This is a genomic window from Candidatus Baltobacteraceae bacterium (assembly GCA_035502855.1).
Taxonomy (GTDB): domain Bacteria; phylum Vulcanimicrobiota; class Vulcanimicrobiia; order Vulcanimicrobiales; family Vulcanimicrobiaceae; genus Aquilonibacter.
The window spans coordinates 1-56,462 of sequence record DATJTX010000024.1; the positions used below are offsets into that span (position 1 = coordinate 1).

56 protein-coding genes, 9 tRNA genes and 1 other RNA gene (1 of these 66 running past the window's edge) are annotated in these 56,462 nt (G+C 63.7%); 27 read left to right on the forward strand and 39 right to left on the reverse strand.

Going from position 1 to position 56,462, the window contains the following annotated elements; translation table 11 throughout:
* From VMF11_08905 to VMF11_08930, 6 genes are all read left to right on the forward strand, one after another.
* Positions 1-227 (forward strand): hypothetical protein (locus VMF11_08905; protein ID HTU70431.1); only part of this gene is annotated, 227 nt, incomplete at its 5' end.
* A complete protein-coding gene (locus VMF11_08910; protein ID HTU70432.1) occupies positions 224-466 on the forward strand; it encodes a hypothetical protein in 243 nt (80 codons plus the stop codon). The genes VMF11_08905 and VMF11_08910, both read left to right, overlap by 4 nt.
* Before the next feature lie 9 nt (positions 467-475).
* Positions 476-838, forward strand: a complete 363-nt coding sequence (locus VMF11_08915) for a hypothetical protein (GenBank protein HTU70433.1) — start codon at positions 476-478, stop codon at positions 836-838.
* On the forward strand, positions 835-1,104 hold the full coding sequence (locus VMF11_08920; protein ID HTU70434.1) for a hypothetical protein: 270 nt from the start codon (positions 835-837) through the stop codon (positions 1,102-1,104). The genes VMF11_08915 and VMF11_08920 overlap by 4 nt, the downstream gene beginning before the upstream one ends.
* Positions 1,105-1,202: 98 nt before the next feature.
* Positions 1,203-1,279, forward strand: a tRNA-Ile gene (locus VMF11_08925).
* 138 nt (positions 1,280-1,417) lie between these two features.
* Positions 1,418-1,765 (forward strand): hypothetical protein, encoded by a 348-nt coding sequence (locus VMF11_08930; GenBank protein ID HTU70435.1) that lies wholly within the window; start codon positions 1,418-1,420, stop codon positions 1,763-1,765.
* On the opposite strand, the gene VMF11_08935 is transcribed toward VMF11_08930, so the two are convergent.
* The gene (locus tag VMF11_08935) at positions 1,762-2,529 is read right to left on the reverse strand and encodes a hypothetical protein (GenBank protein ID HTU70436.1); all 768 of its coding nucleotides are present in this window, start codon (positions 2,527-2,529) and stop codon (positions 1,762-1,764) included. The two genes, VMF11_08930 and VMF11_08935, sit on opposite strands and share 4 nt — an antisense overlap.
* A 104-nt stretch (positions 2,530-2,633) precedes the next feature.
* Here VMF11_08935 and VMF11_08940 point away from each other — a divergent pair.
* Together VMF11_08940 and VMF11_08945 are read left to right on the forward strand one after the other, a co-directional pair.
* Positions 2,634-2,706, forward strand: a tRNA-Ala gene (locus VMF11_08940).
* Between the two features lie 136 nt (positions 2,707-2,842).
* Positions 2,843-2,918, forward strand: a tRNA-Ala gene (locus VMF11_08945).
* 15 nt (positions 2,919-2,933) lie between these two features.
* On the opposite strand, the gene VMF11_08950 is transcribed toward VMF11_08945, so the two are convergent.
* The 4 genes from VMF11_08950 to VMF11_08965 all read right to left on the reverse strand — a co-directional run bounded on the left by VMF11_08950 (position 2,934) and on the right by VMF11_08965 (position 6,377).
* The gene (locus VMF11_08950; protein ID HTU70437.1) at positions 2,934-3,128 is read right to left on the reverse strand and encodes a hypothetical protein; all 195 of its coding nucleotides are present in this window, start codon (positions 3,126-3,128) and stop codon (positions 2,934-2,936) included.
* A gap of 70 nt (positions 3,129-3,198) precedes the next feature.
* A complete protein-coding gene (locus VMF11_08955; GenBank protein HTU70438.1) occupies positions 3,199-4,623 on the reverse strand; it encodes a hypothetical protein in 1,425 nt (474 codons plus the stop codon).
* A 13-nt stretch (positions 4,624-4,636) separates the two neighbouring features.
* Complete coding sequence (locus VMF11_08960; GenBank protein ID HTU70439.1) at positions 4,637-5,614, reverse strand: hypothetical protein; 978 nt, start codon at positions 5,612-5,614, stop codon at positions 4,637-4,639.
* Between the two features lie 115 nt (positions 5,615-5,729).
* Complete coding sequence (locus VMF11_08965; GenBank protein HTU70440.1) at positions 5,730-6,377, reverse strand: hypothetical protein; 648 nt, start codon at positions 6,375-6,377, stop codon at positions 5,730-5,732.
* 112 nt (positions 6,378-6,489) lie between these two features.
* Between VMF11_08965 and VMF11_08970 the strand changes: the two genes are divergently transcribed.
* The 4 genes from VMF11_08970 (at position 6,490) to VMF11_08985 (ending at position 9,981) form a co-directional block, all read left to right on the forward strand.
* Positions 6,490-7,326: a DUF4397 domain-containing protein gene (locus VMF11_08970; GenBank protein ID HTU70441.1), complete on the forward strand. Its 837-nt coding sequence runs from the start codon at positions 6,490-6,492 to the stop codon at positions 7,324-7,326.
* Positions 7,327-7,351: 25 nt separating this feature from the next.
* An RNA gene (gene rnpB, locus VMF11_08975) (RNase P RNA component class A) lies at positions 7,352-7,777 on the forward strand.
* 150 nt (positions 7,778-7,927) lie between these two features.
* A complete protein-coding gene (locus VMF11_08980) occupies positions 7,928-9,556 on the forward strand; it encodes a hypothetical protein (GenBank protein ID HTU70442.1) in 1,629 nt (542 codons plus the stop codon).
* A 14-nt stretch (positions 9,557-9,570) separates the two neighbouring features.
* Complete coding sequence (locus VMF11_08985) at positions 9,571-9,981, forward strand: hypothetical protein (protein HTU70443.1); 411 nt, start codon at positions 9,571-9,573, stop codon at positions 9,979-9,981.
* Here VMF11_08985 and VMF11_08990 read toward each other — a convergent pair.
* Positions 9,978-10,379 (reverse strand): DUF2203 domain-containing protein, encoded by a 402-nt coding sequence (locus tag VMF11_08990; GenBank protein HTU70444.1) that lies wholly within the window; start codon positions 10,377-10,379, stop codon positions 9,978-9,980. The two genes, VMF11_08985 and VMF11_08990, sit on opposite strands and share 4 nt — an antisense overlap.
* A gap of 27 nt (positions 10,380-10,406) precedes the next feature.
* On the opposite strand from VMF11_08990, the gene rapZ reads away from it, so the two are divergent.
* Together rapZ and VMF11_09000 are read left to right on the forward strand one after the other, a co-directional pair.
* Positions 10,407-11,261: an RNase adapter RapZ gene (rapZ, locus tag VMF11_08995; GenBank protein ID HTU70445.1), complete on the forward strand. Its 855-nt coding sequence runs from the start codon at positions 10,407-10,409 to the stop codon at positions 11,259-11,261.
* A gap of 1 nt (position 11,262) precedes the next feature.
* Positions 11,263-12,615, forward strand: a complete 1,353-nt coding sequence (locus tag VMF11_09000) for a YvcK family protein (GenBank protein HTU70446.1) — start codon at positions 11,263-11,265, stop codon at positions 12,613-12,615.
* Here the strand turns inward: VMF11_09000 and VMF11_09005 are convergent.
* Entirely contained in the window at positions 12,581-12,928 is a 348-nt protein-coding gene (locus VMF11_09005) for a carboxypeptidase regulatory-like domain-containing protein (GenBank protein ID HTU70447.1), read from the reverse strand. The two genes, VMF11_09000 and VMF11_09005, sit on opposite strands and share 35 nt — an antisense overlap.
* 56 nt (positions 12,929-12,984) lie before the next feature.
* Between VMF11_09005 and VMF11_09010 the strand changes: the two genes are divergently transcribed.
* Complete coding sequence (locus VMF11_09010; protein HTU70448.1) at positions 12,985-14,382, forward strand: cystathionine beta-synthase; 1,398 nt, start codon at positions 12,985-12,987, stop codon at positions 14,380-14,382.
* A 1-nt stretch (position 14,383) separates the two neighbouring features.
* Positions 14,384-15,550 carry a cystathionine gamma-synthase gene (locus VMF11_09015; GenBank protein ID HTU70449.1) on the forward strand — a complete coding sequence of 389 codons (1,167 nt, stop codon included), beginning with the start codon at positions 14,384-14,386 and terminating at the stop codon, positions 15,548-15,550.
* Here VMF11_09015 and VMF11_09020 read toward each other — a convergent pair.
* Together VMF11_09020 and VMF11_09025 are read right to left on the reverse strand one after the other, a co-directional pair.
* Positions 15,509-16,093, reverse strand: a complete 585-nt coding sequence (locus VMF11_09020; GenBank protein ID HTU70450.1) for a hypothetical protein — start codon at positions 16,091-16,093, stop codon at positions 15,509-15,511. The genes VMF11_09015 and VMF11_09020 overlap by 42 nt on opposite strands.
* Entirely contained in the window at positions 16,090-17,127 is a 1,038-nt protein-coding gene (locus VMF11_09025; protein ID HTU70451.1) for an alpha/beta hydrolase-fold protein, read from the reverse strand. Before VMF11_09025 ends, VMF11_09020 begins: the two co-directional genes overlap by 4 nt.
* Positions 17,128-17,182: 55 nt before the next feature.
* Here VMF11_09025 and VMF11_09030 point away from each other — a divergent pair, with 55 nt between their 5' ends.
* The 3 genes from VMF11_09030 (at position 17,183) to VMF11_09040 (ending at position 20,404) form a co-directional block, all read left to right on the forward strand.
* Entirely contained in the window at positions 17,183-19,387 is a 2,205-nt protein-coding gene (locus VMF11_09030) for a beta-galactosidase (protein HTU70452.1), read from the forward strand.
* Between the two features lie 9 nt (positions 19,388-19,396).
* Positions 19,397-20,242 carry a DegV family protein gene (locus tag VMF11_09035; protein ID HTU70453.1) on the forward strand — a complete coding sequence of 282 codons (846 nt, stop codon included), beginning with the start codon at positions 19,397-19,399 and terminating at the stop codon, positions 20,240-20,242.
* Between the two features lie 78 nt (positions 20,243-20,320).
* Positions 20,321-20,404, forward strand: a tRNA-Leu gene (locus tag VMF11_09040).
* Here VMF11_09040 and VMF11_09045 read toward each other — a convergent pair.
* The 3 genes from VMF11_09045 to VMF11_09055 form a co-directional block, all read right to left on the reverse strand.
* Positions 20,383-21,150 carry a hypothetical protein gene (locus tag VMF11_09045; protein HTU70454.1) on the reverse strand — a complete coding sequence of 256 codons (768 nt, stop codon included), beginning with the start codon at positions 21,148-21,150 and terminating at the stop codon, positions 20,383-20,385. The two genes, VMF11_09040 and VMF11_09045, sit on opposite strands and share 22 nt — an antisense overlap.
* A gap of 64 nt (positions 21,151-21,214) precedes the next feature.
* Positions 21,215-23,728 carry a TonB-dependent receptor gene (locus VMF11_09050; protein HTU70455.1) on the reverse strand — a complete coding sequence of 838 codons (2,514 nt, stop codon included), beginning with the start codon at positions 23,726-23,728 and terminating at the stop codon, positions 21,215-21,217.
* Between the two features lie 122 nt (positions 23,729-23,850).
* Positions 23,851-24,018, reverse strand: coding sequence for a lmo0937 family membrane protein (locus VMF11_09055; GenBank protein ID HTU70456.1), 168 nt, complete (start codon positions 24,016-24,018; stop codon positions 23,851-23,853).
* A 113-nt stretch (positions 24,019-24,131) separates the two neighbouring features.
* On the opposite strand from VMF11_09055, the gene VMF11_09060 reads away from it, so the two are divergent.
* The gene (locus VMF11_09060) at positions 24,132-24,377 is read left to right on the forward strand and encodes a hypothetical protein (protein ID HTU70457.1); all 246 of its coding nucleotides are present in this window, start codon (positions 24,132-24,134) and stop codon (positions 24,375-24,377) included.
* A 35-nt stretch (positions 24,378-24,412) separates the two neighbouring features.
* Here VMF11_09060 and VMF11_09065 read toward each other — a convergent pair whose 3' ends face one another.
* The 14 genes from VMF11_09065 to VMF11_09130 are packed head-to-tail and all read right to left on the reverse strand — an operon-like array spanning position 24,413 to position 40,694.
* Positions 24,413-25,084: a cyclase family protein gene (locus tag VMF11_09065; protein ID HTU70458.1), complete on the reverse strand. Its 672-nt coding sequence runs from the start codon at positions 25,082-25,084 to the stop codon at positions 24,413-24,415.
* Positions 25,081-25,953 (reverse strand): sugar phosphate isomerase/epimerase, encoded by an 873-nt coding sequence (locus VMF11_09070; GenBank protein ID HTU70459.1) that lies wholly within the window; start codon positions 25,951-25,953, stop codon positions 25,081-25,083. The genes VMF11_09065 and VMF11_09070 overlap by 4 nt, the downstream gene beginning before the upstream one ends.
* Entirely contained in the window at positions 25,950-28,385 is a 2,436-nt protein-coding gene (locus VMF11_09075) for a hypothetical protein (GenBank protein ID HTU70460.1), read from the reverse strand. Before VMF11_09075 ends, VMF11_09070 begins: the two co-directional genes overlap by 4 nt.
* A complete protein-coding gene (locus VMF11_09080; protein HTU70461.1) occupies positions 28,382-29,149 on the reverse strand; it encodes an SDR family oxidoreductase in 768 nt (255 codons plus the stop codon). Before VMF11_09080 ends, VMF11_09075 begins: the two co-directional genes overlap by 4 nt.
* Positions 29,133-30,413, reverse strand: a complete 1,281-nt coding sequence (locus VMF11_09085; GenBank protein HTU70462.1) for an NAD(P)/FAD-dependent oxidoreductase — start codon at positions 30,411-30,413, stop codon at positions 29,133-29,135. Before VMF11_09085 ends, VMF11_09080 begins: the two co-directional genes overlap by 17 nt.
* Positions 30,413-33,331, reverse strand: a complete 2,919-nt coding sequence (locus VMF11_09090; protein HTU70463.1) for an FAD-linked oxidase C-terminal domain-containing protein — start codon at positions 33,329-33,331, stop codon at positions 30,413-30,415. The genes VMF11_09085 and VMF11_09090 overlap by 1 nt, the downstream gene beginning before the upstream one ends.
* A 9-nt stretch (positions 33,332-33,340) precedes the next feature.
* The gene (locus VMF11_09095) at positions 33,341-34,459 is read right to left on the reverse strand and encodes an enolase C-terminal domain-like protein (GenBank protein HTU70464.1); all 1,119 of its coding nucleotides are present in this window, start codon (positions 34,457-34,459) and stop codon (positions 33,341-33,343) included.
* Entirely contained in the window at positions 34,456-36,240 is a 1,785-nt protein-coding gene (locus VMF11_09100; GenBank protein HTU70465.1) for a thiamine pyrophosphate-requiring protein, read from the reverse strand. The genes VMF11_09095 and VMF11_09100 overlap by 4 nt, the downstream gene beginning before the upstream one ends.
* Positions 36,241-36,256: 16 nt before the next feature.
* Entirely contained in the window at positions 36,257-36,931 is a 675-nt protein-coding gene (locus tag VMF11_09105; GenBank protein HTU70466.1) for a c-type cytochrome, read from the reverse strand.
* Positions 36,928-37,287 carry a c-type cytochrome gene (locus VMF11_09110; GenBank protein ID HTU70467.1) on the reverse strand — a complete coding sequence of 120 codons (360 nt, stop codon included), beginning with the start codon at positions 37,285-37,287 and terminating at the stop codon, positions 36,928-36,930. The genes VMF11_09105 and VMF11_09110 overlap by 4 nt, the downstream gene beginning before the upstream one ends.
* Positions 37,278-37,955 (reverse strand): cytochrome c oxidase assembly protein, encoded by a 678-nt coding sequence (locus VMF11_09115; GenBank protein HTU70468.1) that lies wholly within the window; start codon positions 37,953-37,955, stop codon positions 37,278-37,280. The genes VMF11_09110 and VMF11_09115 overlap by 10 nt, the downstream gene beginning before the upstream one ends.
* Positions 37,952-39,316, reverse strand: coding sequence for a cytochrome bc complex cytochrome b subunit (locus VMF11_09120; GenBank protein ID HTU70469.1), 1,365 nt, complete (start codon positions 39,314-39,316; stop codon positions 37,952-37,954). The genes VMF11_09115 and VMF11_09120 overlap by 4 nt, the downstream gene beginning before the upstream one ends.
* Positions 39,313-40,143 (reverse strand): Rieske 2Fe-2S domain-containing protein, encoded by an 831-nt coding sequence (locus VMF11_09125; protein ID HTU70470.1) that lies wholly within the window; start codon positions 40,141-40,143, stop codon positions 39,313-39,315. Before VMF11_09125 ends, VMF11_09120 begins: the two co-directional genes overlap by 4 nt.
* Entirely contained in the window at positions 40,140-40,694 is a 555-nt protein-coding gene (locus tag VMF11_09130; protein HTU70471.1) for a cytochrome c oxidase subunit 3, read from the reverse strand. The genes VMF11_09125 and VMF11_09130 overlap by 4 nt, the downstream gene beginning before the upstream one ends.
* Positions 40,695-40,789: 95 nt before the next feature.
* On the opposite strand from VMF11_09130, the gene coxB reads away from it, so the two are divergent.
* The 5 genes from coxB to VMF11_09155 are packed head-to-tail and all read left to right on the forward strand — an operon-like array spanning position 40,790 to position 45,874.
* Positions 40,790-41,440 (forward strand): cytochrome c oxidase subunit II, encoded by a 651-nt coding sequence (coxB, locus tag VMF11_09135; protein ID HTU70472.1) that lies wholly within the window; start codon positions 40,790-40,792, stop codon positions 41,438-41,440.
* Positions 41,437-43,011, forward strand: a complete 1,575-nt coding sequence (locus VMF11_09140; GenBank protein ID HTU70473.1) for a cbb3-type cytochrome c oxidase subunit I — start codon at positions 41,437-41,439, stop codon at positions 43,009-43,011. The genes coxB and VMF11_09140 overlap by 4 nt, the downstream gene beginning before the upstream one ends.
* The gene (locus VMF11_09145; GenBank protein HTU70474.1) at positions 43,008-43,394 is read left to right on the forward strand and encodes a cytochrome c oxidase subunit 4; all 387 of its coding nucleotides are present in this window, start codon (positions 43,008-43,010) and stop codon (positions 43,392-43,394) included. The genes VMF11_09140 and VMF11_09145 overlap by 4 nt, the downstream gene beginning before the upstream one ends.
* Before the next feature lie 18 nt (positions 43,395-43,412).
* Positions 43,413-44,699, forward strand: a complete 1,287-nt coding sequence (gene aroA / locus VMF11_09150; protein HTU70475.1) for a 3-phosphoshikimate 1-carboxyvinyltransferase — start codon at positions 43,413-43,415, stop codon at positions 44,697-44,699.
* Positions 44,696-45,874, forward strand: a complete 1,179-nt coding sequence (locus tag VMF11_09155; protein HTU70476.1) for a class I SAM-dependent methyltransferase — start codon at positions 44,696-44,698, stop codon at positions 45,872-45,874. Before aroA ends, VMF11_09155 begins: the two co-directional genes overlap by 4 nt.
* A gap of 21 nt (positions 45,875-45,895) precedes the next feature.
* On the opposite strand, the gene VMF11_09160 is transcribed toward VMF11_09155, so the two are convergent.
* Genes VMF11_09160 through VMF11_09170 form a run of 3 tightly spaced genes read right to left on the reverse strand, consistent with a single transcriptional unit; the run spans position 45,896 to position 47,951 of the window.
* The gene (locus VMF11_09160; protein HTU70477.1) at positions 45,896-46,204 is read right to left on the reverse strand and encodes an FmdB family zinc ribbon protein; all 309 of its coding nucleotides are present in this window, start codon (positions 46,202-46,204) and stop codon (positions 45,896-45,898) included.
* A gap of 44 nt (positions 46,205-46,248) precedes the next feature.
* Complete coding sequence (locus VMF11_09165; protein ID HTU70478.1) at positions 46,249-46,728, reverse strand: hypothetical protein; 480 nt, start codon at positions 46,726-46,728, stop codon at positions 46,249-46,251.
* 41 nt (positions 46,729-46,769) lie between these two features.
* Complete coding sequence (locus tag VMF11_09170) at positions 46,770-47,951, reverse strand: M20 family metallopeptidase (protein HTU70479.1); 1,182 nt, start codon at positions 47,949-47,951, stop codon at positions 46,770-46,772.
* Between the two features lie 53 nt (positions 47,952-48,004).
* On the opposite strand from VMF11_09170, the gene VMF11_09175 reads away from it, so the two are divergent.
* Positions 48,005-48,754, forward strand: coding sequence for a hypothetical protein (locus VMF11_09175; GenBank protein ID HTU70480.1), 750 nt, complete (start codon positions 48,005-48,007; stop codon positions 48,752-48,754).
* A gap of 118 nt (positions 48,755-48,872) precedes the next feature.
* On the opposite strand, the gene VMF11_09180 is transcribed toward VMF11_09175, so the two are convergent.
* The 5 genes from VMF11_09180 to VMF11_09200 form a co-directional block, all read right to left on the reverse strand.
* A tRNA-Ser gene (locus VMF11_09180) sits at positions 48,873-48,963 on the reverse strand.
* 189 nt (positions 48,964-49,152) lie between these two features.
* On the reverse strand, positions 49,153-49,632 hold the full coding sequence (gene tadA / locus VMF11_09185) for a tRNA adenosine(34) deaminase TadA (protein ID HTU70481.1): 480 nt from the start codon (positions 49,630-49,632) through the stop codon (positions 49,153-49,155).
* Between the two features lie 21 nt (positions 49,633-49,653).
* Positions 49,654-49,727, reverse strand: a tRNA-Arg gene (locus VMF11_09190).
* A gap of 3 nt (positions 49,728-49,730) precedes the next feature.
* Positions 49,731-49,964, reverse strand: a complete 234-nt coding sequence (locus tag VMF11_09195) for a hypothetical protein (GenBank protein ID HTU70482.1) — start codon at positions 49,962-49,964, stop codon at positions 49,731-49,733.
* Between the two features lie 150 nt (positions 49,965-50,114).
* Positions 50,115-50,189: transfer RNA gene (locus VMF11_09200), tRNA-Met, on the reverse strand.
* A gap of 119 nt (positions 50,190-50,308) precedes the next feature.
* On the opposite strand from VMF11_09200, the gene VMF11_09205 reads away from it, so the two are divergent.
* Entirely contained in the window at positions 50,309-51,844 is a 1,536-nt protein-coding gene (locus VMF11_09205; GenBank protein ID HTU70483.1) for a retropepsin-like aspartic protease, read from the forward strand.
* On the opposite strand, the gene VMF11_09210 is transcribed toward VMF11_09205, so the two are convergent.
* The 5 genes from VMF11_09210 to VMF11_09230 all read right to left on the reverse strand — a co-directional run.
* On the reverse strand, positions 51,839-51,991 hold the full coding sequence (locus VMF11_09210; protein ID HTU70484.1) for a hypothetical protein: 153 nt from the start codon (positions 51,989-51,991) through the stop codon (positions 51,839-51,841). The genes VMF11_09205 and VMF11_09210 overlap by 6 nt on opposite strands.
* Positions 51,992-52,139: 148 nt before the next feature.
* Positions 52,140-52,213, reverse strand: a tRNA-Arg gene (locus VMF11_09215).
* A 61-nt stretch (positions 52,214-52,274) separates the two neighbouring features.
* A tRNA-Ser gene (locus tag VMF11_09220) sits at positions 52,275-52,364 on the reverse strand.
* 138 nt (positions 52,365-52,502) lie between these two features.
* On the reverse strand, positions 52,503-55,166 hold the full coding sequence (locus VMF11_09225; protein HTU70485.1) for a choice-of-anchor A family protein: 2,664 nt from the start codon (positions 55,164-55,166) through the stop codon (positions 52,503-52,505).
* Positions 55,167-55,290: 124 nt separating this feature from the next.
* A protein-coding gene (locus tag VMF11_09230) for a DHA2 family efflux MFS transporter permease subunit (GenBank protein ID HTU70486.1) crosses the window boundary here: on the reverse strand, positions 55,291-56,462 show its 3' portion. It continues 370 nt past the right edge of the window; 1,172 of the gene's 1,542 nt are visible here — the last part of the coding sequence; the start codon falls outside the window, past its right edge; its stop codon occupies positions 55,291-55,293.

Below are 56,462 nucleotides of genomic sequence, written 5' to 3' on the forward strand. Positions count from 1 at the left end.
CGTGGGGCGACGGCCAAACGCTCGATTACGCGGATTCGGTGCTGCGTCATTACTCGCAGCTCGGGGCAAGCGCGCCGGTGCCGCTGCCGCAAGCGCCGCGCATGCATTTCCACCACCATCAACACGGTCATTGGCGTTCCGTCACGGGAACCGACGCGACGGGCCATCGCGCCGGCGGCGGCATGTCGATCGACGACTACGTCAACGGAGGCAATTCTTCATCATGAGTTTTCTGGTAAGCGCCATCACCGGCGGCGTCGAGGGCGTGCTGAGCGGCCTCACCGGCGGCTTGTCGTCATCGGGCGCATCGTCGTCCTCGATCGATCCGCTCTCGCTCGAAAGCGCGCTCAGCCAACAGTCGAGCGCGTTCACCAACATCAACACGCTCTCGTCGCTCGCGCAGTCGTCGCCGCAAAGCAACAACCTCATGTCGAGCCTGATCGACGGCGACGACGACAGCAACTAGGAGGGACAGATGAGCTTTCTCGCACCGATGCTCGAAGCGGCTGCGCCTTCGATTCTCGGGAGCCTCGCCGGCGGCGCTACGTCGAGCCTGCTCGGCAACGGACTCAGCGGCCTTTCTTCAGGCGCGATGGGCGGCTCGAACGCGAGCCTCTCCGCAATGCTCAGCGCGAACGACGCGTTCAACACCGGCCTCATGGGCCAAGAGATGGGCGCGCAAGATCAATTGGATCTGCAGGCCACGCTTTTCGACGAAGCGATGGATCAGCAATCCGAGAACATGCGCGAGATCAACTCGCTGCGCGACGCGCAGATGGCGCAGCGCAAAGCCGACGACGGCATCACCAAGAAGTTCATCCAGAGCATCAGCGAGTGATCGACGGTACATCTCTTGCGGCGCGCCCACCGCGCGCGCCGCAAGCCAAACCCGCGGCCGATCCGGCGACGGGCGCTGCCTCGGCGGCGCCCGACGACACGACCGCTCAGGAACATGCCCTCGCGCTTGCCAAGACCGCCTTCGACTTCGAAGCCGAGCAAGACGCCGAGTTCGAGCGGGAGCGCGAGGCCCTCGAAGCGCTGCTTTTGGCGCAGCTCAAAGACGAGGACGAAGTGATGAAAAAATGGATCGCCATGATCGGCTAACCATGGTACCGTCTACGTCACCCTGAGGTGCGCCGAAGGCGCCTCGAAGGGCCGGGAGGGACTTGCGGGCGTGTGCTATATTCTCACTTGTCCCCTCCGGGCCATTAGCTCAGCTGGTTAGAGCGCATGCTTGATAAGCATGAGGTCCCTGGTTCGATCCCAGGATGGCCCACCAATCGCGCCTTCGGGCGCGTTTGTTTTTCCGCCGGCGTTCGAATGGTGCGCATGGCTTATTATTGTCGGGCCCACTCTTACGTGCTACCGTGGACGCACGCCGCGTATCGTTAGAGAGACGCGGCATGGAGGTGTGAGCATGTCTCTGTACGTCATCTATCGTACGAAGAGCGGCGAGATCGTCGATCTTCAGCATGAAGCCGTTAGCGTCATCGAAGTTCCAACATCCGAAAAATTACGCGTCGGCGAGCGAATCAAGGTTGATGCAACGAGCGGCACCGTTCAACGGCAGGCGTTCCTCGACAGCACGACGGGCGGCCACACCGGGGGCGGTAGCGGCGGGAGCGGAGGAACCGGCGGCAGCGGAAGCGGCGGCGGCCCCGCCGGCGGCGGAACGACTGGCGGCGGAACGACCGGAGGCGGTGGCGGCGGTACCGGTGGAAGTGGAGGTGGTACCGGCGGAAGCGGCGGCGGCCGCGTCCGCTAGCGCGTAGCGAATAGCGTGCCCGACGGCGGCACCGAATCGAAGCGATAGTTCGAGAAATCGTATTCGGCGTCGAGCGTGCTGCGCTGGCTATAGACGCGGAATGAATACGACCAGGTGACGCGGCGCAGGACCGTGTAGCCCTCGATGTTTTCCACGTCGATCGCAAAATCGACGAGTGGATGCTCCAGATTCCAACTCTCCGTGTAGATCGAAAGAAATTCGGCAACGATCACGCGTGCGATCGCATGCGAGCGCGGATCGATCCAGATCTCCTTGAGCGCCGGCCGATCGAGCGGTGCATCGGGTATCACGATGTGAACGGCGCTGATTCCGTTTACCGTTTCGTTTCCGCGAATCTCGCAGAGGCGATAGGGCTGGTTGTGCACGTCGGCGATCGTCGGCAGCGCGAGCGGGCCGGTCGCCTCACTCAGCCAGTCGCCGCGCCGCGAGCCGTAGGGCCCGAGCACGGGCGGGCCCGGCTCGAGCCGGGTGCTCATGAACGGATGCACCCAGCGATCGTCGTCGATCGAAGCGGTCCCGTCGTCGCGGTAGGTGATATTTGCATTTGCGCGTTCGTAGCGCGCGCCGTCGTTGTTGAGGTTGACCGACTCGGCGTAACTTATGTACGCTGCGTGCGGAGCCGCGGCGTTGTGTTGGATCGCGCTATACAGCAACTGCCAGCACGCGTCGTCCGGCAGGGCGGCGGCGGTGGTGGCAAACAGGAACGCGGCCAGTAGCGCGCCGCAGAGCACCCAGCGGATCATCTCGGGAACCCCTTGTAGATGCTATCCTCTCGCTACCCCGGCGTGGTTGCAAGGGGGCAGGTGTCGCCGGTGGACTGGGACAATGAGGGATGCCGCCCGCAAACGGGGACGTAGCTCAGCTGGTAGAGCGCCTGCTTTGCAAGCAGGATGTCAGGGGTTCGAGTCCCCTCGTCTCCACAATCCTTTAGCCGCTGCGGCAACAGCGTCCGGGGGGCCGGCCGTGACGGTGATAGGGGTCGCCGCGGGATGCGGCGACTTAGTGAAATAGCTACAGGACGTGCGGTTCCAAATGCGCAGCATTTGGAAATTTCACGGGGGCATAGCTCAGCTGGTAGAGCATCACGCTGGCAGCGTGAGGGTCAGGAGTTCGAGTCTCCTTGCCTCCACCAATCGATCGCCCGTTTTTACGGGCGATTTTCTTTTCGCGGATCGCGCGCTGCGCCCCACCGCTGCATCTCCATCAGCATCGCTGACGGAGTGAACGGCGTGAAGTCTGCGGCGGTGCGGCCGGTCATGGCCACGTCAACGGAGAGGCGGGTAAGGGTAAGGAGCCGCTGCCAATCCCGCGGACGGAACCGGATCCCATCGTCGTTGAACACGCCTCGATGCTAGCAGGGCCGCAGCGCGCGAGCGTGGGCTGTTCGGCCCTACCGCATAGGGAATTATGCTCTACGAGTTGACGGTGACGGTAACCGGATTGGTAATGACCCAAGTGGCGTAGTCGTAGAGCACGAACGTGCATGTCCCCGCGTTTTCCGGCGTGATCGTGAACGGCTGCTGCCCCGTGGTCTGGTTCATGCTTCCCGCCGCTGCAACGGTCGCGTCGACAGTCGACGTATTGACCGTGTCGTAGCAGTCGCCGTCGTTCATCCCGTACGCCGATTCCGCCTCCAATGCGTATGAAGTATTAGCGCCGTAATCATAGCCGGTGACGCTCGCCGTGGTCCCCATCGCGACGGAAACGGTCGATGGAAAAGCCGCGATCGGGACGACGGAGAACGTAAGGCTAAACGTATACGGGCCCGGTGTAGCCGTAAACGGACTGGGCGGCGTTGCCGAGAGGTTATTGGCGAAGACGACGGTCGGCGGGGACGCACCGGCCGACGGTGTCGGCAAGGCGGCCACGTTCACGTTGAAAAAGAAGGCGCAGTCGTACAGATAGTCGGCGTCGGTTGCGATCGATCCCGACGATGCATACGACGTCGGGCTTGCCGAGGGCGCCGGCTCGATTCCGATCTGAATGCTCGACGTCGAGGCGGCGTAGGTAATCGGCTCGGGACTGCCGTTCACGTCGACGAAATCCTGTGGGACCGGCGAAAAGCCGGGATACGGTGTGGGAAGCGCGTCATACCACCCGCCGGCGGCGTCGGCGAACTCGACGCTCATCACGCCCGTCGTAGCGGTATTGGCGGTCACGACGACTCTTTCAGTGCTGTAGTCGTTACCAAAATTCTGCGGATCCGACGGGGGCGAAACGTAGCCTTCGCAATCGTAAAGAATTGCCGCGACCGGCCCGAGTCCAAGTGCGACCGTATTGACGCCACCGGTCGTCGTCACGGTCGTACTTCCCACCGCCAAAACATTACCGGAGCCCGACGCAAATCCCGTGCCGAATCCGGTTGTCGCGTTCACATCCGTCGGCGCGGCGTCGGTTTCGACCGCGGTGACGGTCTCTTGTGCGGCCAAGGCCGGCACCGGGATCGTGCAGAGCTCTTCGCTGCCGCCGTTCGTTTCGTTGTAGTTACTCGTTTCCACACACAACGGCGCCGAGGTCGCCAGCGAAGCGTACAACGTCTGCGCCGAGCCCGATCCGGACGGGGTGATCGTGAGCTGCAAACCCTCCGCGTCCGTCGAGACGTACATGCGGCGCGATTTTCCACGACTGGCCGAATGCTTTCCGCTGCGCGCAACGTTGCGCGGAACCAAAATCTGAACCTTGATCCCCGGTTGCGACGCCGTAGTTCCCGGCTGCGTTGCGCCGGGCGCTTGCGCGGTCGCCGGCATCGACGAGCCGCCGCCGCCGCAGGCGGCAAGCAGCGCCCCCGCCAGGAGCGTGCCGAATCCGAGTGCGAGATACGTTGTCCTGCGTTTCATCGATCGCGTCTCCCTAATGCCGCTTCCGGTCGTAAATGATGACCTGATCTTCGCCGACCGCTACCGAGATCGTCGCGGTCGCAGCGTTGCTGTCGGTGACCGTGATCGTGCACGAACCGGTCTCGTAACCGGGGGTAACGGTGAACGAAACCGCCGCGCCGGCGCTGCTCGGCGTTGCCGATGACGGGCTCACCTCGGCGACGAACGGGCTCGACGTCGGAACCGGCGAGGGACTCGGGCTCGCCGCGCAACTCGTCGACTGCGTGAAGGCGCCCGCGTAACCTACTTCGGAGACCGAGAACGTTTGCGGGGCTGGGCTGTTCACGTCGAAGACGAGCGCATCCGGCGATGCGACCGGCGTGGGAGTGGGTACCGGCGTGGGAGTGGGTGATGCGGTCGGTGATGGGGTCGGCGTCGCCGTTGCAATCGCATAGAGCGCAAACACCGCCGGCTGCGTCGGTGTGATCGGTACCGATCCCGTCGCACTTGCGAAGCTCACCACATCGCCGCTGATGGTGCCGGGGCCACTCACCGGCGCTTGCCATCCGCTGCCCGTATTGAGCGCAAGATAATACGAGTCGCCGCTCGTCACCGATGGAAGGGTAAAGGTCAAGGCCGGAATCGCGCTCAGCGTTACCGACGACGTACTCGAGAGCGTCAAATACGCGATGGGAGAGGGGCTCGGACTCGGATTCACTTCGCGTTGTTTCGCGAAGGGGGTGGTTCCCGACGGTGCGTTGACGGTGAGTGTCTCCGTAACCGACACCGCGACGTTCGCCTCGGGTAACGTTCCCGTAACGCTGATACCTTCTGTGCTAACGGTCGGCAGCGTAACCGTCGAGGTGGTCGACGTGGTGACCGTAGCAGCAGCCGGCGATACAGAAGACGCAGGGCCGGGCACGAGCCCCCGTGAGTTGCTGCACGCAGCAAGTGTCACTGCCGCGAGAAAGAGCACCGCGCAGGCGACACGAGAAAAGCCGAAGGAGCGCATGTGAGAAATTCCACCGTCCTCGGAAAGCGATTGTTCGACCACTTTTCCCGAGTCGAAGCCTTCTCCTGCGGTGAATTCGTAACCGGTGAATTAGTAACCCAGGTGCTAATCTGAGTTACGCGCCGAGATATGTGTAGCCCGCCTCCTGTGCGAGTACGATTGCAGCAACGCCTGCCGGCACGAGCACCGCGCCCGGCACGAGGTTTTGCGCCAGTTCGTCATGGATGCGAGCGGCGTCGGCTTGTTGATTCTGTGCGATCGCCTTCGCAAGCGTCGTTAGCGCGTTGTTGCAGACGATCACCGCAACGCCGCGGCGAAGAAGCGTCTCGATCGATGCATCCTCGCGACCCGCCGCGGGATTCGCTCGCAAGAACGGATTCTGAGGCGTGTGCAGCATCATCGGCAAGCCGTCCTGAGCCTGCGCCAGCACATCGAAAAGATGGAACTTCCCCCACATTGCATCGCTCAGTGCCGCGACCAGCGACGTCCCGTAGAACACGCACGCGACCCGGATCGCGCCGCGGCCTTCGTGGTACGTGTCCTCGAAGGCGTTGAGCACGTTCGCCGCATGATGCAGCGGTATACCGTAATCGACCTTCGTCGCCGCGATAAGCGTTTTATGCCGAGCGCTCTTCCGTAGGATGCTCTCGAGTTCGTGCAGGTCCAACGTGGCGGCCGCCGATGCGCGAGCAGATGCGGCCAGCATCGCGCCACCGGCACCGGCAGCAAGGAATGCGGCCCGCGTCGTCCGTGAATTCTTCATTAGAATTCCTTCAAGCCCTCGGCTGTGATCTACTGCGCCAGGGTAAGAGAGCCCGGTTGCCGGGCATGCAAGCGTGTTTTGGACGCAGGGGCCGCTGGTAAAGCGTTCCTCCATGAAGCACTCTACTCTCGGGATCGTCGCGATACTTGCGATAACACTCGCGGGATGCGGCGGCGGATCCGTCGGCAATTCGCTCGGTCTCAATAACAATCACGGTTATTTCCGCTTCGTTAACGGATCGGCGGACTCGGGCAGCGTCGACGTGTACGTCGACGGAAACAAGATCAACACCAACGGTCCGGTGGCGTACGGCGAGATGACCGGCTACGAACAAGTCGGCGTCGGTTCGCACACGATCGCCGTCGACGCCTCGGGGACGCAGACCGCAATCGCGGGCATACCGACCGCATCGCTGACACAAGGCGTGAACGGCGGCTCGTACGTCTCGCTCGTGCTGGTTGGCGAACAGCATCCAACGGTCGTCACCGATACCCCGAACATCGTCGCGTATGTCGACACACCCTACAGTACGCCGAGCGGCGGATTCGCGGTCAACTTCCACAACGCCGCGCCCGTAACCGGAACGGGCACGACCACGTTCGGCATCACCTCGGCGACCGGGACGCAGCAGCTCGGCGCGGCGCTGAACGTCGGCGGCGTCTCACAGCCGGTCGGCATTCCGAGCACGTTCATCAGTCCGAGTGAAACGGTATCGTTTACCGCGACGCCGAGCAATACCACGATCGCGGCGGTTTCGCTCACCCCCAGTCAAATCGACGCGAGCGGCTGCGCGGCGAACACGCTGCCGTGTAACAGTGGGAACCTCTCCCTCTACTTCATCGACGGTCCCGCCGCGTCGACGGCCGCGAGCGCCGGTCCGTATCCCGACGGCATCACCGCGTCGCAGACCGCGACGTTCGCCGGGCTCTTCGACGCCAACGGCCAGTAGCGGCATCATGCTATACTACGCGGGCGAAGTACGCCGGGCGATCGCGCAGGTTCTCGAAATCTGTGAGGAAAGTCCGGGCTTCATCGGGCAGGGTGCAGGATAACGTCCTGTCGGGGCAACTCGAAGGAAAGTGCCACAGAAACATACCGCCCCTTCGACAGGCTCAGGGTGACACACTCAGAGCCTGTCCAAGGAGCAAGGGTGAAATCGTGAGGTAAGAGCTCACGGAGCGCCGCGGTGACGCGCGCTCGGGTAAACCCCACCTGAAGCAAGACGCTCGATCGTTGGTCCTGAGCGGACTCGGCGCAGCCGAGTCCAGTCGAAGGGCCCGGACGGCCCGTCCGCACGAGCAATGTCGCACCGAGGCGCATGGTAACATGCGCCCCAGAGAGATGATCGCCGCGGCCCGAAAGGGCCGGCACAGAATCCGGCTTATAGGCGTACTTCGCAGCTTTAGCCCGCCTTAGCACCCGCAGGGTGCGATCGTACCGCAGCCGCGAACGCGGCGAGGAACGATCTTATAGGCGTACTTCGCAGCATTAGCCCGCCTTAGCACGTACTTCGCAGCATTCTTTCGCGCGCGCGACTAATGTAGGCGCTCATGCGCGTTGTGTGGCAGGGCTCGATGCTCGTGCTGATCGCCTTCGGTTTGTTCTGGGCGATCACATCGGTCGTGCATCCGAACATCGGCACGATGAGCGTGCCCGCTAAAGCGCGCCTCGAGCGATCGTTCGATAACGTCCTGCGGGCGTCGACCCTGCGCCCCGGCGATGCGATTACGCTCGTTCGACCCGATGGCTCACACACCGTCATCGTGGCCCGGCGCGCGCAGATCCCGCTCGCCTTGACCATTGCCATTCTCGCATCGCGTCTTTCGTTTCTGCTGGTCGCGGCGCTGATCGTTTGGCGCCGGCCCGATGATCCGGCCGCGCGCGCGCTCGCGACGTTCTTGGCCTGTTACGGTGCCGCGATGAACACCGGCGCGCCGCTCTGGGCGGGACCACCGCTCGCGCGTTTCTTTGGACTCGTCGCCGAACAATGGCTCTTCGTGATCGGCGCCGGCGGCTTCGTCCTCTTCGCCTGTCGCTTTCCCGAGCGCGCGAGATCCGGCTGGAAAGTATCGCTCGAACGCGCGGTGGCTCCGCTCGTCGCCTTTGGGCTTGCCCTCTCGCCGTTTCAAATCTATTCGGAGATCCTCCACCACGCGAGCCTCGCCGCTCGCATCGTCCTGTCCACGTTCATCGTGTATTACGCCGCGCTGCTCGTGACCGCTTTGGCGCTGCTCCTCGCCTCCTTCCGCAGCGCGGCCGGCGCCGACCGGGTACGCATGTCCTGGGTGCTGGGCGTCTTCGCATTCGGGTTTTCCGGCTTGATCGTGATGCTGCTGGTAACGAGCGCGCTCGGCACGACGCCCGCGTGGGCACAATACTTCTCGCTCACGATCGTCGCGATGCCCTTCGGTCTGGCTTACGTCATCTTGCGCCATCGCATGCTCGACATCGGCTTCGTCGTCAATCGCGCGCTGGTGTACACCGGGGTCTCGCTCATCGTGGTCGCCTCGTTCATCATCTTCGAATGGCTCGTCGGCCACGTCGTCGAGCAGAACAGCCGCGCGTCGACGATCCTCCAGCTCGGCGCGGCACTCGTTCTCGGCCTCTCGGCGCGCGCCATCCACGCGCACGTCGATCGCTGGGTGGACGACCTCTTCTTCCGCGAACGTCATGCAGCCGAAGCGGCGGTACGCAAGTTCGCGCACGAAGCGCTGCTGATCACCGAGTCGAGCGATCTCGTCGCCAAAACCGTCGAAGTCGCGCAGCAGAACATGCGACTCGACGGATGCGCGTTCTATGCCTCCCGCGAGAACCGCTACGCCGCGTTGCACTCGACCTTTTCCGATGCACCCGCGGTCGACGAGAACGACTACGCCGTTCTCGACATGCGCACGTGGCACGGGCCGGTCGAAATTCTGCGCGTGCAAACGCCGCTGCCGGGCGAACTCGCCCTTCCGATGATCGTCCGCGGCACGCTCTTGGGCTTCTTGCTTTGCGGCGAAAAAGCAAGCCACGAAGCCTTTGCCCCCGATGAGCGCGAAGCGCTCGCTTTGCTCGCCCGCGACGCCGGCATAGCGCTCGACTCCCTACGCATTCGCGCCATCGAGCGGGACTTCAATCGCCTTGCCGGGCATCGAGAGCTACCGGGCGCAACCGGCGGGTCCTCGGCCGCGTCTTAGCCAATGAAATGATCATGGACCAGCAGCGTTTTACCCCGGAAATGACCGTCGACCAAGCCTTCACCGTGCATGCCGGCGCACGGCGCGTCTTCGCCCGCTTCCATTTGGGCGGATGCTCGAATTGCGCGATCAGCGAGACGCACACGATCGGTCAGATCAGCGAGGATTACGGGATCCCGCTGCCGATGCTGCTCGACTCGCTCAACGCGCTCTTCGATCAGGGATCCTTCGCGATCGGCGACAAAGTCCGCATTCCCGACGAGATCCGCACGAAGATTCCGCAACTCGCCAACGTGCCGGAGACCGGTGAGATCACCGGCGCGGAAAACGGCGCATACACCGCCGAGTTCGGCGACGTGCGCCTCCAGGGTCTCGCCGAAGATTTTCTTCCGGTCGAGGCGCAAGCCACGAGAGCGGTAGGCTAAAGGTTCTTTCTTTCCGCGAAACCCTCGTCGAGGGCGTGCCAATACAGCACGCGCGTTTCGCCCGCTTTCCAGCAGAGATAGATCGGCTCGCCCCGCCGGGTCGACGGGAAATCGAGCAGTCCCAAGTCGAGATCCTTGACGATGCACCCGAAGGACTCGATGCGATGGATGAGCCGCACGATCTCGCTTTTGAGTTCGCCAAAACGCGGCGTCGGAAAGGGTGAGCGCAGGCCGGCCAGACGGGTCGAGCGGATCGACGACGGCGGCGGCACGCGCAGTGCCGGATCACTCTCGAGCAGCTTGATCGCAAGGTCGCGGCGCTTGGTCAGCAGTTCATCGACCAGGGGCGCCAACTTCGGAATGAGGGCGTTGGCCTTCTCGGGCGAAAAGAACTTCATGCGGCTGCAACGCTCCCTCTACCGGCCATGAGCACGGCTCGAATCGTCTTCGTGACCGGACTCTCCGGCGCCGGAAAGAGTCAGGCCATCAAGACGCTTGAAGACTTGGGCTTCTACTGCGTGGAACACCTGCCGCCGGCCGCGTTGGATGCGACGCTGCAGGCACTCGACGCCGCTCGCACGCCCGACATCGCCATCAGTCTCTACGAGCATGGCGACCCGTTGCTGGGCGACGCGCTCGCCGCCATCGAGCGTGCAGCACGCACGCGTTCCGTCGACGTCCTCTATCTCGAAGCCCGAAACGACGCCCTCGTGCGCCGCTTCAGCGAAACGCGCCGCCGCCATCCGTTCGAATCGCGCGGCTCGTTGCGCGACGCCATCGCCGCCGAACGTGCGGCGCTGCTGCCGCTGCGCGAGCGCGCGACGATGACGATCGACACGACCGTGCTCACCCATGGCGGTCTCAAGGAGCGGCTGGCCGCGGCCTTTGCTCCCAACGAGCGTGCGCAACTCGCCGTGACCATCGTTCCGTTCGGCTTCAAGTACGGGCTGCCGCTCGATCTCGATCTGCTCTTCGACGTGCGCTTTCTGCGCAATCCCAATTACGACGACGTGCTGCGCCCGCTCACGGGGCAAGATGAAGCCGTCGTGAAATTCATCGAAGATGACCCGGCATGCGCCCCGTTCGTGGCGAAGCTCAACGAGCTGATGGACTTCCTCATCCCGCGCTATATTGCGGAAGGCAAGGCTCGCTTGACGGTCGGGATCGGCTGTACCGGCGGCCGGCATCGTTCGGTCTACGTTGCGAACCGGCTCTACGATCACTTGGCCACGAACGAACGCGTCGCGCTCGCGGTCGATCCGCGCGACGTTGGGAGATAACGTGCGCCGCCGCGTCATCGCACCGCTGCAATGGCTCTTGCCGGGACTGGGCATCAAGCGCTGGGTTGTGTTGGCGGTCTTCGGGATCATGCTCGTTCTCGACGGCGTCGACCGTTGGCTCGTCGCCCAGGGTGGGAGCGGGTTCCATGTCAACGAGATCATCGACGGCATCGTCTATGATTATTTCCCACCCTCGTACCTTACATGGATCTTCGTCGGCGCGGGTTCGCTTGCAATTCTCGTCGGCGTTCGCCAGTGGCTGCAGGCGCTGGTGCACGCCGCGCGCGCAGGCGATCACGGCTTGCTCGATTCGCTGCTGGTGCGACGGCTGGAGCAAGGCTACAAAATCGTCGCCATCGGCGGCGGCACCGGTCTCTCGACCCTGCTGCGCGGGCTCAAACGGCGCACCAGCAACCTCACTGCCGTCGTAACCGTGAGCGACGACGGCGGCTCGTCGGGCCGTTTGCAGAAGGAACTCGGCGTGCTGCCGCCCGGTGACGTACGCAACTGTTTGGTCGCACTCGCGGACGACGAAGCGTTGGTCACCGATCTCTTTCGCTACCGCTTCGAGGAAGGCGAGGGCCTCATCGGTCACTCGTTCGGCAACCTGTTTCTCGCGGCGATGAGCGGCATCACCGGCAATTTCGATGCGGCAATCAAGGAATCGAGCCGCGTGCTCAACATCGTCGGGCGGGTGCTGCCGGCGACGCTGTCGATGGCGCGGCTGTGCGCCGAACTCGACGACGGCACGATCCTCGAAGGCGAGTCAAATATTCCCAAGGCCACGCGGCCGATCCGCCGCGTCTTCTTAGAGCCCGAAACCGCGGCGCCGCTCGACGAAGTGATCGAAGCGATCCGCCGCGCCGACGCGATCGTGCTCGGCCCGGGGTCGCTCTTCACCTCGATTCTGCCCAACTTCCTCATCGATCGCATCACCGCCGAAGTTTCGCGCGCGAGCGCGGTGAAAATTTACGTGTGCAACGTGATGACGCAGCCGGGTGAAACCGATCGGATGACCGCGGCCGATCACGTCGAGGCACTCTTCCGTAATGCGGGCGCGCGCGTGTGCGACTACGTGATCGTCAACGATGAGCCGCCGCGCAAACTGCTCGAAACCTACGCCGAGGAGCGGCAAGAGCCCGTCGTGCCCGACGTCGACCGGATCGAGGACATGGGACTGACCGCGGTGCGCGAGCAGATGATCAGCGAAACCGAGACCGTGCGGCACGACCCGGAAAAACTCGGAGCGACGGTGATCGACGTCATCGACCGCGCGGTCGCCGAGCGCGCGACCTACGTGAAACCCGCCCGCGCCTACACTAAGGCGGGGTCGGCTGCTGCATCGCGACGTTGAGCTGGAACGTTTTCCCCGGCTCGACCTGAACCGTAGACGAAACGTCGGCGTAACCCTTCGCTTGCACCACGTAATCGACGATGCCGCTCGGGACTTTTGCGACCTTGAACATTCCTTTGTCGTCGGTCGTTACGATGAGGACGGTATCGACGATGACCGTCGCACCGGCAATCGGCTGATGCGTCACCGAATCGGTCACGGTCCCGGCAAGCGGCGAGAATTGCGTCGCGGGCGGCAAATCGCTGTTATTGCACGCGGTCAGCGCGGACAACGCAAATGCGAATGCAGCCAGAGCGCGAGCGACCTTCCTCATTTGGCGAAATCTTCGCGCGGAAGGCCCGCTCTCCCCGGTTGCGGAAGCGCTCGCCCATGTCCCTGACCGCCTCCGACCGGGCAACCGGGCCCATCTATTGCGAAACCGCGCTCGACGCGATCGGCAACACACCCCTGGTCAAACTGAACAAAGTGACCGACGGTGCGCAGCCTCTGGTGCTGGCGAAAGTCGAGTACGTCAATCCCGGTGGAAGCGTCAAAGACCGCCCAGCGGTCGCCATGCTCGAGGCCGCCGAACGCGCGGGCCTGCTGCGACCGGGCGGAACGATCGTCGAACCGACCAGCGGTAACACCGGCTCGGGCCTGGCGATGGCGGCCGCGATTCGCGGCTATCGGTGCATCCTGGTGATGCCCGACAAGATGGCGAAGGAAAAGATCGATTTGCTCAAAGCGTACGGAGCGGAGGTCGTTGTGACACCGACCAACGTGCCGAACGATTCGGCCGAGTCCTATTACGGTGTCGCGAACCGATTGGCGTCCGAGATTCCGGGGGCGTTTCAGCCCAATCAGTTCCACAACCACGAGAACCCCGAGGCGCACTACCACACGACCGGCCCCGAAATCTGGCAGCAGACGCGCGGGACGATCACGCACTTCGTCGCCGGCATCGGTACCGGCGGCACGATCTCGGGCACGGCCCGCTATTTAAAGGATCAAAATCCGAAGATCCACGTGATCGGCGCCGATCCGGAGGGCTCGATCTACTCGGGCGATACGCCGCGCTCGTATGCGGTCGAAGGCATCGGCATGAGCTATCTGCCGGAAACCGTCGATCTCAAAGTGATCGACGAGATGGTGCGCGTGTCGGATCGTGATTCGTTTTTGATGGCGCGCCGCATCACGCGCGAAGAGGGCCTGCTCGTGGGCGGATCGTCGGGCACGGCGGCCGTCGCCGCGGTCAAGCTCGCGCGCACGCTGCCGAAAGAGGCGATCGTGGTCGTGCTCTTTCCGGATTCGGGGCGCGGCTACATGTCGAAGATTTTCAACGACGAGTGGATGATCGCCAACGGTTTCCTCTCCGAGGGCAAACGCAAAGCGACGGTCGGCGACGTGCTGCGCGGCAAAACGCCGTTGCCGCCGATGATCACGGTCAAGCCAGACGACACCGTGAAAACCGCGCTCGATTTGTTGCGCAAGTACGAGATCTCACAGTTGCCGGTCATGAAGGGCCATGAGAGCGTCGGAAGCGTCAACGACGTCGGCGTGATGCAAGCGGTCTTCGATCAGGCCGACATCCTGCATAAACCGGTCACCGAGGTCATGGGCCGGGCCTTCCCCTCGCTCGAACAGCACGAGGAAATCGAGCGCGCCTACAAACTGCTCACACTCGCCAACCCCGCGGTCGTGGTGACGGACGACGGCGAGCCGATCGGCGTACTCGCGCGCCAAGACATCATCAGCTTCCTCTCGTCCAGCATCGCCGATACGAAATAATATGAAATTCTCGACCAAGGCAATTCACGTCGGACAGGAAGCCGATCCGGCGACGGGCGCGACCATCGTGCCGATCTACCAAACCTCGACCTACACGCAGGAAGCCGTCGGAAAACACAAAGGCTTCGATTACTCTCGAACGATCAATCCGACGCGTCTCGCGCTCGAGAAGCAACTCGCCTCGCTCGAAGGCGGCGATTACGGCTATGCGTTCGCAAGCGGGATGGCGGCGACGGCCGCCGTGCTCAACCTGCTCTCCGCGGGCGATCACGCCGTCGTCACCGACGATCTCTACGGCGGAACCTATCGTCTCTTCTCGCGCGTGTTCGAACGCTACGGGCTCGAGTTCAGCTACGTCGACATGACCAACTTCGACGCCGTTCGCAGTGCGATACGGAAAAACACGAAATTGTTCTGGCTCGAGACGCCGACCAATCCGCTGCTCAAACTCATCGACATCGCCGCCATTTCATCGCTGCGCGGCGCCGGACAAATCGTCGCCGTCGACAATACGTTCGCGACGCCGTATTTTCAGCAGCCGCTCGCGCTCGGCGCGGACGTCGTGGTCCATTCGACGACCAAGTATATCGGCGGCCATTCCGACGTGGTCGGCGGGGTCGCGATCACCAGCGACGGAGCGATCGCCGAGACGATCAAGTTTCATCAGAATGCGGTCGGCGGCGTGCCCGGCCCGAGCGACGCGTGGCTCACGATGCGCGGCGCGAAGACGCTGGCACTGCGGATGCGCGCTCACGCGGCCAACGCGCAAGCCGTCGCCGAATTTCTCGAGGCACATCCGCAGGTGGCGAAGGTGTACTACCCCGGGTTGCCCTCGCACCCTCAGCACGAGCTCGCCAAACGCCAGATGAGCGGTTTCGGGGGCATGGTTTCCTTCGTGCTCAAAGGCGAGCCCGGGCGCGCGCTCGATTTTGCGCATCGGCTGCGGTACTTCAGTCTCGCCGAAAGTCTCGGCGGCGTGGAATCCTTGATTTGCCATCCCGCCCGCATGACGCACGGCTCGATTCCGAGCGACGTTCGCGAGCGGCGCGGCGTGACCGACGCCCTCTTGCGGCTCTCCGTCGGCATCGAAGACGTCGACGATTTGCTCGAGGATCTCGAACAGGCGTTAGGGCATGTTGACGGGGTACTGGACCGCGCTCACGTCTGAGAGCATCATGCGCGCGGTGGGTGCGTCGATGTTATCGCCCAGCTTCGTTTGCAAGACGATCGCAACCCCGCGCTGACCGTCGGCCCACATCAAGATGAAGAGCCGCTGAACGTCAAACCCTTCGCCCGTCGACATCGTGACGAAGATCGCCGGCATACCGTTGCGAAGCGACGTGTTCTGCTTGTCCTTGAAGAGCGCTTCCTGATACTGGCTGCGCATCTGCTCTTCGAGAACGCCGTCGAAGTCGTGGACGTCGCCCTCGTAATATTCTTGCTCGATGAAGAGGCGGCGCGGGTGATCGGGGTTGGGGTAGACCCAGCCGGCGACGAGCTCGGGATCTTCGCCGAGCTTACTGACGTCGACTTTCCGGACACCGGCCAGATAGAAGCCGGCCGGCGCTTGAAAGTGCATCGCCGGATCGTCGTAGACCATCGGATTGGGCGTCGGCGTCGGTGCGGGCGTCGGAATCTGCGCGCGCACCACTGCCGGGGATGCGATCGCTACGGCGAGCGCCAGAGAAAGAAAAACAACAGCCCGTTTCATGCGTCCTTATCGAGTACGTCGGCCAAGGCCGGGAGAGAGATTTCGTACCGGTATCCCACGTTGCGGTGGTCGTCGTCGAACTCCTCGTGCCGGACCGGGAGCCCGAGCTCGCGGATGCGCTGCGTCACCAATCGGGCGCCGACATCGAGCCCGTATTCATCGCGGCGCCCGCAGTCGAGATAACGCAAACGCAGGCGCCGCAGTTCCGCCGCGCGGCCCGGCACGCGCTCGACCGGGTCGAAGGCCAACCAGCGTGCGAACACGTCCTCGCGAAATTGCCCGCTCTCGAGCGCGAACGGCAGATCGAGATCGAACGCGTTCGCCGATCGCGGCGAATACGCGGCCGCATATCCGAGAATCTCCATCGTCGTATACTCGGCCTGCGCGCGCTTGTGCTTCTTCTCGAACGATTCGACGAATGCCGGAACGGAGAACTCGTGTTTCTCGAGCATGCGCTGCACGAGGGGGAACGACGGCGGGTACGCATAGAGGAAATACGAATCGCCGCTGTGCGAAGCAAACGCCGCGAACGTGCCGGGATACTCCATCACCAGGTGCATCGAGCCGAAGCCGCCCGACGATTTGCCCAGCACGGCGCGCCCGCCTTCGCGCGCCAGCGTACGATACGAACGATCGACGTGACCGATCACGTCGCGCACGACGTAGGTCGCGTAGTCGCCGTTGTGGACGGAGTTGACGTACTGCGAACCGCCAAGGCGCGTGAACCCATCGACGATGACCAGCAGCACCGGCGGCATGCGCCCCTCGCGCATGAGCCCGTCGGCCCACTGGACGACGTTACGCTCCCAGGGGCGCGCCGCGATCAGCGCGGGCGCGTCGCCCGTATAACCGTGGAGCACGTAGAGAACGGGATAGCGCCGCGAGCCTTGCGGGTCGTACCCGGGTGGCGTGTACACGATGATCGGGCGCTCGTGCGGATCGCCGAGCGCGTTACCGGCGAGCGCATCGCTCGCGATGCGATCGAAATGCAGCGCGCCGTGCAAACCCAGCAATTGGCCGTAACTCGTCTCCACGATGGAGCTTGCTTCGCCGCCAGGGAACGCGCATCCTGAGGAAAATGGATGCGCGATGCATCTCGCGCTCGTCCTTTGCGCGCTCCTCTGGAAAACGTGGCACACCTCGGCCGTGATCGAGCGGAACGGAACGCCGGTCTTTACCGTCGACGGCCGCCCCTTCTTCGTCTACGGCGCAGCGTTCTTCTACGAGCGCACGCCGGTCGCGCGCTGGCGTACCGATCTCGAGCGTTACCGTGCGATGGGAATCAACACCATCGATCTCTATCTGATTTGGAATTGGCACGAACCCGATCCGCACACCATCGACTTCGACGGTCACACGAATCCGCAGCGCAACCTGTACCGGCTCTTCGCGCTGATCCATCAGCTCGGATTCAAAGTCATCGTCCGGCCGGGGCCGGTGATTCGCAACGAGTGGCGCAACGGCGGTTATCCCGACTGGCTGCTCGAGCGGCCGGCCTATAACATGCCGCTGCACGACATTCTCGAGGGGCGGTATCCCGCAACCGCGACGCTGCAGAACGCGCATGCCGACGCCGCGGCGAACGAGTGGCTGCACAATCCGGTGCATTTGCACTACGCGGCTCGCTGGCTGCACGACGTGCTCACCGCGATCGAGCCTTGGTCGCATGACGTGATCGCGATCGCGCTCGACGACGATCAGGGCGCGTACCTCGACAACGACACCTACCCCGCCCCGCATTGGCACGCGTACATGAACTGGCTCAAAGCGCGCGTGCAATCGACGGTGGGTACGCGCGTCCCGCTCTTCATCAACACCTATCAAATGAAAGAGACGGCCTCGGCCCCCGTGTGGGCATGGGGCAATTGGTACCAGAGCGACGCGTATCGCATCGGCGAGCACGATATCTTGCAGCTCGCGTTCTCCTTCGGCTTGTTGCAGACGCAGGTCGGCCTGCCGGTGATGGCGAGTGAGTTTCAGGCCGGCTGGCTGCAAGGCGCCGACCAGACGTCGCCGCGCCCCTCCGCACCGCAGAACACGACGATCGCGCTGCACGAGATGCTGCACATGGGTTTACACGGCGTCGTGAACTTCCCGGTCCAAGATACGCGCAACCCGGCCGGGTACGAAGCGCCTTGGGCTAACTGGTTCTACGGTTGGGACGCCGCCCTCGACGTGAACGGCAATCCGTCGCCGCGCTACGCGCCGACCGCCGCCTTCGGCCGGTTCGTGGAGCGTTACGGTCCGCTGCTGGCGACGATGCAGCCGAAGGTCGATCGCTTCATTGCCTGGCGCGGCAACCCCGATGCGACGATCGCGCAGTTCGCGCGCTGCCGCGCGCTCGCCCTGACGTGCCGCGTGTACGACCCGCGCTATCAGCCGCACGTGCCCGCGCTGCACGGTCCCTCGAGCACCGGCGGCCTGCACGACGCGGCGCTGCTCGTCACGCCCGACGGCAGGCGCGCGCTGCTCGACATCTTCAATCCAAGTATGACAAGCGAAGTCACACCGCGAACGAGCGTGACCGTCGGCGGACGCCGTTATCCGATTGCGCCGCAGCGCATCGCGGGCGGCGGCGCGCTCGACATTCCGCTCGGCTTCACGCCGCCGCCGGCGCCGCGCGCGATTCCGCTGCCGCGTCTGACGCCGCTGCCCGTCGCCTGGCGCGCGGTCGCGCCGGGTGAGGCAATCGTCTACGCACTCGACGTCTTCCACGACGAGATGCCGACCTACGTGCTCGACAACGGCATCGTACGAATCGTCGTATCGGCGGACGCCGGCGCGCGCTCGTTCATCTATGAAGACGATCTCACCGGGAAGAACTATTTCAACTCGATCGGCGCGGCGCGCGACGATGTCGCGAACCCGCCGACGCCCTCACCACGCGATTACATCGCCGCCTACACCCACCCGATTCCGGCCGGCACGTTCAACCGCCCGTATCGCTGCCACATCGATGTGAGCGGTGCATATGCGGCGCTGACCTGTACCTATACCGCGCCGGACTTCGGGCCCAAGCCGGTGACATTCACGAAAACGTTTAGCTTGCTGCCGGACGCCGACGATTTCACCGTGACGCGGCCGATCCCGAACGGCATCACGACGACGTATTACCGACGAGGCGAATCCTGGACGATAACGGGAATCCGACAGAGCACCCCGCAAGGAGCTGCAACCGCCACCCCGATTCCGCGCGCGGCGCACGCATTGTCTACCAAGCGGGAAAGACCGCACACATCCACTTCACACCGCTTCACACCGCGCGGCGCAGGGCTCGTCTCCGCTCCAACATAAGTCGCTCGCATGGCTGTTGTAATCGTGACCGACAGCGGGTGTGACCTTACTTTAGATGAGGCGCGGAGCCTCGGCGTGGAGATCGTACCGGTTTGGATCGTCATCGGCGATACGAAGTACCGCGACTGCGTCGACTTGGAGATCGCGCGCTTCTTCGCGCTGACCGAGTCGTCGGAGGCGCTGCCGAAAACCGAATCGCCGCAAGTCGAACAATTCGCGGAAACATTCCAGCGGCTCACCGCTGCCGGGAACTCGGTCGTCGCGATCTTGCTTTCGTCACGCATCTCACAGTCGGTCGCGAACGCGACGACGGCTGCGGCACCGTTTGGTGACCGGGTGCGGATCGTCGACAGCCTCAGCTCCGCCGGCGTCGAATATCTGCTGGTCGCACGGGCGCTCGAACTTGCGCGCGGCGGTGCGACCGCAGCGACGATCGCCGACTCGCTCGATCCCGGCAAGATGAAGTCGGTCGCCTTTTTCACCGGCCCGAACGTGGGGAATCTCGGTCGTACCGGGCGTGTCGCACAATCCGTTGCGGCCCTTAGCCAAACGCTCCACGTCTACGTCGTGCTCAAGATGAACGAAAACGGCGCGATCGTGCCCGCCGGACAAAGCCGCGATGAGCCGCATGCACTCGAGATCATGGTGGATTCCGCGTTGCGTGCCCTACGCGGCAGCCGCGAGATGCGGTTCTGCGTCAGTCACGCGCGCGCTCCGGAAGCCGCGCGAGCCGCGGCCGAACTGCTGCGCGCGCGCGAGCCCGCGGCGAGCGAGGTGCCGATTCGCGAGTACACGGCGACGATTGCGTTGCATCAGGGCGTGGGCGCCGTCGGAATATACGGCATCGCGCCGTAGCAAGGAGCCCATCCGGCGGCCCCGAACCCCGCCCCGTCATCCGGAGGTGCGAGCCGTAGGCGAGCCTCGAAGGACGTGGGGGAAATGGCGGAACGGCAGACGCAGCCGCCTCAAAAGCGGCCGGGGCAACTCGTGTGGGTTCAAATCCCACTTTCCCCACCAGCGAGCATGGCGGTACGATAGAACGTTTCGCCGGCGGACGCGTCGGTGAAGCGATGGAAATGATCGAGCACTTCGGTCACCGTGCCGCGCCCTGGGATGAAGAGCACGCGTCCGACGTACGTGCTGTCGCTGCGCACAGTAGTCCAAAGGCCCGGCACCGGTTCACCGAAGGTCTCGTCGATCGTGCCGCCGGTTGCGTACTCCGGAAGAACGTTCGGCGAATAACTTAGCGCGAGAACCCTTCCGGTCGACGGGTCGATCCGCATATCGCCGCGTCCATGCTGGTTGTCGTGCACGTCACTGCTAAAACGCACGTCGACGGCATTGCCCGAGCACGCGCACGGAACGATCGCGTAGCGGTAGTCGGCAAGGTAGCGGCCATCGAACGGCTCTTTGAAAAAATCCTTGCCGGCTTCGAGATCGCGATTGTTCTGGTCGTCGCGCCGGCTGGTCTGCGCCGGGTCGAGCGGCCGCCCGTTGACGTCGATCCACAAGTAATGGATGCGCCGGTACGCGCCGTTGGTCATCAGCAGCACCGCGTCGCTGCGCTGCTCGTAGTGCGCGGGTCCGGCGCTGGCAAGAATCGTGATGTGCCGTTCGAAGACGACGGCGCCGGCACTCGTGCTAGCGGCGGTTTGCGCGGCGGCTTGAACGATCGCAGGCACGTTTGCCGCCGGCGGCGCGGCCGGTGCAAGGAGCGGCGTCGCGAGAATCGTTAGCAGGCAAACCAGTACCCGGACGTGCACGTTGCGCTTGTACCCCGTGCTCCTCCTGTCGTTCTATACCTATCGGCCTATCGCCGCATGGGACTTACGTCTTATGCGTTACGATTATTAGAAAGCGGCGACCTGGGAGCGCATAGGCAGGCGTCAGGAGCGGACCGGTGGTCTGCGGGTATGGCACGCCCCCGTTCTCTCGCGTCGTCAGGAAGTCGTAGGCGTTGGTGAGATTCTCGCCCGTCAGCGCCACGTCCAAGCCGTGCGGCAGATGCCAGGTGATCCCGGCGCGCAGCGTCGCGTACGGCGGCAAATTGAGCTCGTTGTACTGACCTTCATAGAGCAGGCCCGCGTAGTACGAAAGCCCGCTGTTCGGCTGATGTTCGATCGTCAGGTTGATCTTGTGCAGCGGAACGCCCAGATCTTGGACGTAGGGAACCACGTCGTCGGCGGCCAGCGTTGGGAACGAGACGATGTACGCGCTGTCGATATCATAATCGAGGTGCAACTGGGTCTTCGCGGTGAGCGCGTAGTCCGTTCGCAGTTCGATCCCTTCGTAAACCTCGTGCGTCACGTTCACGGGATACGTCAGGCAATTTTCCGACGTCGCTTCGGCGAGCGTAACCGATCCCGCGCAATCGCCAGGCCCGATGAAGTCGGCGACGCCGTTGTGCAGATTCGTCCGGTAGGCGTCGAGCGATACGTGAAAAGGACGCCCGTCCGGATGGAAGAGATGCTCTACGCCGACGTCCATCGAGGTCGCGCGCTCGGCCGTCGCGTTCGGATTTCCGACGCTGGCTTTTCCATCGACAACCGGAATCGCCTCGTCCGGGCCGGGCATGATAAACGTCGGCAGCTGCGGCGACTGGAACGTATTGCCGATCGAGCCCCGCACCGTCGTATCGCTGGTCGGCGTCCAGACGATGCCCAGACGCGGATCGAAGCTATACCCGAACGAGCTGTAGTCGCTGTAGTACGTGGCGAACGAGTAGTGCAGCTTGGCTGTCGGATTGACTTCGTAGCTCAAGCCGACCCACCGCTGCGTCTGCCCCAACCTCTGCACGGTCGAATCGGAATAATTGTCCGAGACCGAATCGAACGGCAGAGCGTTCGCGCCATAGCGGGTAACGGCGTCGGGCACGCCCCGCAAAACCGAATCGGCATAGATCGTGCCAAGCACGTTGTCGGTTACGAGGGCTTCGTTGGTGACCGCGAACTTGAGGTCGAGCGAGCCTTTCGGCAGCGCATGATCAAACTCGAGCGTGTCGTCGGCGATGAGATCGCGGTCGTTGTACAGGTACGGTGAGGAGCCGGCCGCTTGACCGTTCACGTCCTGGGTCACGAGCGAGGTTTGATGGCGAAAGATCGCGGTCGTCAAGGGCGTTCCGTCGAGCGCGCGCTGCAGCGGAAGCTCGAGATCGAGCCCGTACGCGTCGTTGTTCGAAGACACCGAAGAACCGCCGGCGTTGTCGAATTGTTCGGTGGTGTTCGGCAACCCGGTATTCGGAATCGTGCAATCCCCGGGAGCGCAGGTCGACGACAGCACGGCCGAGAGATCGCGGTAGACCGCCTGATTGTGAAACGAGATGCCGGCAAACCCGCCATTTCCGAACTGATAGCGGAGGTTCGCGAGCGTCGAGCTTGCCGTCATGTCGTTGCCGATCGGCGACGTGCCGACACTGCTGCCGTTGTTGTCCGACGTATTCGGGAAGGGCGTGTTATCGAGCTGACCCGCCGAATCGTAGCGGTGAAACGAGAGCGCGTAGCCGAAGCGTTGATCGCTCCCGGTTGCTTCTAACGTACCGTTCTCGGTACCGAAGGAGCCGAACGAAAAACGCTCGAGCGCATGTTCCTGTGTCGTCGGCTGCAGCGTGACGACGTTGAGCGCTCCGCCGAGCGTATTGGGGCCGTAGAGCGCGGAGGGGGCGATGCCGTAAACGATCTGGATGTCCTGCAGATCCGCCGGATCGAGCAGCGAAAGATCGAAATCGCCGGTGTTTCCGTTGTTGACTTGATGCCCGTCGACGTCGACCAATGTCTCGCTGGGATCGGGACCGCGCAATGCGACGACCGCGGGAGCGTTGAGTCCGCCGCCGAGAATCGGATACACGGTCGTCGATAGTTCGGATTCGAGAATGTCGCTGGTACGCTCGACACCCTGTGCCGCGTAGGCTTGCGCGTTCACGTTCACGCTCGGCACCGATGAGGTCGAGAGCAACGGCGCACCGTTGCTGGTGACGTCGACGATCGTCGTGAGCGCGCCGACTTGCTGTTTCGGGAGCGCAAATCGCACTTCGAGCGTTCGCCCGCCGCCGATCGTCACCGTCCGGCCCGCGACCGTTTCATATCCACGCGCATAGACGGAGATCGTGTACGTTCCGGGCGGCTCAGCGGCAAAGATGAATTGGCCGTTCTTGTCGCTGCGAACCGTCGCGCCCGGACCGTCACCGCGAAGCTGCACGATCGCGCCGGCAATGAGCGCGCCGTCCGAACTCGCCACCGTTCCGACGATCGCCGGACTCGCGTCGGCCAGGGCGCGTCCTGCCGGCAGCAGGGCGAGGACGCACAGCGCGATGGCTAAGGCGGCCGGGTGGCGGTGATGCAGCATTGGACCCCGTTTCCGAACGAGAAGTAGGTGTACAAAATAGTATAATTAGTCTTTCCTAATCTGCAAGCCACCCAAGTCGGGATCCCAAACCGAGCAGGCCTCTCCTCTACGAACCCGGGGCCTTAGACCCTCGCGCCGCGGCCTGTGAGGAGGTTGACGATGATCAGCACCACCGCGACCACGAGCAAGATGTGAATCAGCGCGCCGCCGACGTGGAGCAAAAAGCCGAGCAACCATAACACGAACAAGATTACGATCAGCGTCCAAATCAGGCTTGCGAGTCCTGCCACGTTCGTTTTCCTTTCCGCGCCCGAAACGGCGCCGTGCATTTCGTCATCTGCATCTTCTTCCCGCGATACGTGCGCTCTCAATCGGGGAATGATGAGTGGGGAATGATGCATTCATGAAAAACGACGTGCGCGAGGTGTCACACACCCGAGTTTGCCAGATTTCGCTTTCGTTATTGCGGGCGCTGCTGGGCGCGCCGAATGAAGCAAAACGGCATTTTACCGATATTGCGGCGTCGGGGCATCCGCACGTGATCCGCATGCTGCAGTGGAAATGCGGCTGCCGAGCGCTCTCCGTCGAATCCGAAGAAGTGCCGATCGTTCCGTGCGAATTTCACACCGCCTACTTGCGCGGTACCTAGGGAAGCTCTAGCGTCAAAGCACACGCATAGCGAATCTACGCGAACTCCCACAACGCGGCGCGAGTCCACGCACCGCTGCAGTCGCGCAGCTTGACGGGAGCGCAGACGAAGAGTCTGCGTTTTCCGTCCATGACCTCGTCCGGAAAGAACAGCTCCTCGACGATGAAGCGGCCGGCGCCGAGCATGGCACGATGCCCCGGACCGGCTTTGGCAGGGTCGTCGTAGCCGCCGAAGCTCACCGCGTCGATGCCCGCGCCCTTTGCGCCGCTGCGCACGATCAGCTCCGCCGCTTCCCCGCCGCAATACACGTATTGGGTGAGAAACTCGCCGGTATTCGCGCGCTTGCCTCCCCAACCCGTATTGAGCAACACCACGTCGCCCGGTGCAATGCGAGCGAGATGCGGTTCGATGTCGCGCGCCTCGATCGCCGAGCCCGGGGCTTTGCCGCGCAGGTCGATCACGCTCGCCCAGCCGACGTATTGTTCAAGCGGCACGCGATCGATCGTGGCGCCCTCGGCAAAAAAATGGAACGGCGCATCGCAATGGGTGCCCGTGTGCGTACTTATTTCCACGATCTCTTTGTTCACCGGTGCAACGCCCTGGATATACATCCAGTGCACCTGCGCCGGGCGCGGGTTCTTGTCCGGATACTGCGGACAGTTCGTGTACACCGGCTGGCTCAGGTCGATGATCCGGCTCGGAATCATACCAGCGCCTCGCTCTCCTGCCAGAAGCGCTCGAACGCGACGACGTTGCGCTCCAGCATCGCGTCCATGTCCCCGTTCCACAGCGAGTCCGGCAGCGTTTGCGCCGAAAAGATTTCGATGACGTAAGGCCGGTCGTATCCGGCGGCGCGCAGCGCGCTGAGCAACTTCACCGTCGGAATGCAGCCGTCGCCGAGCACGATCCGGTCGGCATTGTTGCGCGGCCTGCGCCAGTCGCTGAGCTGAACCAGAAAGATGCGCTTGCCGCACGCGCGGATGACCGACGCAACGTCGGGCGTCTCGAAGATGTTCCACGTATCGCAGCAGATGCCGAGCGCGGGGTGATCGATGTTCTCCACGAGTTCGAGCGCGGCGTCGAGACCCCACAACGCCGTGTCGGTATGGAACAGGATCGGATTGAGCGGTTCGAACGCGACGCGCATGCCGGACTCCGCGGCGAAGTCGGCGAGCCGCGGCAGCGCTTCCCGTGCGAACTCGTACACGTACTCACAATTTCCCTCGGGCGCCGCGCCCGTGATCACCACGAAGGGCGTTCCCTGCGGAACGTGTCGCGAGATCCGGTCGACCGACTCGAACATCGCACGCAATCGCTCTCGCGGATCGGCGGGTGTAGGCGCGAGCGAATCGGGGAAGAGCGAGTGCACCGTGGTTTGCACCGAGCTCACCATCAACCCGGCGGCTTCGATGCTCTTCAATTGCTTTCCGAAGCCCTGCCCTTGTTTCAATTTGAACTCGCAGACCTCGATCGCGTCCAGGCCGTGCGCCGCGTAGCGCTCGACGTCGCGCTCGAACGGCCACGGGTTGGTGGTGAACTCGCTTACGCCGAGCCGGTACGAACTCGTGGCGATCATCCGGCGCGCGTCCGCAACTCCGCGACCGAGAACCCGCGCCGCTCCACCTGCACGGGAATGCCGCGGTAAAGGTCGTCACCGGTGACGTCCGGTTGGTCGATCCACTCTCCTCGCATATTGTTGAAGACGCGTACGCTGAATCTCGTCTTGAGCCGCCGCTTGAACACGATCGAGGTACTGACGGTGCGATCGGCCGTGTTCCCGACGAAAAGTACGAGCTCGTCGCCGCGCGCGAGGAGAATCGTCGACACGTCGTCGCTGGCGGTGCCGACCAGCTCGTCGGTCACGTCGCGATCGTACGCCTGATACTCGAGTTCGCTCTTGAACCGGAAGTTGGCGTACATCGCGAGCGCCGGTGTGCGCACGACGAACCAGGTGACCAAGGTGTCGCGAAACCGCAGCCTCCGCACGCCGAACCATCGCCAATCGGGCGCAAGGCGTGGATTGCAGCTTGGCTCGTCGCCTGAAAGACTGAGCCCGCCGGCACCGGCAACCGCCGCCCAAAGGTAACGCGGCGGAAACCAGGGCGAGAGCATCATTCCTTGATTGACGAGTGTTTCGCCGTGCAGCCACTCCGAAAACTGTCCGGGGACGGTATTGTTACGCCGTGGGTCGCTCGAGTAGTGACGAAAGCTGTCGCGCAGCGCCGACGCCATGAAATCCGGATTGAAGCGCGCCGCGGCGAACGCGTACCAGAACGTCGCGCCCTCCCACACTCCACCGAGCAGTCCGTACCCGCGCGTCGGTCCGTAGCTGATGTCGTCTCGCGGAATCGTTCGCATCCCGGCATCGGTCCAGAACGCGGCGACGCTCAAACGGCTGATGATATTCGCCGCGCGCTCGCGATCCGCGACGCCGAACATCACCGGGAAGACCAAATCGCAGCTGACGTCGGTGCGCTTCGCGCCGTCTACGTCGATGGTCAGGTAGTATAGTCCCGTTTGGGGGTCGACCAAATGCGTGTTGATCGCCTCACGCAGCGCGTCGGCCTCGCGCGCGAACCGGTCGCGATCCTCCATCTTCCCCAGCTCCGCTGCCATTCTCGAGGCGGCGCCCAGCGCGGCATAGCATTCGGAATTCAGCTCGGTCGTCGCACCGCTTATCCGATATCCCTTGATGACGTTGCGCCACCCGCAGATACCCTGTTCACCCGTCCCCGTAGCCGTACACCATACGAGCCCGGCGCTGTTGCGCTGCGAGAGAATGTACTCGGCGGCGCGTTTCGCGCCTTTGTAGATCCGCCGCAGAAACGCGCGGTCACGGGTCGCGGCATAGTGGTGCCAGAGTGCGAGCATCAACAGCGGCGTGTCGTCGTTGATGTTCAGCTTGTAATCGGCGGTCTTCCCGGTGCGGATGTCGTAATACTCGACCACCAGCCCTTTGCGCTCCATGTTCGAAACGTAAGCAAGCAACGCTTCGCGTGAGAAGTCGGGCGTCACGTAGTCGGACCCGAACGCGAACCACGCGGTGTCGCGGCCGACGCTGTTATTGGTCCGCGTCGGGTCGTTGACGAAACACCATCCGGTCGGCGCGAGCGTCTCGACCCGCAGCATGTTGGCCTTGGCCCAGAGCACGCCGCGGTTGACGTCGGCGTCCGGCGTCATGACCACCGCTCGGCGCAAGATCGTCTCGTAGCGCTTGCGCGTGCGTTCCATTGCCGTGCTGACGTCGGGCGCGCGATCGAGAATCGCCCGCAGCGCGCGTACGCCGTCCGTCGTCACCGCTAGGGTATAGGTGATTTCGACGGTCGATCGCGCCGGGATGTCATGCTGGTGCTCGAAGAGCGCGATGTGCTCGGGGCCGCCGTTCACCGCACGATCGCAGAGCGGCCCGGGGAAAACGACGCGAACGCATTTTCCGTGGTCGCCGGTCACCTCCCAGTGGACGGGCTTGCGCGAGCAGACGAAGGCTCGCGCGAGGCCGGAGTGCCGGCCGTTGGTTGCGATGAACGCAGCCCTACGCTCGTCGTAACGCACCCGCACGTCGTCACCGCAGCTTCCCTGCATGTCGGCCGCCGCGATCGAGCGAATTCGCACGTCCTCGTTGCGTGAATTTTCCAGTTCCACGTGATAGTATGCGATCGCCGGGTCCGCACGCTCGAGCCGCGGCTGGCTGTTGAGCATGAAGACACGCTCGCGCACGAGGATGCCGTCGTGCAGCTCGTAGGCGTGTTCCTGGCGATCCGGATGGAGGGTGAATTCGCCGGGAATCGTTCCCAACGTCAGGCCGCTGGCGGAGTCCCAGTAGCGAATCTGCATGCCGCCGATTGCGATCTCGCCCGCGTCGCTCGAAAAGAAGCGGTCGATGGCGCCGTTGGCCTTGAGAATGATGGTCCCTTTTGGAGCGCCGATCGTGCTTCCGACCGCCATCTCCGTATCCTCGACATGATATGTCGAGATCGCCTCGCCCGAGCCGGTGAACTTCGCGATCACAGGCTTCCTGATTGCTTCGTCATTCCACCGTCGATGATGAACGATGCCCCGGTCACGTAGGATGCCTCCTCCGAGGCCAAATACACGCACATCGAGGCCACTTCCTCGGGCTTGCCCATGCGATGCAGCGGAATCTCGTCGAGCAAGGCTTCGTACTGTTTTGGACTGCGCTCGAGCCGCGCGTCCATCGGCGTGTCGACCGCGCCCGGGCAGACGTTGTTGACCGTGATTCCATGTGGCGCAAGCTCGACGGCGATCGTACGCATCAGCATCCGCAAGCCGCCCTTGGCGGCGCAGTACGGCGCATTGGTCGGCATCGTGATGTCCTCGTGCACCGAGCTGATGTTGATGATCCGGCCGCCTGCGCGCTGATGAACCATCTGCTGCGCGGCGCGCTGCGAGCACAGCCAGGGACCGGTCAAATCGATCGCGATCACTTTTTTCCAGACCTCGAGCGGCATTTCCAGAAACGGATGCTTCTCCTCGACGCCGGCGTTATTCACCAGCACGTCGAGCTGTCCGAAATGCACGACCGCAGCCTTGACGAGCTCGTCGACCTCGTCCGCCTTTGAGATGTCGGCAGCGACCGCATAGGCGCGGCCGCCGAAATTCTCGATTTCCTCCACCAGCGCGGTCGCCGGCTCAGCGTCGCCGTGATAATCGATGACGACGCTGGCGCCCTCACGAGCCATGCGGGCTGCGATTGCCTTGCCGATTCCGGTGTCGCCGCCGGTAACGATCGCGACCTTATCGTGAAGGCGCATACGGCTTCTCCGTCAGCGGCAACCGCGCGAGCGTGGGCCCGAACGCGAGACCGAGCGCCCAGTCGAGCGCAACGCGCGTTTTACTCTTCGCGCCCTTGAGACGGCCGAGATAATACGTTCGCCACAGCAACCAGCCCGCGGTTCCGCTGAGCATTCGATTGCCCGGGAGCTGCACCAGCGCCCAATGGTCGCCCAGCGAGGCCATCTGGCCGACCCTCTCGTAGCGCATCGGCTTCGTGCGCCTTCCGCGCAGACGCGCGATCACGTTGCGCGCAACGAGCGGTCCTTCGCGGGTCGCGTTCTGCGCGAGCGGCGCGTAGACGCCGCCGCTGCGTTTGGGAATCGCAGCGCAATCGCCGATTGCCCACAGATGCGGGTGCGCCGTAATCGAACAGTCGCGCTCGGTTTCAATCGCGTTGCGATCCGAGAGCCGCAGCCCCAGGTGCTCGACGAACGGCGCGGGCTTGGCACCGGCGCACCACACGATCGTGCGCGCCTCATGACGCTCCCCATTTTTGAGGGTGAGCCCGGCGGAATCGACGGCCTCGACCTCCGCGCCGAGTTCGATCTCGATACCGCGCTCGCGCAGCACGTGCGCCGCCTGCTTCCCGAATCGCTCGGGCAGCTCGGGCAATAGCCGCGCTTCCGACTGGATCAGCGTGATACCGAGCAGCGAAGGGTCGAGCGCGGGATAGAACCGCAGCAACGAACGAACGAAAGCGGACAGTTCGCCCGCGGCTTCGACGCCGGTGAATCCTCCGCCGACCACGATGAAGTGGAGGAGCCGGTCCCGTTCGACGAGATCGTTGCCCTGGGCGGCAACTTCCAGTGCACCGATGACCGTATTGCGCAAACGCAGTGCGTCGTCGACCGTCCGCAGCGGAAGCGTGCACCGTTCGACCCCCTCGATACCCAACGTCGAGGGGGTCGAGCCGAGTGCAAAGATCAACTCGTCGTACTCGAGCGCGCTGGTCTGGTTGGTGAGAGGGTGGGTGAGCGTGAGCGAGCGCGCTTGCTCGTCGACGGCGATCGCTTCGCCGAGTTCGAATCGCACGTGCCGCAGCTGGGCGCGGAAGGGCTGCATGATGTGGCGCGTCTCGACCGCGCCGGTGGCCGCTTCGGGCAGCATCGGCGTGAAGAGCATGAAGTTGTGGCGATCGACCAGCACGGTTTCCAGATCGCGCACGGCTCTGCGCCGCTGCGAGAGTTCGCGCGCCGCCGAGAGCCCGGCAAAGCCGCCGCCTAAAATTACGACGCGAGGCATCAGCGCATGTACCTCCGTTCGGGAAAGGATTCGGTCGCCGCGACGCCGCGTTGATCGAGCGCGAGTTTGAGCACCTGCGCCGGATGCAGCGCCAGACGATTCGTACTCTGCGCGATCTGTTCGCGGCAGCTAAACCCGTCGGCAACCACGATCGTCTGCTCGGACGCTGCCCGGACTTTCGGCAGAAGCACGCGTTCGCCGATCGCCATCGAGACGTCGTAGTGCCCCTGCTCGAATCCGAATGCGCCGGCCATACCGCAGCAGCCCGAATCGAGCACTTCGCAGTCGAGTCCGGTCTTATCGAGCAATTTGGCCTCTGCCTGTGGATCGAGAATCGCCTTGTGGTGGCAATGCTGATGCACGATCGCTTTGCCGTCGAGTTTCGGCAGCCGGTACTCCGGCGCGTAGTTCGCCAGGAATTCCGAGAAGAGAAACGTCTGCTTGGCCAAACGTTCCGCATCCTTGTCGTTTCCGAGCAGGTCCGCCATCTCGTCGCGGAAGACCGACACGCAACTTGGCTCGAGTCCCACCAGCGGTGTCCCGGCACGAATCTCTTCGCGCAGCGAGTCGAGGATGCGTTTCAGCATCGACTGCGCGAGCGCCAGCATGCCGTAGTCGTAGAGCGGGCGTCCGCAGCAAAGCATGGACTTGGGAATCGTCACCTGAAATCCGGCATCCTCGAGCACCTCGACCGCCGCCATCGCCGTCGAGGGATGGAAGCGGTTGTTCCAGGTATCCGGCCAAAGAATCACCTTGCTCTTGCCGGCGTTGCGCACCGGCCGCTGCTTGAACCATTGCCGGAACGTCTTGGGCGCGAAGGCGGGAATGCGCCGCCGCTGGTCCATGCCGGCAGCAAACTTGAGCGCCGGACCCACGACGGGCGCACTCGCCAAGGCGTTGACGGCCATTGGCGCGACCGCCGCCAAGCGCGCCCACAACATCATCAGACCAAAGGCGTACGCGGTACGCGGCCGGACGCGGCCGGCGTAGTAGTGCGAGAGAAACTCGGCCTTGTACGTCGCCATATCGACGTTGACCGGGCATTCACTCTTGCATCCCTTGCACGCAAGACACAGATCCAGCGCCTCTTTGACCGCACGGTCCCGCCACTTCTTGCCCGACGGATCGCCCTGCATCATTTCGAAAAGCAATCGGGCGCGTCCGCGCGTGGAGTGTTGCTCCTCACGCGTGGCCATGTAGCTCGGGCACATCGTGCCGCCTTCGTGTTTGCGGCACGCGCCCGCTCCCACGCAGCGGTTCGCGGCGTACGCAAAGCTGCCGCGATCTTCCTTGAAGTGGAAGCGCGTGGGCGGATCCCACGGTTCGTAGTTCGTTCCCCAGCGCAGATTCTGATCGATATGATAGGGATGCAAGACCTTGCCGGGATTCATCTTGTCGGCCGGATCCCAGGCGTGCTTGAATTCCCAAAACGCCTGTACCAGCTCCTGACCGTACATGATCGGCAACAGCTCGCCGCGCGATTGCCCGTCGCCGTGTTCGCCCGAAAGCGATCCTCCGTGCTCGACGCACAGCTTTGCTGCCTCGTACACGAAGCGTTTGTATTTTTCGATCCCCTCTTTGGTGAAGAGATCGAAGTTGATACGGCAGTGCACGCACGCCTGGCCGAAGTGACCGTAGAGCGACGCGTGATATCCGTAACGGTCGAAAAGCTTGCGCAGCTTACGCAGGTAATCGCCGAGGCGCTTCGGATCCACGGCAGAGTCTTCCCAGCCCGGATAGGTGTCGGCCTCGTCGGGAACTTTGGCCGTGATCCCGAGGCCGGCTTCCCGCACGTCCCAGACCGCTTTCATCTTCTCCCGATCGCTCACGATACGGTGCGCGATTTTCGGATCGAGCGCGCCGATCGCAGCGCACAGTTTTTCTGCTTTGGCGATCGCCTCCGCGCGCTCGTCGGCGCCGAACTCGACGATCAGCCACGCCGAGCCGTCCGAGAAGTCTTCGCGCGCCGCCGTCGACTTATGCTTGAGCTGCAGGTGCCGAAACATGCTCTCGTCCATGCCTTCGAGCGCGATCGGGCCGAACTCGTCACAGAAGGGTACCCAGTCGGCTGCGTTCGCGATATCGTCGAAACCGAGGATGCACAAAATGCGCTGCGGGGGACTATGAACCAAGCGGCATTTCGCCTCGAGTACGACGACGCACGTTCCCTCGGTTCCGACGAGCGCGCGCGCGACGTTGAATCCATTCTCGGGCAGCAGCTGGTCGAGCGCAAAGCCGGAGACGCGGCGCGGAATCTTCGGGAAGCGTTCGCGAATCCGGTCGCCGTAACGATCGCGGATCTCACGCATCTTCGCGTAGATCTCACCGCGCCGCCCGCCGGACGCGATGATCGCCTCCAACTCCTCCTCGGAGGTCGGGCCGACCCGCATGCGCACGCCGTCGTAGGTGATGATCTCCAGCTCGTCGATGTTCGCATCCGTCTTGCCGGCCATCTGCGCGTGCATCCCGCAAGAATTGTTGCCGATCATTCCACCGAGCGTGTTGTGATCGTGCGTGGCAGGATCGGGCCCGAAGGTGAGGTTCCGGCGTTCGGCCAGATCGCGCAGGTCGTCGAGCACGCAGCCGGGCTGCACGCGCGCAAACCGGTTCTCGTAGTCGATCTCGAGCACCGCGTTCATGTATTTGCTGAAATCGAGAACCACCGCGGCGTTCGTCGCCTCGCCCGCTAGGCTGGTCCCGCCGCCGCGGCTCACGACCGGCATGCCGTGCCGGTGCGCTATCGCCAAGGCATGCTCGACATCTTCCGCATTCTTCGGGAGAATGACGCCGAGCGGTATCTGTCGATAATTGGACGCATCGGTAGAATAGAGCGCGCGAGAGCCGCTATCGAATCGCACTTCGCCGCGAATCACCGTGCGCAGTTCGGTCTCGGCGCCGTTTGTCATAACCTTGATCATGGCGAGGTCCTACAATTGGTATCGCCGCGCGTCGGCACGGCGAAGTTGCAACCCGATGCCGGGTCGGGAAGGATCGGGATAGAGCGAACCGTCGATCGGCTCGCTCGCACCGTCGAAGAACATGCGCTCGATGCGCGCATGATCGTAGAAATACTCCATATGCCGCAGCATCTTGCAACCGAGCGCGGCGTGCAATTGCACGTGCGGGCCGCAGTGCGTCGAGAGCGGGAGCATCGCGCTCTGGCACAGTCCGTCCACCGCCAGCAAACCGCTGAACCCGCCGCAGCGGGTTGCATCGGCTTGCAGGCAGTCGACAGTCTTCGCCTCGAGCATGCGCCAAAAATGGGCCGGCTCGTAGCCGTACTCGCCCGCGGCGATATCCATACCGGCCGGCGCGCGCTCGCGCACTTGGCTCAATCCCTCGAAATCCTGGTGATAGACCGGCTCCTCGAACCAGGTTACCCCAAGCCGTGCGAGTTCGTCGGCAAAGCGCATGGCCTGCTTGCGCGAGTACGCGCCGTTCGCATCGACGAACAGTTCGGTGCGATCGCCGATCGCGCGACGCGCCTCGGCAACACGCGGGATGTCGGCCGCCGGATCGCTTCCGATCTTCATCTTGACACGCGGGATGCCCGCGTCGACCCACGCGCGCAGCTGGCGGCGTAATCGATCCGCGCCATACGAGGTAAACCCGCCGCTCCCGTATACCGGAGCGGAATCGCGCGCCGCGCCGATCAGCGCGTACACCGGCACGCCGAAGATCTTGCCGCGTAAATCCCACAGCGCGATATCGACCGCCGAGATCGCCATCGCCGCAATACCGTCGCGGCCCATATTGCGGACGGCCGTTTGCAGTTCGTGGTATCGCCGCGCGGTTTCGAGCGCGTCGGCGCCCTCGAGCACCGCGCGCAGTTCGCGTTCGACGACGAGCGCGGTCGCTTCGTCCGCGTAGGTGTATCCCATCCCCGTCTTGCCGGCGGCGTGGATTTCGACCAGCACCATCGTGGTCGCGTCCCAGCGCGCGGTGCCGTCGCTCTCGGCGCCGCCGTCGGTCGGCACGCGATACACCGAGACGTCGAGTCCCGCGACGGGACAACCGTGACCCTGCCGCGCAACTGCGACGCTCATGTGCGCTCCCGGTGCGGGAGCATGCCCGCGAGCACACCCTTGATCGACTCTTTGAGCACCGAGGCCTCATCGGGATCGCCCTTGGCCATCGCCGAGAAAAGATTGTGCGCCTCTTCGAACGTGATGTGGGGCGGCAACTGCGCAATGTCAGCGGATACTCTGGCGTCTAGGATCGCGGGCCGGTCGGACGCAAACGCACGGTCCCACGCCGCGTCGACGTCTTCCGGACGCTCGACGCGAATGCCGAGAAATCCGAGTTGCTCGGCGTAGCGCGCGTAGTTGAACTTCGGCAGATCCTGCGACGGCTCGAACTTCGGATCGCCGTTCATGATCCGCATCTCCCACGTGACCTGATTGAGGTCATCGTTGTCGAGCACCAAAAAGATGATGCGCGGGTCGTGCCAGCTCTTCCAATATTTCGCGACGGTGAGCATTTCGGCGTTGCCGTTCATCTGCATCGCACCGTCGCCGGTGCACGCTACCGCGACGCGGTCCGGAAAGGCGAACTTTGCCGCGATCGCATACGGAACGGCCGAGCCCATCGTGGCCAAGCCGCCCGAGAGCGACCCTTTCATGCGCCCGCGCATCATGATGTTGCGCGCGTACCAATTGGTCGCCGTGCCCGCGTCGCCGGTGAGGATTGCGTCATCAGGCAGATGTTCGTTCAACCGAACGAAGAGCAACTGCGGATTGATCGGATCGGCGCTCACGTTGGCGCGCGCCATCTCCTCCTCGTGCCACCTCCGCTTGGTCTTCGCCAGGTGCTCGACCCACGTGCGGTCCTGCTTCTCTTCGAGAAGCGGCAACAATTCGAAAAGCGTCGCGGACGCATCGCCGACGAGATTCAATTCCGTCGGATAGCGCAGCCCCAGATTCTTGGGGTCGATGTCGATCTGAATTCCGCGCGCCTGACCTTCTTTCGGCAAGAACTCGGCGTACGGAAACGACGTGCCCACCATCAGCAGCGTGTCGCACTTCTCCATCATCTCGAAGCTGGGCGCGGTGCCGAGCAGGCCGACGGTGCCGGTCACATAGGGGAGGTCGTCGGGAAGGACGGCTTTGCCGAGCAGCGCTTTTGCCACGCCCGCGCCCAGCCGCTCGGCCACCGCGATGACCTCGGCGCGAGCTCCGAAGGCGCCGGCGCCGACCAGCATCGCGACACGCTCGCCGCTATTGAGAATCTCCGCCGCCGCGCGCAGATCGACCGCCTGGGGAACCACGACCGGCGGCAAATAGCCTACGCTCGAGTGGAGCGTGTTGTGCTTGTGCGGCGGCTCCTCGAATTTTTCTTCTTGAACGTCCTTGGGCACGACGATGGCCGTGACGCCGCGATAGCCCATCGCCGTCCGCAATGCGCGGTCGACGATGTGCCGCACCGCCATCGGACTCGAGACCGTGTAGACGTAATCACAGACGTCCTCGTAGAGCTGCTGCAGATCGACTTCTTGTTGATACGAGCCTCCGAGTGCCGTCGTTGCCGCCTGGCCGACGATCGCGACAACGGGAACGTGATCCATCTTCGCGTCGTACAGGCCGTTCAGCAGATGAATCGCGCCCGGACCCGAGGTCGCCATGCAGACGCCGACCTCGCCGGTGAACTTCGCATGCGCGCACGCCATGAACGCGGCCATCTCTTCGTGGCGCACCTGAACGAATTCGATCTTCCCGTCGATGCGGCCGAATGCGCCCATGATGCCGTTGATTCCGTCGCCCGGATATCCGTATATGCGCTTCACGCCCCATTCGATAAGACGCCGCATGAGGAAATCGCTCGTGTTCACGATTGCGTCTTACCCCTCAGCGCGTTGTTCCAATACCGCGCACGAAGAGCACCAACGCGCCGATGCCGAAAAACCAAGCCACGAAGCCCTCGGCGGCCGGGCCGACGTGTCCGAGCGATAGCCCGCCCGCATTCTCCTGCTGCGCACCATCGGTCTGCGTTTGAATGGCGTTGACGTACCGGGCGATGTCGTCGACGTCTCGATCGCTGAGCACGTCGCGCCCGAAGCGCGGCATGATCCACGGTCCGGCACGGATCGCCTCGGCGACTTGGAATACGGTCGCATGCATCAGCGACGGTGCGACGTCGTCGGATCCGACCGACGCCCCGTTGCCGGTGGGACCGTGGCACATGGCGCAGTTCTCGGCGAAGAGCGTGCGCCCGTGGGCGGCGTTTCCGTCCATGACGAGCGGAAGCGAGCGATCCGCGTGCGGTGAGAACGAGAGAACGTAATTCACGATCGCGGTCATCTGCGGCTGCGTGAACCGCGGCCGCTGATGGATTTCGTCCACGTATGGAACCGAAGCCGGCATTCGCCCGGTGTCGAGCATGAGGTGAATGTCCGCGGCGGATCGTCCGATGAGCGGCGGCGCAACGTTCGAGCCCTGGCCGCGGGCGCCGTGACACGACGCGCAGGTCATCATGTAGAGCGTTTTGCCGGTGAGCAGCGCGGCGAAGAGCAGCGCGCTCATAACGACTGCACGTAGGCGGCGACGTCGCGCACCTGCGCCTGCGTGAGCGATTGCGGATAGAGTTTGGGCATCGGCGGCTCCGGGTCTTCGATCCACGAGACCGTGCCGTTGTAGTCCATGCGCGTCTTCTCGTCGCGAAGCGACGGTCCGATGGTTCCGCCCTCGACCCCGGTCGCACCATGGCAAGCGGAGCAGTTCTTCGCAAAAATCTGCGCTCCGGTCTTCGCATCGCCGCCGATCGTTGCCGCGGTCCCGGCGTTCGCGCTGCTCTTCGCCGTGACCGCCGGTGAACAGGCGCACAGCACGGCGCCGGCGATCGCCCATGCAACCGCCAGCGGCCGGCACGCTACAAACATAACGGCTCCCGCGCCGTGCCGCTTTCGCGCGCCGCCCATACGCCAAACGTCGCGAGGAATGCGGTCAGCACCGCCAGTCCGCCGCCGATCCACATGACCGCTGCGCCGTTGCGCTGATCGGCAAGCGCCGCCTGCATTCCCATGACGGCCGCGTAGTGCGGGTAGAGCGGCGCACGCGCCGCGCCGAGCGCAAATCCGAGCAACGCTCCCTGCGGCAGTGCGAGCAGCAGGTAGAACAGCCGCACCGGGAATGCCGGCGGCCGCAGCGGCGGCGGCGCGAGCACGGGCAGCCAAAAGAGCGTCCCGACGACCACGAGCAATAGATGCTCGCCGGCGTGCACCAGCGGATGCTCCAGCGCGCTCTCGTAGAGCGGTGAGAAGTGAAGGAGCCAGAGATAACCGACGAAGAGCGAAAAGGTGAGCGCCGGATGCGCGAGCACGTGCAGCGGCCGCGTCACGCGCACGAACGCGGCGGTCGCGCGTTTGCCCGCAACGATCCGAAATGCCGTGAACGGTTGCGAGAGCACGATCAATAGCGGTACGAGGAAGAGCAGCACGAGATGCTCGCCCATGTGCCACGCGAACGACGCGTCGCTGAGCGCGTCGACCGGCGGCGAGAGCACGAGCGTGGTACACGCGACGGCGCCGGCCGCGGCAGCGATCTTCATGAGAGCGGACCTTCCTCGAACCCGCCGCGCGCATTCTTGCGCAGGCGAACGCGAGGCGCTCGGTGCACGCCTCCGCGCGCGCGCAGGTCCGACGTGAGCGCATAGGTGATCCCGAAGCCGATCGGCGGGGCGATGATGCAGAACCATTGATAGAACCGCGTGATGACCGTGATCGATTGGTGGACGTATCGCGCTTGCACGTCGTCGCTTCCGGCCAGGGTCAGGCCGAGTGCGAAGAGGAACAGCGCGACGCCGAAGGACGTGCGCAGCGGCACGTCACGCGGAATATCGAGCAGATGGTGCGACGCATGATCCCGCCGCAGGGTCGCATCGATCCACGGCCAGAGCAACAGCAGCGCGAAGAGCACCGCCGGGAGCGCTACCGACGGCCAGAACGGCGAGGGTATCGTGCGGCCCCACAGGTGAATCGCGAGCGGCGGCCCGATTCGCAGCGCGCCCTCGAGCCAGCCGATGTACCAGTCCGGCTGTGCGGGGCTCGAGACTTGCCAGGCATTGTACGGGCCCCATAACCAGATCGGATTGATTTGCACGAACGCGCCGAGCGCCATGACCACCGAGCCCACCGCGAACATCAGCGCGATCGACTTTGCCGCGTAGCGCGGAAAGAGCGGCGAGCCGACGACGTTGTGCTCGGTCCGGCCGGGTCCGGGAAATTGGGTGTGCTTCTGTCGCCAGACGAGCGCGAGGTGTATCAGGATCAGACCCGCGATCGCCGCCGGCAGCAGATAGACGTGAACGACGAAGAGCCGCGGCAGCAGCGCACTGCTCGGAAAGGTCCCGTTGAGGATGAACGAGGACAGCCAGGTGCCGATCACCGGGATCGAGAGCACGACCGAATCGGCGATGCGCAGCCCGGTTCCGCTGAGCAGATCGTCGGGAAGCGAATAGCCGGTAAACCCTTCCAGCATCGCGAGGAGAAAGAGCAGGACGCCGACGACCCAGTTGATCTCGCGCGGCTTGCGAAAGGCGCCGGTGAAAAAAATCCGGCCCATGTGCACGATGATCCCGGCGACGAAGATCAGGGCGGTCCAATGGTGGACTTGGCGAATCAGCAAGCCGGCGTTCACCGCAAAACTCAGGTTGACGGCCGACGCGTACGCGTGCGACATCGTGATGCCGTCGAGAAGTTTGTACGGCCCGTGATAGACCGTCTTGCTCGCGCTCGGATCGAAGAAAAACGCCAGGAAGGTTCCGGTCGCGATCAGGATCAGAAACGCATACGCGTTGATCTCGCCGAGCATGAACGACCAGTGATCCGGAAACGCCTTGCGCAGCGCGTGGCTGACGAAGTGCGCGCTTCCCAGCCGGTCGTCGACCCAACGCAGCAGTCGTTCGATCATGTCGAGCGGATCGGACCCTCCCCACGTTGCCAGAATCCCGGCCCGACGGGTTCGGGATAATCGCCGAGCGCAATCACATAGCCGTCATTCGTCGTCGCGATCGGCAGGCGCGGCAAGCTGTGGTCGGCCGGACCCGACACGACGCGCCCGTTCTCGAGGACGTCGAAAACCGACTGATGGCACGGACACATCAGCTCTTTAGCAGCCTGACGATAGAGGGCGACCGGACAGCCCGCATGCGTGCACACCTTCGAATACGCGATGTATCCCTGCGTGCTCTGCGCAAGATCCGGCGGCACGCGAATCAGCGTGGTCGTTGAAAGCGCATCGTCCAGTGCGCCTTCCGGGAAAACCGTGACGACCGAGTTGATTTCCAGATCCCCGACGCGTACCGCGCTCCCGTCGGGACGCACCAGGCGCAAACCCTTGCGCCATCGCGTGTGAAAGAGCGTCGAGTCGAGCGGTGGTCCGAACGATCGTATCGGCACGAGCAATGCCAGACCGAACACGCCGACCGCCGCATACACGAGGCGCAGCAGTGCGCCGTTGCGCGAGAGGCCGCGCTCGACCCGCTCGACCTGCCGGTCTTCTTCGCTCCGCAGCGGCGCTTGCGATGGATATTCGTCGCGCCGATCGACGACCTCGGCCTGTGGAAGAATGCCGAACGCCCAGCCCAGCGCCGCGGCTGCAAACGCGGCCGAGGCGACCGCCAGCGAAAATCCCTCCCACAACGTGCCCGCATCGGCGGCGTAGGCGGCGATGAATCCCATGCTGCCCACGATCGCGACCGAGAGCGCGACCACGATCGCGCGTTCCGCCCGGCTCATCGGATGATGTACACGGAGAGATAGATGCCGACCCACACGAGGAACACGAAGTGCCAATAGTACGTCATTGCTTCCGCGCCTTGGCGATGATACGCCCGCAGCGTAGGACTGCGCATCCCGATCAACAGCGCGAGCAGAATTCCGATACCGACGGTGACATGCGCCAGATGGAAGCCGGTGAGCGTGTAGTAGATCGAGCCGTACGAGTTGGTCGCGATCGTGAACGTGTTCTCCAGATAGCCGTGCACCGAGAGCAGAATGAATGAGAGCGCGGCGATAATCGCGGTAGCCGTCCACCAGCGCGCGGCCCGAATCGCACCCCGGTCCATCGCATGCGTCGCCAGCACCATCACGACGCTCGAGATGAAGAGCAGGAACGTCCCGATCGAGCCCTCGACCACGTTGACGTGCACGCCCGGCGGCGGCCAAACCGCACGGTTCGCGCGCAGATCGTAGTACGTTGCGAAGAGCGCGGCAAAGAACATCATCTCGGAAGCAAGGAAGAGCACGGTCCCGAGCACGGTGGGATGCGCCCGAACCTGAAATGGCATCCATTGACGAGAAGTATCACCCGCGTTGACGGCCACGTTGAATGCTACCCGACGCGACGATATTTTATGCGCCATACGGGTATCGTTTCGAAACGATGCGATGGCTGCTCGATCCGGCGTCGGTGCAGGGCGTTACGATGCGTGGGGATTGGTACGTCTTTCTCATTGCCGCCGCGTGCGTCGGACTCTTCGTCTACGGTTGCATTTTCTGGTGCATCTTCGCGTATCGGCGTTCGCGCAATCCCCAGCCCGCGCAGTTCAGCGGCAATAAACCGCTCGAAGTCCTCTACGTCGTCATCCCGCTGCTCATCGTCATCGGCCTCTTCATCGTAACGATGATCGCCGAAATACCGGTCGATCGCGTAGCTGCCGATCCCGCGAACAAAGTCGGCGTGATCGCGTTCCGCTGGTCATGGCGCTTCGATTATCCCGGCGGGATCACGACGATCGGCACGCCGTTCGCGCCGCCGACACTCTACCTTCCGCTGCGGGAAGCGACCGAGATCGACTTGACCTCGGCCGACGTCACGCACTCGTTTTGGGTTCCCGCGTTTCTCTTCAAGCGCGATGCGATACCGGGTATGCAGAACCTTTTCGCGATCACGCCGACGCGAGTCGGCACCTTTCGCGGGCGCTGTGCGCAGTTCTGCGGCCTCGATCACGCGCTCATGACGTTCCAGGTCAAAGTCGTTCCCGATCCGGCGTACGAGCGGTTCATTGCCTCTCGTGGAGTGGAGGTCCCATGATCGAATGGATGACGACCACCGATCACAAGAAGATCGGCATCATGTATATGGTCGCGACGATGACGTTTTTCGTCATTGCCGGGATCTTAGCGATGCTCATCCGCGCGCAGCTCGCGCGCCCCGAGAACGATTTCCTCTCCGCCCACGCCTACAACCAGATCTTCACCCTGCACGGAACCGCGATGATCTTCTTCGTCATCGCGCCCTTCGGACTCGGTCTGGCGAATTTTTTGGTGCCGCTGCAGATCGGCGCACCGGACGTAGCGTATCCGCGCCTCAACGCGACCGCGTTCTGGATGTTTGCGCTCGCCGGCATCGTCGTCTTCAGCGGTTTCGCCATGTACGGCGGCGCGGCGGCGACGGGATGGACGGCATATGCGCCGCTCTCCGAGATCGCCGAGGGCACCGGCGCCGGTCAAGACCTCTGGTTGCTCGGACTGCTGCTCGCGAGCGTGTCGACGATCTTGACGGCGCTGAACTTGATCGTCACGATCTTTCTCTTTCGCGCCCCCGGCATGACGATGTGGCGCATCCCCATCTTCGAATGGGAGATCGTTGCGACCGCGGTTTTGATTCTGATGGCGTTCCCGTCGCTGACCGCGGTCCTGGCGATGCTGTTGATCGACCGGCATCTCGGCGGTCACTTCTTCGATCCCGCTTTCGGCGGAAATCCGATTCTCTATCAGCACCTCTTCTGGTTCTTCGGCCATCCGGAGGTCTACGTGATGATCTTGCCCTACTTCGGGATCATCACCGAGGTCGTCGCCACGTTTTCGCGTAAGCCGGTCTTCGGTTACGTCGGGCTGGTGATCGCGGCCTTCGCGATCGCGGGTCTGTCGATCGGCGTCTGGGCGCATCACATGTTCACGACCGGCGCAGTGAACAATCCGTTTTTCTCGGCGGTATCTTTCCTCATCGCCGTGCCGACCGGCGTCAAATTCGTCAATTGGATCGGAACGATGTGGAAAGGTTCGATCGAATTCTCGACGCCGATGCTTTTCGCCGTCGGATTCATGCTCAATTTCCTGATCGGCGGTATCACCGGGGTGATGCTCGCTTCGCCGCCGATCGATTATGACGCCCACGACTCGTACTTCATCGTGAACCACTTTCACTACACGCTCGCGGGCGGCAGTATGTTTGCGCTCTTTGCCGCGCTCTATTTCTGGTTCCCCAAGATGTTCGGCGTCCGGCTCAATGAAACGCTGGGCAAATGGTGCTTCGCCTTGATGTTCGCCGGCTTCAATGTGACGTTCATCCCGATGGCCTTCATGGGCTTGGAAGGCATGGCACGCCGCGTGTACACCTATCCCAACATCGCGCACTTGGGACTGCTCAACGCGATCGCGACGGGCGGTTCGGTGATCCTCGCGATCGGTGTGATGGTCTTCTTCGCCGACGTGGCAACCAGCGTGTTCGCGGCCGCCCGGCGGCGTGTTCCGGTGGCCGCGAATCCATGGGGCGGGTACAGCCTCGAATGGGCGACGACCTCACCGCCGCCGGAGTTCAACTTCGAGGAACTGCCGCCGATTCGCAGCCGGCGTCCGGTCTTGGACACGGTGAACTCGTGAAATCGTTCGTCGGGATCTTCGGCTGTTCGGCCGGATTCGGGTTCGTGATCGCACTCGTCTATTGGTGGGTCGCGCACGAGGAGACCGTGGGCACGGTCCTGCTCGGCGTGATGACCGCCGCGCTCGTCTTCGCCGCGATCTATGCGGTCATCGGTGAACGCAGCGCGCGCCTGGACGGCGACGAGCCCGATCTCACCAATGCCGATGCTGCCGGCGAAGACCTCGGCGTCTTTACCACGAGCAGCCCCTATCCAATTTTGATTGCGGCCGGCGCTGGGCTCGGTTTGCTTGGTCTCCTGTGGTCGCCCCTGATCGGCATCGCCGGGCTCACCGTGGTCGTTCTCTGCCTGTGGCGGATGGGGGCCGAAAGCTCGCGCGTCTAGAACATCCGGCTCGGTCTCATGTCGAGTCTCAAACTCCGCTCGCGCAGCTTTGAACCCGGTCCCTTACGCGGCACGATTTCCGTTCCCGGCGATAAGTCGGTTTCGCATCGCGCGCTGATGCTCGCCGCCGCCGCGGCGCAGCCGGTGGAGATTCGCCGGCTCAATCCCGGCCGCGACGTCCGTGCGACGATGGAGGCGCTCATCGCGCTCGGTGCACGGGTCGAACATGCCACCGACGCCGTCACGATCGGTGCACGAAGTTTGCACGAACCAATGGGACCGCTCGATTGCATGAACTCCGGGTCGACCGCGCGCATGATGCTCGGCGTATGCGCGGGCGCCGACGTCCCCGCGACCTTCGACGGCGACGAATCGCTGCGGCGCCGTCCGATGGAACCGGTTGCCGCGCAGCTGCGTGCCTTCGGTGCCAAGATCGAGACGACCGGCGGAAAGCTTCCGGTCCGGTTCGAGGGCACTCCACGGATCGAAACGCAGCGTTTCATTCTGCTCTCTCCCTCGGCGCAGGTGAAGTCGGCGCTGCTGCTCGCGGGCCTCTTTTCAAAAACACCGGTCACGATTTTCGAGGACCGCGGCTCGCGCGATCACACCGAGCGGCTGCTCACGTATCTCGGCGCCGACGTCACCTGGGATGGAAAGACGATCGAGCTGCGCAGCGGGATTACACAAGCGAACCCGATCGCCGTGTGCGGCGATTTCTCCGCTGCCGCGTTCTTCATCGTTGCCGCAACCGTCGCTCCCGGCAGCGAGCTCACCATCACCGACGTCGGCGTCAATCCGACACGCACCGGGTTGCTCGATGCATTGCTCGCGATGGGCGCGGCGATCGAACTGCGCAATCCGCGCGAGCAATCCGGCGAACCCGTAGCCGATCTGTTCGTACACCACGCGCCTTTGCACGGAACGACGATCGGCCCCGACGTCGCGTTGCGCGCGATCGACGAAATCCCGGTGCTCGCCGTCGCTGCCGCCTTCGCGCAGGGCGAAACGAAGATCACGGGCGTGCGTGAACTGCGCACGAAGGAATCGGACCGCCTCGCGGCCATCGAACGGCTGCTGAGCGCGGTCGAGATCGCGGTCGAGGTTGCAACCAACGGCCTCGTGATCCGCGGCGCGCGACCGCGCGCGACCGGCGCGGACATCGACACGCACGACGATCACCGCATCGCGATGGCCGCCGCGACGCTGGCGACGGGCGCAGGACCGCTGCGAATCGACAGCGATGCTAGTATCGACGTGAGTTTCCCGTCCTTTCTCGAAACGCTGGGGAGCGTTCAACGCACGTGAACGAACAGCCGGTCTACACGGTGGACGAATTTGCGTCCGAAGCGCACTATTTGGAGACCTTGATCTGGGAAGCGATCGTCGTGCTTCCCGAAGCCAAGGTGCTCATGTGCGGATACGGTCCCGACGGATCGCAGGTGCAGCGGGCGATCGACTGCGGCGCGAAGGTCACCGTCATCGAGCATCGCAGCGAACCGATCAACGCCTTCTCCAAGCTCGACGCGCGCTTGTTGCGCGGAAGCACCTCGGTTATTCCGGCCAAGGACAACAGCTTCGATCTTGCGATCGCGCACCATTATCTGCACGAGATCGATCCCTTCTTCCATTCGCAGGTGCTCTCGGAGTTGGCGCGCGTCGCGCGGCGGGTGGCGGTGATCGAGCCGGCGCCGCCGGCGGATCCACTCGGCAAGCGCATCGCGTTGCTCTATTCACAAGCCAAACGCGAGCTGGGACAATTCGAATACTATCAGCCGCTCGAGTATTGGAAGAAATTGCTGCACGGCGTGAAGGCCGACGTTTCGCAGCACGTATTCGCTTTCAGTAAGGTACCGCCGCGGCACTATCTGATCGACACGATTCAACTCTTACTCGACACGATCGAAGTGGAAGACGCGCCGCGCGAGTACATGGACGAGCTGCGTCAAATCGCGCGGCGTTCGGACGCGCAGTTGCTGCCGCCGCCGCGATACGTGCTGGTCGGTGCTGCCGCGGGCGACTTGCTCGTGCCCAGTTTCACCCCGCGTCTTCCCTCGCGCCCGCCGCTTCCAGCCCCCGCACCGGCGGCTGCGCCGGCGAGCGCCCAGCCCGCGCCGCGCCGCCGCCGCGGACGGCCGGCCGAAGTGAGCGCGCAGAGCGGATACGAGCTGCCGCCGGTCGAGGCCGCGCCGCGCCTCGTCACCCCGCCCGATACGATCGAGCCCGAGCCGGCCGTTGCCCAGGCCCCGCCGCCGCCACCACCGGCGCCGCCGAAGCCGAAACCCGCACCCGCGCCGTTCGGCGCTCCGGCTCCGCCGGCACCGGGCGCGCCGGGTCCGGGTGCACCCTTTGGGATGCCCTTTGCCACGCCTCCGGGCGCGCCGCCCGAACCGCCGGGCTTCGGCTTTTCCAGCGGTACGCCGCCCGCGCAGGGTTGGGAGTGGGAACCGCCCGAAGGCGATGAACCGCCGCCGCTGCCTTAGAGGGTTCGGCCCCTCGTGCGGCTAGGCAGCCGGGTCGGACGTGCTGGTCTTGGACTCGCTCGAGGTGCTTGCCGAGCCTGTGCCGGCCGCGCTCTGCGATGACGACGTCGAGTCGGTCTTCGAATCCGTCTTGGACTCGGGCTTCGAACCGGACGGCCGCGAGTCGGTCTTATAAAAACCCGACCCCTTGAAAACGATCGGCGCCGGATTAAAAACGCGCGTCAGCGCGCCGCCGCAATGCGGGCACGGCTCGCGATTCGTCTCGTTGAACCCATGACGAATTTCGGTCAGCTTGCCGCAAGCGGCGCAGCGGTAGTCGTAGAGCGGCATACGCGTTCTTTTATACCAAGCTTGGCACTCTTGGTCAATGACTGCTAGCGCTCATACTCCGCCAACCCCTTGAACTGCAGCAGCGCGTCGCCGAGCCAGCGCTCGAACCGCCGCCCGCGTCTCCAGGCGTCCAGCAGCGCGCCGAGCCGCCCCCCGTACGCGGGGTAGCTGAACTTGACGCGAAGCTTCGCTCGCGAGGTCTTGCGCTCGATCCGAAAATCGAGCGTCCGGCGCACGGAGTACGCACCGACCAGGGAGAGATGGAAGTTCGTGATGAGCTGGTCGACTTCGTAGAGCTGCTCGGCGTACCCCGGCAGACTCGAACGTACGATCACTTCGCTTCCCACCTGCAGCGGAGATGCCGGATCCGCCAGGGAGGCGCTGCGCAAGAAGGGGAGCCACACGGGCCACTTTTCAACGGAACAGAGCAGCGCGAACGCCTCTTCGACGGGTGATTCGATATCGAGACTCGCGCTGTACGACCGCAGCCCGGGGCGGGCAAGGGCATCGGCCATGATCGCCATGGGCAGATTTCTTCTCAGGCCCTATCTATAGTGCCTGCCGGTCAAGCAACCCCCAAGATATCGCCCGCTCCTCCGGCAACCGCAAAGGCGACCAGGGTCTGCACCCCGACCGGCAACGCGTCTTCGTCGAGCCGGAACTGCGCCCCATGCGCGGGGTGAACCGCGCCCGCCGCCTCGCCGGCGATCCCGAGGCGCACCTGCACGCCCGGCACGCGCTGCGCAAAGTAGGCGAAGTCTTCGGCGCCCATCGTCGGAACGTAACGCTCCACCGGAAGCGTCGTATTCGCGCGCAGGTAGCGCACGAACTTTTCGCTGAGTTCGACGTTATTGACGACCGGCGGATAACCGTGCACGATCCGAACCTCCGCGCTCGCGCCGTATGCCGCTGCCGCATGATCGATGATGCGGCGCAGACGCGCTTCCAAGCCATCGCGCACCTGTGGATCGTGTGCGCGCAGCGTGCCCGACATCCGCACTTCATCGGCGATGACGTTGTTGCGGTAGCCGCCGGCGATCGTGCCGATCGTGACCACGACCGCTTTGAGCGGATCGATCTCGCGCGCGACGATGTTTTGCAGCGCAAGCACCACCGCGCTCGCCGCAACGATCGCGTCGATCGAGGTATGCGGATACCCGCCGTGTCCGCCTTTGCCGCGTACCGTGATGTGCAGCTCGTCGGCCGATGCGTTGACCGGACCCGGTGTGATGCTGATCGTGCCGGCGGGAAGGCGCATGTCGACGTGCTGCATCATCACCGCCTCGACTTTCGGATCGTCGAGCGCGCCGGCTTCGATCATCGGCAGCGCACCGCCCGGCCCTTCTTCGGCCGGCTGAAAGAGCAATACGATCGTTCCGTGCAGTCGCTCGCGCATGGTCTGCAGTTCGCGCGCGGCGCCGAGCAGCATCGCAGTGTGCGCGTCGTGACCGCAAGCGTGCATCTTCCCAGCGCTTTCCGAGGAAAACGGAAGACCCGTCCGTTCGGTGATCGGCAGCGCGTCCATGTCTGCCCGCAAACCGACGACGTGACCGGGAAGCGCGCCCCGCACGACGCCCACCACGCCCGTCAGCGCGATGCGCCGATGTTCGATGCCGAGCGCATCGAGCTCGCGCTCGATCAAGGCCTGAGTCTGGTGCTCTTCGAAGCCGAGTTCGGGATGGCGGTGAATGGTGCGGCGCAGTTCGACCACGCGCTCGATCGTCGGTGCGGATGGTTCTTCGATCACCTCGGCCTCTGCGGCAGCAGTACGCCCGTTCCCTGCGGGCGAAAGCGCCCGGTATGATCGGAGCCGATGCCGCGCTCGCCGCGCTGATCGACCGCGCGGCGAACACCTATCTCACCGCCGCGCCCGCGTATATCACGTTTCGCGAGAGCACCCACGTCGAAGGCGCCGACCGCAGCGAGGACATCAATCGCTACGTCGCCGTGCGCGTGGCCGATGACTATGCGGTGATGCAGGATCTTCCGAACGGCGCGGTACGCACCGGCGATGCGTTCCCGGTGATCCCGTTCTTCGATCCGTTCTCGTCGTTTCAGTTCAGCTACTTCGCGAATCTGAAGAAAATCGAGATCTCCTTCTCCCCCGGACAGCCGTTTCAACTTCAAGAACCGGCGCCGGATCCCAGCGTCGACGCGGTCGTTCCGTATTTTTCCGAGTGGGCGCCGCGCTACGCGCCGGACTCAACCGCCGAGGCGCTGCATCTCCTGATCGACCCGACGCCGCGCACCGGAAACAACACATTCTACCCGTCGGAAGTGATCGAGGATCCGGCAACGCAGTTGCCTTCGCACGTGACGCTGCAAGACAACGGCAGCGATATGGTGATCGGGCTGGACTACTCGATGGTCGACGGCTACTGGGTGATCACGCGCGGAACCTGGAGCGCCACGCAGCACGTCGCGATCATCGGCGCGTTCAAAGTCGCGGCGGTCACGACGTTCAGTGATTTCACCTTTCCTGCGACCGCTCCCGATCCGCGCCTCGCCGGCACGCCGCGCCCAAGCCCCAGCCCCAGCCCCAGTCCATAGCTTTTGTCATCCTGAGCCCTTCGACTCGCTGCGCTCGCTCAGGACGAGCTCCGCGGAGCGCCGTAGTCGAAGGACGAGAAACAAAGAAGCCGCGCACATTGCTCGGCTTCTTCGTTTATGGCGGAGAGGGTGAGATTCGAACTCACGGTACCCTCATCAGGTACGCCCGCTTTCGAGGCGGGTGCCTTCAACCACTCGACCACCTCTCCGAATGGATTTTGCCACCTATGGTGGCACCGGGCATCCTGCCCTAAATCCACATGCATCACCCTCCGGGTGATGCGGCTCTTGCATCACCATCCAGGTGATGCCCTCATCACCTTCCGGGTGATGCGGCTTCTGCATCGCCCTCCGGGTGATGCGGTTTTGCCGCTTGGCGACACCGTATCTACACGCGATTAGGCGTCGATACCTTCCCGCTCGTGCGGAAGGCGCTTGCGACGGAAGAACCGCCGCAGTTGTTCGGCCGCTTCTTCTTCCAAGACACCCGACGTGACTTCGAGCCGGTGATTCGTTTTCCACGATTGCAGCACGTCGAACGCGCTGCCGTCGGCCCCGCCCTTCGGATCGCGCGCCGCATAGACGATGCGCTTCAACCGCGCCGCGATGATCGCGCCGGCGCACATCACGCAAGGTTCCTTGGTGACGTAGAGCGTCGCCTCGTGCAAGCGCCACGCGCCCAGACGGCGCGAGGCTTCGCGGATCAGCAGCATCTCGGCATGCGCCGTCGGATCGGGCCGCGCTTCTTTCTCGTTCTTCGCTTCGAGAATCAACTCGCCGCTGACGAGCACCGCGCCGACCGGAACGTCGCCGTCGTCAGCCGCGTTTTCAGCCAGTTCGATCGCTCGCCGAATATACTTCTCGTCCTCCGTCATCATCTACACACCCGGCAAAAGAATCGCGCCCGGAGGGATTCGAACCCCCGGCCTCTGCCTTCGGAGGGCAGCGCTCTATCCAGCTGAGCTACGGGCGCACGCTATTCCGGCGTCGTTCCCGTTCCGGCACTGGGGATGTGCTTGAACAGGTCCAATTTGTGATCGACCAGCGTACGGTAGAACTTGCGCACGCAGTCGGGATGGCCGAAGAAATACGTCCGCGCGTAGGCGAGGTCGTCGCCCGAGCTGTCGGGCACGTAGTGCGAGATCTCGATCTCTTCCATCTGATTGCGATCGACCGGGTGGGGGCAGAAATCGCACGGGATCGTGGACATGGTTCCTAACTTTACCTCTGGATAGGGGAACGGCCGCCGAGACGGCGGCCCTCCGCTTGGCCCCGGGAACCGGGACCTGCTGCAATCCTAGCGCAGCCCCCCAATTCCCTGCGCGAAGAACCCCCGCACAACGTTGCGGGGGTTCCGAAGTGGTGACTCGGGGGTGATTTGAACACCCGACCAAGGGCTTATGAGTCCCCTGCTCTACCGCTGAGCTACCGAGCCACATCGGCCGAAGGCGGTTTTCGACAACTGACTTTACCAGAACCCGCTATAGGTAACAAGTCCGAAGGGAGGCCTGCTTCCCCCGCTTAAGTCGCCGCCATTCCGACGAGGGGGACGCTATGCACTCGCTCCGCTCTTTTGCCGTTGTTGCCGGGCTCGTTCTGCTTTGCGCGTCCTCGGCGTTCGCGGATGACGGCAACGCCCTCAAAGCCAAGCACGTGGCCTATACCGGCTGGCAGTTCGGTTCGGATGCGGTCTCGTCGCTCGACATAACCGAAACGATCACGCGTGACAGCGACGCCAAAGTGCTGCGTACCGAACACTGGAAATCCATCGGCGCGCTCTTTCGTCAGGACACAGCCGAAAAACAAAGCGCCGAGAATTTTTCGACCGGCTTCACGGGAAACGTCTTTTGGCGCTCAGACGCCAGCGGCTTCACCGTCCCGCTTATCGGTAAAGTCGATAAATACATTTTGGCGAGCGATCTCGTCTTCACCGACGCCGTGACCGCGCTTCCCTGGATCGTGCGCGGCAGCAGCACGGTTGACGGCACAGCCTGTACGATCGTTCACGTCGAACAGCAGAACTCGCTCCCGATCGACCTCTGCGTCGACCCGGCCAGCGGCGCCTACAAGCGCGTCACCATCGGCCCCGGCACGGATTACGAAACGACGTTCGACGTGCTCGCGTACGGCGAGGTGACTGCGGGGCGGCGCATCATCACGAGATACAAATACGAAGGCAGCACGGCAACGCACACCGTCACCGCGATGTCGGCCAACGACGTCACGACCGGCGAACTGCACCCGCCGGTGCAAACCGCCGCCTGGGATTTCAGCAACCCCAAGCCGTTCCCGATCGAACTGAGCCCCCATCGCATCGTCGTCAACGCCACCGTCAACGGGGTCCAGGGGAAGTTCATGCTCGACACGGGCGCGTCGGAGATCTTTTTCTCGCGCGAATTCGCTGCGAAGGCGCATCTGAAAAGTGCCGGTTCCTTCGAGGCACACGGGATCGTGTCGGCGCTGGACGTGCAAACCGCGCGCGTCGATAGCTTGACGGTCGGAGGCAATACGCTGCACAACGTGATGGTGGCCTACGGCGGCGATGTCCTGGACCCCGCTGTGCCGGACGGGCAGCTCGGGTTTAGCTTGTTGGCCGGCGCCGACGTCACGCTGGACGTAAGCAACCAAACGATGCAGATTCAGCCGCCCGGAACGCTCGATCTCACCAAGATTCCCGGCGTCCGTGTCGGCGTCGACCTCGTTTCGGGTCAGCCGAGCGTACCGATGAAACTCGATGACACGATCGACGTCGACGCCACCATCGACTCAGGCAATCCGCAGGAAGTGCTCATCTCGCCCGACCTCGCCACGAAATATGGATTGAAGATGCTCGTCGACCCCAGCCTCGCCGGGTACTTCAGCTCGCACCGCGGCATGCGCGGAATCGGCGCGAACTACGAAGTGGTTGAATGCGGGCACATCGATGAGATGGAACTCGGGCCGATTCACTATACCTATGTCGGTGCGTGCAAATCACCCTCGTTCAGCGGTCGCGCCGCATTGGTCAGCCTGGACTTCCTGCGCAACTTCGATACCATCTACTTCGCCTATCCGCGCGCGACGATGGTTCTCGTCCCGCCGAAATCATAGCGAGCGCAGGTACTCATCGGCCAGCCGCGCCGGGGCACGCGCTAGCCACGCTTCCAGGATCAGGTCGCGCAGTTCGCCGGCTTTGATCTTGCCGAGCCGCACCAGTACGGCCGGATACCCATCGAAGTGCGGGGTCGTGAAATACACGCCCGGATCGCATGCCGTGCTTGGCCGTCTCGCACGTTTGCGGCAGGGCCATCGCAAGACGCGCGACGTCGTTCCACGTCGCCATGCGTTATGCTTCGCCGTCGCAAACAAAAAAGACCCGGTGCAAACCGGGTCTTTTTTGTACATCCGCGGTCGGAGGGACTCGAACCCCCAACCTACAAGTTCGTAGCCTGTTGCTCTATCCAATTGAGCTACGACCGCCCGATGCGACCCACGAAGATACGGGGTCGTTTTTTTATTCCCTGCCCGCGGGTCGGGAATTCGGAGAGAGAGGGATTCGAACCCTCGATACGACTTTACATCGTATAACGGTTTAGCAAACCGCCGCCTTCAGCCGCTCGGCCATCTCTCCGTACCTTCGGCGAATCAGCCCCGTGCGTTCGACTCGTTCGCTCGGCGTGCCTGCGCCTGGGCGTCCGCGACAAGCTCGACCGCCTTACTCGGTGCTCCGGTCCCGATGAGTGGACCGGCAGCACCGAGGGCGCAGCTACTACGGAGAGAGGACGATACCCATGCCGCTGAGTTGTTGGCTGCTGGTCACGTTGCGAATCGGGGTGGCGCTTCCGTTCGCAGTCGGTCCGTACACCGCAAAGCCGGAGCCGGTGCTCACGTAGAGGTTTAGCTGCTTATCCACCGCGAGCTGGAAACCGCTGCCGTCGTAGACGGTGATGATCCGCGACGGCGTCGCCGCGCCGTTCGACCCCGGCGGGAAAACCGAGACCGAGCCGGATCCCGACGAATTATAGACGTAGATGTTCCCAACATCGTCGACCGCGATCCCGGTGGGTGAAGCGATGCTGCCGCCGCTGCTCGTGATCGTCGCGAGCGGCGTTGCAGCGCCGCCGGCACCCGCAGGATAAATTACAACGCTATTATTGCTCTCGTTCAAAACATAAAGGTTGTTGTTCGCGTCGAGCGCGATCTGCGTCTGGGCACCAAGCCCTGATACCTGCAGCGTTCGCACCGGCACGGAATTCGACGTGAACGGTGGCGCGAAGACCGACACGACCTGCCCGCAGACGTCGGCGACATACATGTTGCCGCTGGCGTCGAACGCGAGACCTACGGGGCAGCCCAGGTTTGGCGGCGCCAGAAGGGCTGCGAAGCTCAAGGCCCCGCCGCTCGGCGAGAATTCGGCAAGCGTAGCGTTGCTATTCGGCGTCCAGAGATTTCCGGCGTTGTCGAAGGCGAGCTGCGCCGGACCGAAAACGGTATCCGGCCCTTGCGTGATCGTCGTTGAAGCGGTCGGATTGTTTACGGTCCCCGAAAGCCCGGCGATAGCATACCCCGTGATCGTCGTGGTGTAATCGTTGGCCGTCCAGACGTTGCCCGATGGGTCGACTGCCAGCCCGTTGCCCGAGCCCCACTGCATTATTCCGGGGTTAAGAGCAAGCACGGGGGCCTCAACGACCGACCCCGTCGTTCCCGAAGCGACGGGGGCAAACTCGACTATGGATTGCTGCGAGGTTCCGCATTCAAACGTAAGCATCCACATGTTCCCGGCGTTGTCGACAGCCACCGACCACAGCCCGCATCCGTTTCCAGCGTACGTGCTAAGCGTGTATGTTGGCGTCGTCACCGCCGTCGACGGGGGGAACACGGCGATTTCGGGATTATTGCCGTTACCGACATACAGATTGCCGCTGCTGTCGGTAGCGATTCCACCGAGGCATTCCTGCGCAGCTAGACAGCCGGGGATCGTACGCGAAGGTGCCGGCGTCAGCGTCCCGGTCTGCGTCCCGATCGGCGCGAACTCGAGTACCGACGAGCCGTTGCCGGAGTTCGCAACGTAGATGTTTCCGCTCGGGTCGACCGCGATCGAGTTCACGCTGCCCAAACCGGTATCGATGACTGCCGTCGGCGTCGGGGCTGTTCCAGACCAATTGGTCGGGAATACCGACACGGCGCCGGAGCTGCCGCACGGTCCTCCCGCAACGTAGAGCACGCCCGCCTGCACGGCTATCGCCGTCGCGCCGCCGCCGCAGAGCGGCCCGGGTCCGATCGTGCGTGTCGCAATCGATGCGGCACTCAGCGGCGCGGGATAGAACGCGACGCCCTGATTTCCCTCGGCGACGTAGAGATTGCCGCTCGCATCGAAAGCGATCCCCCGAGCGTGCTTACCGCCGACGAGCGCTTGCGTCGGCGTCACGCTCCCGTTTGCGTTTGCCGCATAGTGCAGCAACTGGTTGCCGCCAAATGCGTCGCCGATCCACACGGGCGACGTCGGCGCTGCCGACGGCGCGGTGTTTTGCACGACGGCGTTTTGTTGGAGCTGGAGGTTCTGCCCGTCCGCGATCACCGAGCCGCCGACGACGGCGTTTTGCTGTATTTCGACGTTCGGGCGCGAAAGGGCCAAAATCGAGCCCTGAAACGACACGCCTTGCTGAAGTTGAATCTCGCCGTTCGCGCCGGTGAAGTTGAACACGACGTCACCCGCCGTGATGCCGCCGCTCACGCGTACCTGGGCATTTTGCTGCACGTTCGCTTCGCCGGCCACGTTCACGACGAACGACTCTCCGGCCGCGCCGCTGAACGTGAGGCTGGAGTTTTGCGCCAGGTCGAGCGCGCTGAGGTCGACGACGTTGACCGAGGCGGTTCCGGTGATCGTCACACTCTGTCCCTGGGTCGTATCGATCGTCGTCGGCGAAGCGATCGTTACGGGGAGGCTCGCGTCGGAAGCGCTGGTCGTCTGTGCCGCCGCGACCGCTGAAGCAATCGAAGGAACGGGCGCGGCGTTCGAGACGCCGCCGCCGATCGAAGCCCCTTGCTGCACCTGAACTTGGGTTCCCGCCGGCACGTACGCCGTTCCGCTGATCGAAGCATGCTGTTCCAAACTCAGCGTAGTTTGCGAAGCGATGGCTCCCACGTTACCGTTGATGCTCGCGTTCTGCTGAAGCTCGATAGCCGCTTGCCGAGCCGCTGATGCGGCAACGTTGCCGTCGATATTCGTGCCTTGCGCGAATTGCAATTTGGCGGTTTGCGCATCGGTCGCCAAAATGGCGAAGGACTGGGTCGTCGTCGCAACGCTCGTGGCTCGGCGTACCGCATTTCCCAGTGGCTGGACCTGCGGTGTCGTTCGCGTGCCTCCGTTGCAAGCGGTGAGCGCTATGAGAACAACGGTCGACGTGAGATGGGGAACTCGTCGGTGCGTCATAAATGACTTCCGCCTCCATCTAACAGTGGCGAGGAGCCGCCTCAGCGTCTGCTGACTATAGCACTTGCTCGAAGAGGAGACAAGCGTCGTTTCGTGGGTATTTCACGCACCGACCCCTCGTCGTTCAGGCGTGGACGGCGGCTTCAGCGCCGGAGCGTGCCGCAGGGGCCGAGCCCGGTGCAGCGATCGCACGGCGGCGCCGCATGAACAGCACGAGCGGCGTGCATAGCAGACAAACGAGCGCGATCACCATCGTCGCATCTGCGTACGCAAGGATGGCGGCCTGGGCGTTGACCAGCCGCGCGAGTTCACCGGTGGTGCCGCCGTGCTGCAAAAACAATGCAACCGCCGGCGCCTGCAGGTTCGCGTTGGCGCCGAGAACCGACGAGTGGAACGACCAGCGCCGGTCGATGATGACGTCCAGTGCGGCAACCGAAATCGAGCCCCCAAGTTGCAGCGAGAGATTGATGAACGCCGCCGCTTTCGGGCCTTCCTGCGGCGTCGTGGCGCCGAGCACCGCGATCGAAAGCGGGATGAAGAGCAGCGCAGATCCGATACCGGTGGTGATCAGCGCCGGCGCAAAACTCCAAAAGTTCGCCTGCGGGTTGGTGACGAGCGCCTGCAGCCAGCTGCCGAAGCTCACCAGCACGAAGCCGGAACCCAGCACGAGACGCGGATCGAAGCGTCCCGCGAAACGCACGATCAGCGGCGTCATGAACATGATCGGCAGCGCACGCAAAATGAAGAGAAAACCGCTGAGGGAGGGCGTGAAGCCGAGCGGCCCTTGCGTGAATTGAGGCAGGATGTAGGTCGTGCCGAAGACCACGGTTCCGAGCGAGAGTCCGAGAATCGAGCCGGCCGCGACGCTCCGATTTCGCAAGATGCGCAGATCGACGATCGGGGTTTGCGTTCGAAACAGTTCCCAGTAGACGAACGAGCACAAGCTGATGACCATGACGACGGTCAAGATCAACACGGCGGGATCGGCGAGCCAGTAGTGGGGTTCACCTTCGGTCAGCACATATTGCATCGACCCGATGCCCGCCGCAAGCAGAAGGAGCCCGACGAAATCCACCTGCCCCGCGCGCCCCGGTTCGGGATCGCGGAGCATCAAGCCGAGTACGATCGCCGAAAAAATGCCCGGGCCGATGTTGATGTCAAAGACCCAGTTCCACGAATAGTTGTCCACCAAAATGCCGCCCAGCGGCGGCCCGAGTGCCGGTCCCATGATCGCGCCGAGCGCGAAGATGCCTTGACTGAGACCAAGCTGCTCGGGTGGAAACGTGTCGCGAAGAA

Coding starts and splice junctions, on each gene's coding strand:
- coxB (HTU70472.1), top strand. CDS start 40,790: ATGCGATGGCTGCTCGATCCGGCGTCGGTGCAGGGCGTTACGATGCGT.
- VMF11_08935 (HTU70436.1), bottom strand. CDS start 2,529: ATGATCCGCTGGGTGCTCTGCGGCGCGCTACTGGCCGCGTTCCTGTTT.
- VMF11_09130 (HTU70471.1), bottom strand. CDS start 40,694: ATGCCATTTCAGGTTCGGGCGCATCCCACCGTGCTCGGGACCGTGCTC.
- VMF11_08985 (HTU70443.1), top strand. CDS start 9,571: ATGGACCAGCAGCGTTTTACCCCGGAAATGACCGTCGACCAAGCCTTC.
- VMF11_08915 (HTU70433.1), top strand. CDS start 476: ATGAGCTTTCTCGCACCGATGCTCGAAGCGGCTGCGCCTTCGATTCTC.
- VMF11_08965 (HTU70440.1), bottom strand. CDS start 6,377: ATGAAGAATTCACGGACGACGCGGGCCGCATTCCTTGCTGCCGGTGCC.
- VMF11_09165 (HTU70478.1), bottom strand. CDS start 46,728: ATGGCGATCATGGCCGATGCCCTTGCCCGCCCCGGGCTGCGGTCGTAC.
- VMF11_09160 (HTU70477.1), bottom strand. CDS start 46,204: ATGCCGCTCTACGACTACCGCTGCGCCGCTTGCGGCAAGCTGACCGAA.
- VMF11_09090 (HTU70463.1), bottom strand. CDS start 33,331: ATGATCAAGGTTATGACAAACGGCGCCGAGACCGAACTGCGCACGGTG.
- VMF11_09065 (HTU70458.1), bottom strand. CDS start 25,084: ATGATTCCGAGCCGGATCATCGACCTGAGCCAGCCGGTGTACACGAAC.
- VMF11_08960 (HTU70439.1), bottom strand. CDS start 5,614: ATGCGCTCCTTCGGCTTTTCTCGTGTCGCCTGCGCGGTGCTCTTTCTC.
- VMF11_09020 (HTU70450.1), bottom strand. CDS start 16,093: ATGAAACGGGCTGTTGTTTTTCTTTCTCTGGCGCTCGCCGTAGCGATC.
- VMF11_08990 (HTU70444.1), bottom strand. CDS start 10,379: ATGAAGTTCTTTTCGCCCGAGAAGGCCAACGCCCTCATTCCGAAGTTG.
- VMF11_09125 (HTU70470.1), bottom strand. CDS start 40,143: ATGAGCCGGGCGGAACGCGCGATCGTGGTCGCGCTCTCGGTCGCGATC.
- VMF11_09050 (HTU70455.1), bottom strand. CDS start 23,728: ATGCTGCATCACCGCCACCCGGCCGCCTTAGCCATCGCGCTGTGCGTC.
- VMF11_09060 (HTU70457.1), top strand. CDS start 24,132: ATGAAAAACGACGTGCGCGAGGTGTCACACACCCGAGTTTGCCAGATT.
- VMF11_09205 (HTU70483.1), top strand. CDS start 50,309: ATGCACTCGCTCCGCTCTTTTGCCGTTGTTGCCGGGCTCGTTCTGCTT.
- VMF11_09120 (HTU70469.1), bottom strand. CDS start 39,316: ATGATCGAACGACTGCTGCGTTGGGTCGACGACCGGCTGGGAAGCGCG.
- VMF11_08980 (HTU70442.1), top strand. CDS start 7,928: ATGCGCGTTGTGTGGCAGGGCTCGATGCTCGTGCTGATCGCCTTCGGT.
- VMF11_08910 (HTU70432.1), top strand. CDS start 224: ATGAGTTTTCTGGTAAGCGCCATCACCGGCGGCGTCGAGGGCGTGCTG.
- VMF11_09110 (HTU70467.1), bottom strand. CDS start 37,287: ATGTTTGTAGCGTGCCGGCCGCTGGCGGTTGCATGGGCGATCGCCGGC.
- VMF11_09085 (HTU70462.1), bottom strand. CDS start 30,413: ATGCCTCGCGTCGTAATTTTAGGCGGCGGCTTTGCCGGGCTCTCGGCG.
- VMF11_09175 (HTU70480.1), top strand. CDS start 48,005: ATGATCGGAGCCGATGCCGCGCTCGCCGCGCTGATCGACCGCGCGGCG.
- VMF11_09070 (HTU70459.1), bottom strand. CDS start 25,953: ATGATCGCCACGAGTTCGTACCGGCTCGGCGTAAGCGAGTTCACCACC.
- VMF11_09115 (HTU70468.1), bottom strand. CDS start 37,955: ATGAAGATCGCTGCCGCGGCCGGCGCCGTCGCGTGTACCACGCTCGTG.
- VMF11_09080 (HTU70461.1), bottom strand. CDS start 29,149: ATGCGCCTTCACGATAAGGTCGCGATCGTTACCGGCGGCGACACCGGA.
- aroA (HTU70475.1), top strand. CDS start 43,413: ATGTCGAGTCTCAAACTCCGCTCGCGCAGCTTTGAACCCGGTCCCTTA.
- VMF11_09095 (HTU70464.1), bottom strand. CDS start 34,459: ATGAGCGTCGCAGTTGCGCGGCAGGGTCACGGTTGTCCCGTCGCGGGA.
- rapZ (HTU70445.1), top strand. CDS start 10,407: ATGAGCACGGCTCGAATCGTCTTCGTGACCGGACTCTCCGGCGCCGGA.
- VMF11_09015 (HTU70449.1), top strand. CDS start 14,384: ATGAAATTCTCGACCAAGGCAATTCACGTCGGACAGGAAGCCGATCCG.
- VMF11_09105 (HTU70466.1), bottom strand. CDS start 36,931: ATGAGCGCGCTGCTCTTCGCCGCGCTGCTCACCGGCAAAACGCTCTAC.
- VMF11_09035 (HTU70453.1), top strand. CDS start 19,397: ATGGCTGTTGTAATCGTGACCGACAGCGGGTGTGACCTTACTTTAGAT.
- VMF11_09225 (HTU70485.1), bottom strand. CDS start 55,166: ATGACGCACCGACGAGTTCCCCATCTCACGTCGACCGTTGTTCTCATA.
- VMF11_09030 (HTU70452.1), top strand. CDS start 17,183: ATGCATCTCGCGCTCGTCCTTTGCGCGCTCCTCTGGAAAACGTGGCAC.
- VMF11_09010 (HTU70448.1), top strand. CDS start 12,985: ATGTCCCTGACCGCCTCCGACCGGGCAACCGGGCCCATCTATTGCGAA.
- tadA (HTU70481.1), bottom strand. CDS start 49,632: ATGATGACGGAGGACGAGAAGTATATTCGGCGAGCGATCGAACTGGCT.
- VMF11_09195 (HTU70482.1), bottom strand. CDS start 49,964: ATGTCCACGATCCCGTGCGATTTCTGCCCCCACCCGGTCGATCGCAAT.
- VMF11_08970 (HTU70441.1), top strand. CDS start 6,490: ATGAAGCACTCTACTCTCGGGATCGTCGCGATACTTGCGATAACACTC.
- VMF11_08930 (HTU70435.1), top strand. CDS start 1,418: ATGTCTCTGTACGTCATCTATCGTACGAAGAGCGGCGAGATCGTCGAT.
- VMF11_08955 (HTU70438.1), bottom strand. CDS start 4,623: ATGAAACGCAGGACAACGTATCTCGCACTCGGATTCGGCACGCTCCTG.
- VMF11_09005 (HTU70447.1), bottom strand. CDS start 12,928: ATGAGGAAGGTCGCTCGCGCTCTGGCTGCATTCGCATTTGCGTTGTCC.
- VMF11_09140 (HTU70473.1), top strand. CDS start 41,437: ATGATCGAATGGATGACGACCACCGATCACAAGAAGATCGGCATCATG.